At 60.4% G+C, this 56,244-nt stretch carries 53 protein-coding genes and 4 tRNA genes (1 of these 57 only partly in view); 27 read left to right on the top strand and 30 right to left on the bottom strand.

Translation table 11 applies throughout. The annotated features are described in order from the left end of the window. The 8 genes from rluD to CAF80_RS24265 form a co-directional block, all read left to right on the top strand. A protein-coding gene (gene rluD / locus CAF80_RS24300) for a 23S rRNA pseudouridine(1911/1915/1917) synthase RluD (RefSeq protein WP_011335991.1) crosses the window boundary here: on the top strand, window positions 1–44 show its final stretch. It extends 919 nt beyond the left edge of the window; the window shows 44 of its 963 coding nt (coding positions 920–963); its start codon lies beyond the left edge, outside the window; it ends in the stop codon at window positions 42–44. Next, window positions 41–763: a peptidoglycan editing factor PgeF gene (gene pgeF, locus CAF80_RS24295; protein WP_085668037.1), complete on the top strand. Its 723-nt coding sequence runs from the start codon at window positions 41–43 to the stop codon at window positions 761–763. The genes rluD and pgeF overlap by 4 nt, the downstream gene beginning before the upstream one ends. Before the next feature lie 130 nt (window positions 764–893). Further along, entirely contained in the window at window positions 894–3,458 is a 2,565-nt protein-coding gene (clpB, locus tag CAF80_RS24290) for an ATP-dependent chaperone ClpB (protein ID WP_039771676.1), read from the top strand. A gap of 298 nt (window positions 3,459–3,756) precedes the next feature. After that, a tRNA-Asn gene (locus CAF80_RS24285) sits at window positions 3,757–3,832 on the top strand. Window positions 3,833–3,841: 9 nt separating this feature from the next. Continuing rightward, window positions 3,842–3,918 (top strand) — tRNA-Pro (locus CAF80_RS24280). A 5-nt stretch (window positions 3,919–3,923) separates the two neighbouring features. After that, window positions 3,924–3,999: transfer RNA gene (locus tag CAF80_RS24275), tRNA-Lys, on the top strand. Between the two features lie 97 nt (window positions 4,000–4,096). Beyond that, window positions 4,097–4,173 (top strand) — tRNA-Pro (locus CAF80_RS24270). Between the two features lie 160 nt (window positions 4,174–4,333). Further along, window positions 4,334–5,959: a methyl-accepting chemotaxis protein gene (locus CAF80_RS24265; protein WP_074691475.1), complete on the top strand. Its 1,626-nt coding sequence runs from the start codon at window positions 4,334–4,336 to the stop codon at window positions 5,957–5,959. 75 nt (window positions 5,960–6,034) lie between these two features. On the opposite strand, the gene CAF80_RS24260 is transcribed toward CAF80_RS24265, so the two are convergent. The 5 genes from CAF80_RS24260 to CAF80_RS24240 all read right to left on the bottom strand — a co-directional run bounded on the left by CAF80_RS24260 (window position 6,035) and on the right by CAF80_RS24240 (window position 9,389). After that, on the bottom strand, window positions 6,035–6,442 hold the full coding sequence (locus tag CAF80_RS24260; RefSeq protein ID WP_085668036.1) for a hypothetical protein: 408 nt from the start codon (window positions 6,440–6,442) through the stop codon (window positions 6,035–6,037). Between the two features lie 209 nt (window positions 6,443–6,651). Next, a complete protein-coding gene (locus tag CAF80_RS24255) occupies window positions 6,652–7,950 on the bottom strand; it encodes an NAD(P)/FAD-dependent oxidoreductase (RefSeq protein WP_064599500.1) in 1,299 nt (432 codons plus the stop codon). A gap of 63 nt (window positions 7,951–8,013) precedes the next feature. Continuing rightward, window positions 8,014–8,187, bottom strand: coding sequence for a DUF3094 domain-containing protein (locus tag CAF80_RS24250; protein ID WP_007909875.1), 174 nt, complete (start codon window positions 8,185–8,187; stop codon window positions 8,014–8,016). Between the two features lie 51 nt (window positions 8,188–8,238). Then, window positions 8,239–8,766 carry an MOSC domain-containing protein gene (locus tag CAF80_RS24245; RefSeq protein WP_039771669.1) on the bottom strand — a complete coding sequence of 176 codons (528 nt, stop codon included), beginning with the start codon at window positions 8,764–8,766 and terminating at the stop codon, window positions 8,239–8,241. Further along, the gene (locus CAF80_RS24240) at window positions 8,763–9,389 is read right to left on the bottom strand and encodes a DUF1780 domain-containing protein (protein ID WP_007959580.1); all 627 of its coding nucleotides are present in this window, start codon (window positions 9,387–9,389) and stop codon (window positions 8,763–8,765) included. Before CAF80_RS24240 ends, CAF80_RS24245 begins: the two co-directional genes overlap by 4 nt. 133 nt (window positions 9,390–9,522) lie before the next feature. Here CAF80_RS24240 and CAF80_RS24235 point away from each other — a divergent pair, with 133 nt between their 5' ends. Both CAF80_RS24235 and CAF80_RS24230 read left to right on the top strand, forming a co-directional pair. Continuing rightward, window positions 9,523–10,212 (top strand): energy-coupling factor ABC transporter permease, encoded by a 690-nt coding sequence (locus CAF80_RS24235; RefSeq protein WP_085668035.1) that lies wholly within the window; start codon window positions 9,523–9,525, stop codon window positions 10,210–10,212. 65 nt (window positions 10,213–10,277) lie between these two features. Next, the gene (locus CAF80_RS24230; protein ID WP_007959584.1) at window positions 10,278–10,493 is read left to right on the top strand and encodes a hypothetical protein; all 216 of its coding nucleotides are present in this window, start codon (window positions 10,278–10,280) and stop codon (window positions 10,491–10,493) included. 5 nt (window positions 10,494–10,498) lie between these two features. Here CAF80_RS24230 and yacG read toward each other — a convergent pair whose 3' ends face one another. Genes yacG through pilB form a run of 5 tightly spaced genes read right to left on the bottom strand, consistent with a single transcriptional unit; the run spans window position 10,499 to window position 15,110 of the window. Further along, window positions 10,499–10,699 (bottom strand): DNA gyrase inhibitor YacG, encoded by a 201-nt coding sequence (gene yacG, locus CAF80_RS24225; RefSeq protein WP_011335983.1) that lies wholly within the window; start codon window positions 10,697–10,699, stop codon window positions 10,499–10,501. Continuing rightward, window positions 10,696–11,319: a dephospho-CoA kinase gene (coaE, locus tag CAF80_RS24220; protein WP_074691472.1), complete on the bottom strand. Its 624-nt coding sequence runs from the start codon at window positions 11,317–11,319 to the stop codon at window positions 10,696–10,698. The genes yacG and coaE overlap by 4 nt, the downstream gene beginning before the upstream one ends. After that, window positions 11,316–12,188 carry an A24 family peptidase gene (locus CAF80_RS24215; protein WP_074691471.1) on the bottom strand — a complete coding sequence of 291 codons (873 nt, stop codon included), beginning with the start codon at window positions 12,186–12,188 and terminating at the stop codon, window positions 11,316–11,318. The genes coaE and CAF80_RS24215 overlap by 4 nt, the downstream gene beginning before the upstream one ends. Before the next feature lies 1 nt (window position 12,189). Beyond that, a complete protein-coding gene (locus CAF80_RS24210; protein WP_074691470.1) occupies window positions 12,190–13,407 on the bottom strand; it encodes a type II secretion system F family protein in 1,218 nt (405 codons plus the stop codon). Window positions 13,408–13,409: 2 nt separating this feature from the next. After that, window positions 13,410–15,110 carry a type IV-A pilus assembly ATPase PilB gene (pilB, locus tag CAF80_RS24205; protein ID WP_074691469.1) on the bottom strand — a complete coding sequence of 567 codons (1,701 nt, stop codon included), beginning with the start codon at window positions 15,108–15,110 and terminating at the stop codon, window positions 13,410–13,412. A 226-nt stretch (window positions 15,111–15,336) separates the two neighbouring features. Between pilB and CAF80_RS24200 the strand changes: the two genes are divergently transcribed. Together CAF80_RS24200 and CAF80_RS24195 are read left to right on the top strand one after the other, a co-directional pair. Beyond that, entirely contained in the window at window positions 15,337–15,768 is a 432-nt protein-coding gene (locus CAF80_RS24200) for a pilin (protein ID WP_039771655.1), read from the top strand. Window positions 15,769–16,063: 295 nt separating this feature from the next. Next, window positions 16,064–16,420 carry a BON domain-containing protein gene (locus CAF80_RS24195; protein ID WP_011335977.1) on the top strand — a complete coding sequence of 119 codons (357 nt, stop codon included), beginning with the start codon at window positions 16,064–16,066 and terminating at the stop codon, window positions 16,418–16,420. 167 nt (window positions 16,421–16,587) lie between these two features. On the opposite strand, the gene CAF80_RS24190 is transcribed toward CAF80_RS24195, so the two are convergent. From CAF80_RS24190 to dksA, 14 genes are all read right to left on the bottom strand, one after another. After that, a complete protein-coding gene (locus CAF80_RS24190; protein ID WP_074691468.1) occupies window positions 16,588–16,884 on the bottom strand; it encodes a DUF2845 domain-containing protein in 297 nt (98 codons plus the stop codon). Beyond that, on the bottom strand, window positions 16,884–19,835 hold the full coding sequence (locus CAF80_RS24185; protein ID WP_074691467.1) for a DUF748 domain-containing protein: 2,952 nt from the start codon (window positions 19,833–19,835) through the stop codon (window positions 16,884–16,886). The genes CAF80_RS24190 and CAF80_RS24185 overlap by 1 nt, the downstream gene beginning before the upstream one ends. Before the next feature lie 109 nt (window positions 19,836–19,944). After that, window positions 19,945–20,961: a class I SAM-dependent rRNA methyltransferase gene (locus CAF80_RS24180; protein WP_074691465.1), complete on the bottom strand. Its 1,017-nt coding sequence runs from the start codon at window positions 20,959–20,961 to the stop codon at window positions 19,945–19,947. 100 nt (window positions 20,962–21,061) lie between these two features. Continuing rightward, window positions 21,062–22,999 carry an acetate--CoA ligase gene (acs, locus tag CAF80_RS24175; protein ID WP_085668034.1) on the bottom strand — a complete coding sequence of 646 codons (1,938 nt, stop codon included), beginning with the start codon at window positions 22,997–22,999 and terminating at the stop codon, window positions 21,062–21,064. Window positions 23,000–23,113: 114 nt separating this feature from the next. Then, entirely contained in the window at window positions 23,114–24,778 is a 1,665-nt protein-coding gene (gene pgi, locus CAF80_RS24170; protein WP_039771644.1) for a glucose-6-phosphate isomerase, read from the bottom strand. 349 nt (window positions 24,779–25,127) lie between these two features. After that, window positions 25,128–25,988 carry a pantoate--beta-alanine ligase gene (gene panC, locus CAF80_RS24165; RefSeq protein WP_007959604.1) on the bottom strand — a complete coding sequence of 287 codons (861 nt, stop codon included), beginning with the start codon at window positions 25,986–25,988 and terminating at the stop codon, window positions 25,128–25,130. Then, window positions 25,985–26,785, bottom strand: coding sequence for a 3-methyl-2-oxobutanoate hydroxymethyltransferase (gene panB, locus CAF80_RS24160; protein WP_039771642.1), 801 nt, complete (start codon window positions 26,783–26,785; stop codon window positions 25,985–25,987). Before panB ends, panC begins: the two co-directional genes overlap by 4 nt. 320 nt (window positions 26,786–27,105) lie before the next feature. Further along, on the bottom strand, window positions 27,106–27,591 hold the full coding sequence (gene folK, locus CAF80_RS24155) for a 2-amino-4-hydroxy-6-hydroxymethyldihydropteridine diphosphokinase (RefSeq protein ID WP_074691462.1): 486 nt from the start codon (window positions 27,589–27,591) through the stop codon (window positions 27,106–27,108). A gap of 3 nt (window positions 27,592–27,594) precedes the next feature. Continuing rightward, window positions 27,595–28,995, bottom strand: coding sequence for a polynucleotide adenylyltransferase PcnB (locus tag CAF80_RS24150; protein ID WP_064599472.1), 1,401 nt, complete (start codon window positions 28,993–28,995; stop codon window positions 27,595–27,597). 733 nt (window positions 28,996–29,728) lie between these two features. Continuing rightward, window positions 29,729–31,165, bottom strand: a complete 1,437-nt coding sequence (locus tag CAF80_RS24145) for a sigma-54 dependent transcriptional regulator (RefSeq protein ID WP_011335968.1) — start codon at window positions 31,163–31,165, stop codon at window positions 29,729–29,731. 22 nt (window positions 31,166–31,187) lie between these two features. After that, window positions 31,188–34,142, bottom strand: a complete 2,955-nt coding sequence (locus CAF80_RS24140) for a sensor histidine kinase (RefSeq protein ID WP_166742304.1) — start codon at window positions 34,140–34,142, stop codon at window positions 31,188–31,190. Next, window positions 34,126–34,302, bottom strand: coding sequence for a hypothetical protein (locus tag CAF80_RS28755; protein ID WP_003176118.1), 177 nt, complete (start codon window positions 34,300–34,302; stop codon window positions 34,126–34,128). Before CAF80_RS28755 ends, CAF80_RS24140 begins: the two co-directional genes overlap by 17 nt. A 77-nt stretch (window positions 34,303–34,379) precedes the next feature. Then, a complete protein-coding gene (gluQRS, locus tag CAF80_RS24135) occupies window positions 34,380–35,267 on the bottom strand; it encodes a tRNA glutamyl-Q(34) synthetase GluQRS (RefSeq protein WP_074691460.1) in 888 nt (295 codons plus the stop codon). Between the two features lie 180 nt (window positions 35,268–35,447). Beyond that, window positions 35,448–35,891 carry an RNA polymerase-binding protein DksA gene (gene dksA, locus CAF80_RS24130; protein ID WP_039771633.1) on the bottom strand — a complete coding sequence of 148 codons (444 nt, stop codon included), beginning with the start codon at window positions 35,889–35,891 and terminating at the stop codon, window positions 35,448–35,450. 334 nt (window positions 35,892–36,225) lie between these two features. Between dksA and CAF80_RS24125 the strand changes: the two genes are divergently transcribed. Then, complete coding sequence (locus CAF80_RS24125) at window positions 36,226–37,398, top strand: pyridoxal phosphate-dependent aminotransferase (RefSeq protein WP_074691458.1); 1,173 nt, start codon at window positions 36,226–36,228, stop codon at window positions 37,396–37,398. Further along, a complete protein-coding gene (gene sfsA / locus CAF80_RS24120) occupies window positions 37,398–38,111 on the top strand; it encodes a DNA/RNA nuclease SfsA (protein ID WP_039771629.1) in 714 nt (237 codons plus the stop codon). The genes CAF80_RS24125 and sfsA overlap by 1 nt, the downstream gene beginning before the upstream one ends. On the opposite strand, the gene CAF80_RS24115 is transcribed toward sfsA, so the two are convergent. After that, on the bottom strand, window positions 38,108–38,425 hold the full coding sequence (locus tag CAF80_RS24115) for a Rieske (2Fe-2S) protein (RefSeq protein ID WP_039771628.1): 318 nt from the start codon (window positions 38,423–38,425) through the stop codon (window positions 38,108–38,110). The two genes, sfsA and CAF80_RS24115, sit on opposite strands and share 4 nt — an antisense overlap. 162 nt (window positions 38,426–38,587) lie before the next feature. On the opposite strand from CAF80_RS24115, the gene CAF80_RS24110 reads away from it, so the two are divergent. Genes CAF80_RS24110 through CAF80_RS24095 form a run of 4 tightly spaced genes read left to right on the top strand, consistent with a single transcriptional unit; the run spans window position 38,588 to window position 42,134 of the window. Beyond that, window positions 38,588–39,460, top strand: a complete 873-nt coding sequence (locus CAF80_RS24110; protein WP_074691456.1) for a hemin ABC transporter substrate-binding protein — start codon at window positions 38,588–38,590, stop codon at window positions 39,458–39,460. Between the two features lie 50 nt (window positions 39,461–39,510). Further along, a complete protein-coding gene (locus CAF80_RS24105) occupies window positions 39,511–40,494 on the top strand; it encodes an iron ABC transporter permease (RefSeq protein ID WP_170844944.1) in 984 nt (327 codons plus the stop codon). Continuing rightward, a complete protein-coding gene (locus CAF80_RS24100; RefSeq protein ID WP_074691452.1) occupies window positions 40,494–41,261 on the top strand; it encodes a heme ABC transporter ATP-binding protein in 768 nt (255 codons plus the stop codon). Before CAF80_RS24105 ends, CAF80_RS24100 begins: the two co-directional genes overlap by 1 nt. Window positions 41,262–41,282: 21 nt before the next feature. Continuing rightward, on the top strand, window positions 41,283–42,134 hold the full coding sequence (locus CAF80_RS24095) for a ChaN family lipoprotein (RefSeq protein WP_074691450.1): 852 nt from the start codon (window positions 41,283–41,285) through the stop codon (window positions 42,132–42,134). A 224-nt stretch (window positions 42,135–42,358) separates the two neighbouring features. On the opposite strand, the gene CAF80_RS24090 is transcribed toward CAF80_RS24095, so the two are convergent. The 4 genes from CAF80_RS24090 to CAF80_RS24075 form a co-directional block, all read right to left on the bottom strand. After that, on the bottom strand, window positions 42,359–43,150 hold the full coding sequence (locus CAF80_RS24090; protein WP_074691448.1) for a Crp/Fnr family transcriptional regulator: 792 nt from the start codon (window positions 43,148–43,150) through the stop codon (window positions 42,359–42,361). A 15-nt stretch (window positions 43,151–43,165) separates the two neighbouring features. Next, a complete protein-coding gene (locus tag CAF80_RS24085) occupies window positions 43,166–43,438 on the bottom strand; it encodes a TfoX/Sxy family protein (RefSeq protein ID WP_003228231.1) in 273 nt (90 codons plus the stop codon). Between the two features lie 222 nt (window positions 43,439–43,660). Then, window positions 43,661–44,005, bottom strand: a complete 345-nt coding sequence (locus CAF80_RS24080) for a pentapeptide repeat-containing protein (RefSeq protein WP_007959639.1) — start codon at window positions 44,003–44,005, stop codon at window positions 43,661–43,663. Window positions 44,006–44,096: 91 nt separating this feature from the next. Continuing rightward, window positions 44,097–45,653 carry a bifunctional aminoglycoside phosphotransferase/ATP-binding protein gene (locus CAF80_RS24075; protein WP_074691446.1) on the bottom strand — a complete coding sequence of 519 codons (1,557 nt, stop codon included), beginning with the start codon at window positions 45,651–45,653 and terminating at the stop codon, window positions 44,097–44,099. A 118-nt stretch (window positions 45,654–45,771) separates the two neighbouring features. On the opposite strand from CAF80_RS24075, the gene mrcB reads away from it, so the two are divergent. Genes mrcB through CAF80_RS24060 form a run of 3 tightly spaced genes read left to right on the top strand, consistent with a single transcriptional unit; the run spans window position 45,772 to window position 49,197 of the window. After that, window positions 45,772–48,096, top strand: coding sequence for a penicillin-binding protein 1B (mrcB, locus tag CAF80_RS24070; RefSeq protein ID WP_074691444.1), 2,325 nt, complete (start codon window positions 45,772–45,774; stop codon window positions 48,094–48,096). 16 nt (window positions 48,097–48,112) lie between these two features. Continuing rightward, a complete protein-coding gene (locus CAF80_RS24065; RefSeq protein ID WP_039771613.1) occupies window positions 48,113–48,862 on the top strand; it encodes a lipoprotein in 750 nt (249 codons plus the stop codon). Next, window positions 48,862–49,197, top strand: coding sequence for a YqcC family protein (locus tag CAF80_RS24060; RefSeq protein WP_064599443.1), 336 nt, complete (start codon window positions 48,862–48,864; stop codon window positions 49,195–49,197). Before CAF80_RS24065 ends, CAF80_RS24060 begins: the two co-directional genes overlap by 1 nt. Before the next feature lie 18 nt (window positions 49,198–49,215). Here the strand turns inward: CAF80_RS24060 and CAF80_RS24055 are convergent, their stop codons facing one another. After that, window positions 49,216–49,632, bottom strand: a complete 417-nt coding sequence (locus CAF80_RS24055; protein ID WP_039771610.1) for a DUF4124 domain-containing protein — start codon at window positions 49,630–49,632, stop codon at window positions 49,216–49,218. Window positions 49,633–50,032: 400 nt separating this feature from the next. Between CAF80_RS24055 and CAF80_RS24050 the strand changes: the two genes are divergently transcribed. The 6 genes from CAF80_RS24050 to msrQ all read left to right on the top strand — a co-directional run bounded on the left by CAF80_RS24050 (window position 50,033) and on the right by msrQ (window position 56,020). Then, a complete protein-coding gene (locus CAF80_RS24050; protein WP_039771990.1) occupies window positions 50,033–51,757 on the top strand; it encodes an acetolactate synthase 3 large subunit in 1,725 nt (574 codons plus the stop codon). 2 nt (window positions 51,758–51,759) lie between these two features. Further along, window positions 51,760–52,251: an acetolactate synthase small subunit gene (ilvN, locus tag CAF80_RS24045; RefSeq protein WP_003205610.1), complete on the top strand. Its 492-nt coding sequence runs from the start codon at window positions 51,760–51,762 to the stop codon at window positions 52,249–52,251. A 48-nt stretch (window positions 52,252–52,299) separates the two neighbouring features. Continuing rightward, window positions 52,300–53,316 carry a ketol-acid reductoisomerase gene (ilvC, locus tag CAF80_RS24040; RefSeq protein ID WP_007959661.1) on the top strand — a complete coding sequence of 339 codons (1,017 nt, stop codon included), beginning with the start codon at window positions 52,300–52,302 and terminating at the stop codon, window positions 53,314–53,316. A 147-nt stretch (window positions 53,317–53,463) separates the two neighbouring features. Beyond that, on the top strand, window positions 53,464–54,321 hold the full coding sequence (gene pssA / locus CAF80_RS24035) for a CDP-diacylglycerol--serine O-phosphatidyltransferase (RefSeq protein ID WP_039771608.1): 858 nt from the start codon (window positions 53,464–53,466) through the stop codon (window positions 54,319–54,321). A 62-nt stretch (window positions 54,322–54,383) separates the two neighbouring features. Then, entirely contained in the window at window positions 54,384–55,397 is a 1,014-nt protein-coding gene (gene msrP, locus CAF80_RS24030; protein WP_039771607.1) for a protein-methionine-sulfoxide reductase catalytic subunit MsrP, read from the top strand. Further along, a complete protein-coding gene (gene msrQ / locus CAF80_RS24025) occupies window positions 55,397–56,020 on the top strand; it encodes a protein-methionine-sulfoxide reductase heme-binding subunit MsrQ (protein ID WP_039771606.1) in 624 nt (207 codons plus the stop codon). The genes msrP and msrQ overlap by 1 nt, the downstream gene beginning before the upstream one ends. The last annotated feature ends 224 nt before the right edge of the window (window positions 56,021–56,244 follow it).

The following is a 56,244-nucleotide window of genomic DNA, read 5'->3' as shown; positions in this document are numbered from 1 at the left end:
TGCTGACCCTGCTCAAGCAGGATCGCGAGGCATTCGTCGGATGAACTGGCTGACGCCGGACTGGCCCGCGCCGGCCAGCGTCAAGGCCTGTGTCACCACCCGCGAGGGCGGCGTCAGCGAGGCGCCGTTCGACAGCCTCAACCTGGGCGATCATGTCGATGACCGCCCGGAGGCCGTCGCCGAAAACCGTCGGCGCCTGACCGAACACTTCTCTATAAAGCCTGCCTGGTTGCAGCAAGTGCACGGGATTGCCGTGGCGCATGCGGATCCGTCCGTGGTGGCCACGGCGGATGCCAGCTGGACGGCAACGCCCGGTATCGCGTGTGCAGCAATGACTGCCGATTGCCTGCCGGCGCTGTTCTGCGACCGCGCCGGTACTCGCGTGGCGGCGGCTCATGCCGGTTGGCGTGGATTGGCAGCCGGCGTGCTGGAAGCCACCCTCGACAGTCTGGATATGTCCGCCGAAGACGTTCTGGTCTGGCTCGGCCCGGCCATCGGCCCGCAAGCCTTTGAAGTCGGCCCGGAAGTCCGGGAAGTCTTCATCAATCAATTGCCCGAAGCCGAGACAGCCTTTGTCCCGAGCCACAACGCCGGCAAGTTCATGGCTGACATCTATAAGCTGGCGCGGCTGCGTCTGGCGGTCCGCGGTGTCACCGCTGTTTATGGTGGCGGTTTCTGTACCGTGACCGATCCGCGCTTCTTTTCCTATCGCCGTGCGCCTCGCACTGGTCGCTTCGCCTCTTTAGTCTGGCTTACCCGCTAAACTCTCTGATCTGCATCAACTCCCTGACGCTTGAATCTTCCAGAATCGACCGCATCTATAGCGGTATCTGGCAGGTTTCTTTATTCAGGATGGTTTTTTAGGTCCGGCCTGCTCAAAAGGAAGGTGACCCATGCGTATAGACCGTTTAACCAGCAAATTGCAGTTGGCGTTGTCCGATGCCCAATCTTTGGCCGTCGGCCACGATCATCCAGCCATCGAGCCGGCGCATCTGATGCAAGCCATGCTTGAACAACAGGGTGGTTCGATCAAACCCCTGTTGATGCAGGTGGGCTTCGACGTCAACAGCTTGCGTAAAGAGCTGACCAAAGAGCTCGATCAATTACCGAAAATCCAGAACCCGACCGGCGACGTCAACATGTCGCAGGATCTGGCGCGTCTGCTCAATCAGGCCGACCGTCTGGCCCAGCAGAAGGGCGACCAGTTCATTTCCAGCGAGCTGGTGCTGCTCGCCGCGATGGACGAGAACAGCAAGCTCGGCAAGTTGCTGCTCGGCCAGGGCGTGAGCAAGAAAGCGCTGGAGAATGCGATCAACAACCTGCGCGGTGGCGAGGCGGTCAATGACGCCAACCACGAAGAGTCGCGTCAGGCACTGGATAAGTACACCGTCGACCTGACCAAGCGCGCCGAAGAAGGCAAGCTTGACCCGGTGATCGGCCGTGACGATGAAATCCGTCGCACCATTCAGGTCTTGCAACGCCGCACCAAGAACAACCCGGTGCTGATCGGCGAACCTGGCGTGGGTAAAACCGCGATTGCCGAAGGGCTGGCCCAGCGCATCATCAATGGCGAAGTGCCGGATGGCCTGCGTGGCAAACGCCTGCTGTCTCTCGATATGGGCGCGCTGATTGCCGGCGCCAAGTATCGCGGCGAGTTCGAAGAGCGCCTGAAAGCGCTGCTCAACGAGCTGTCGAAGCAGGAAGGGCAGATCATTCTGTTCATCGACGAACTGCACACCATGGTCGGCGCCGGCAAGGGCGAAGGCTCGATGGACGCCGGCAACATGCTCAAACCGGCCCTGGCCCGTGGTGAACTGCATTGCGTCGGCGCGACCACGCTCAACGAGTACCGCCAATATATAGAGAAGGATGCGGCCCTCGAGCGGCGCTTCCAGAAAGTGCTGGTGGACGAGCCGAGCGAAGAAGACACCATCGCGATCCTGCGTGGCCTCAAGGAGCGTTACGAGGTTCACCACAAGGTGGCGATCACCGACGGCGCGATCATCGCGGCAGCCAAGCTCAGCCATCGTTACATCACTGACCGACAGCTGCCGGACAAGGCGATCGACCTGATCGACGAAGCGGCCAGCCGGATCCGCATGGAGATCGACTCCAAGCCGGAAGTGCTGGATCGTCTGGAGCGGCGACTGATTCAACTGAAAGTAGAATCCCAAGCGCTGAAGAAAGAAAGCGACGACGCGGCGAAGAAACGTCTGGAGAAACTCCAGGAAGAAATCGATCGCCACGAGCGTGAGTACTCCGATCTGGAAGAAATCTGGAACTCGGAAAAAGCCGAGGTGCAGGGCTCTGCGCAGATTCAGCAGAAGATCGAACAGTCCCGTCAGGAGCTGGAAGCCGCGCGCCGTAAAGGCGATCTGAACCGCATGGCCGAGTTGCAGTACGGGGTGATCCCGGATCTGGAACGCAGCCTGCAAATGGTCGACCAGCATGGCAAAAGCGAAAACCAGTTGCTGCGCAGCAAGGTGACCGAAGAGGAAATCGCCGAAGTCGTTTCGAAGTGGACCGGTATTCCGGTGTCGAAAATGCTCGAAGGCGAGCGCGACAAGCTGATGAAGATGGAAAGCCTGTTGCATCAACGCGTGATCGGCCAGGACGAAGCGGTGGTTGCAGTGGCCAACGCGGTGCGGCGTTCCCGTGCCGGGTTGTCCGACCCGAATCGCCCGAGCGGCTCGTTCATGTTCCTCGGCCCGACCGGGGTCGGTAAAACCGAGCTGTGCAAGGCGCTGGCCGAGTTCCTCTTCGACACTGAAGAGGCGATGGTGCGGATCGACATGTCCGAGTTCATGGAGAAACATTCCGTGGCGCGGCTGATTGGTGCACCACCGGGCTACGTCGGCTATGAAGAGGGCGGTTACCTGACCGAAGCGGTACGGCGCAAGCCTTACTCGGTGATCCTGCTGGACGAAGTCGAGAAGGCGCACCCGGACGTGTTCAACATCCTGCTGCAAGTGCTGGAGGATGGCCGTCTGACCGACAGTCATGGCCGCACGGTGGACTTCCGCAATACCGTGATCGTCATGACCTCCAACCTCGGTTCGATGCAGATCCAGGAACTGGTCGGTGATCGTGAAGCACAACGGGCAGCGGTGTTGGATGCGATTTCCACCCACTTCCGTCCGGAGTTCATCAACCGGGTCGACGAAGTGGTGATTTTCGAGCCATTGGCGCGGGATCAGATCGCCGGCATTACCGAGATCCAGCTGGGCCGTCTGCGCAGCCGTCTGGCCGAGCGCGAGCTGAAGCTGGAACTGAGCCCGGAAGCGATGGACAAGCTGATTGCCGTCGGCTACGACCCGGTCTATGGCGCACGGCCGCTGAAGCGGGCGATCCAGCGCTGGATCGAGAACCCGCTGGCACAGTTGATCCTGTCGGGGCGTTTCCTGCCAGGCGAGACCGCGACCGGCGTCGTGGAGAACGACGAGATCACGTTCAACTGACGCCCGACGGTGGTGTCGTCATCAAGGCCTCGCAATGCGAGGCCTTTTTTTTCGCCAGGCTGTTGAACTCAAAGGAAAAGGCTTGTAAAGTGCGCCCCGCAGTCAGTCACCAACAGGGTTTCAGCTCACTGGGCAGAAATCTGAAATAAGTTGCAAATCATTAACTTGAAAGCAATTTAGGGGGTTGACAGAGGTGTTCTAGGTTGTAGAATAGCGCGCCTCAGACACACGAACGCAGCGATGCGAAAACGATGTCGAGAAGCTGCAAGTTTCACCGTAGTAAATTGAAATGTGTAGTTCCGTGATAGCTCAGTCGGTAGAGCAAATGACTGTTAATCATTGGGTCCCAGGTTCGAGTCCTGGTCACGGAGCCAATTTCAAACCGGGGTATAGCGCAGTCCGGTAGCGCGCCTGCTTTGGGAGCAGGATGTCAGGAGTTCGAATCCCCTTACCCCGACCATTTTTGGGTCGTTAGCTCAGTTGGTAGAGCAGTTGGCTTTTAACCAATTGGTCGTAGGTTCGAATCCCACACGACCCACCATTTTTGAAACCAGGTAACACTGGGATCGAATCTTAAGATCAGAGGCCAAAAGCGCTGATCGAAGAAGGCGATCTTTGAAAGGTCGCCTTTTTTTTACCGGGGTATAGCGCAGTCCGGTAGCGCGCCTGCTTTGGGAGCAGGATGTCGGGAGTTCGAATCCCCCTACCCCGACCATATTAAAAATCCTCGTATCGAAAGATACGGGGATTTTTTTTGCCCGGCGGAAATGTTTCATTCAAGTCGTCATACAACTTGCCGATAGCCCGCTAACGAAAGGGGCCTGCCGCATCAAACGCCCCTGAACTCTGCCAATACAAGAAAAAGGGCGTTCGTCATGTTGCTTCGTCAGTTGAATATTGCTCCCCGCGCCGCTCTGGGCTTTGCCCTGATCGCGTTACTGGTGGCGTTGCTCGGGGTGTTCGCGCTGGGGCAGATGTCGAGCATCCGCGACAGCGAAGTGGCAGTGGAGACGCAATGGCTGCCGAGCATTCGTGGTGGCGACGAAATTCGCGAAATCATGTTGCGCATCCGCACCATCTCCCTGCGCATGGCGCTGGATCAGGATCCGGCCAACATCGCCACGTACCGCAGCCAAATGGACACCCGGGACAAAGAGTTGAGCGAGAAAATCGCCGCCTATGATCGACTGGTGACCACCCCGGAAGGTCAGCAGTTGTATGAACAGTTCAAGAAAACCTTCGCCGCCTACCGCACCGGGATCGCCCAGTCGTTCACCCTCGCCGAGCAGGGCAAGCGCGACGAGCTGACCAAGCTGCTGCTGGTCGACATGAAAACCGTGGTCGACGGCTCCGGCAAACAACTCAACGACCTGGCGGATCTGTTCGCCCGCCAGGTCGCCGCCGAAAGCCAGAACTCTGCGGCCCACTACGAAACCTCGCGCACCATCGTGACCCTGTTTATCGCGCTGGCGGCGCTGGCCACCGTGGCTCTGGCCATGTTGCTGACCCGCAGCATCGTCCGCCCCCTGAGCGCCGCCGTCGACGCCGCTGAGCACGTCGCCAGAGGCGATCTGACCCGCCCGATCGAAACTCACGGCAACGATGAAGTCAGCCGGCTGCTCAAGGCGTTGGCAACCATGCAGCAGAACCTGCGCGAAACCCTGCAGGGCATCAGCGGCTCGGCCACGCAACTGGCGACCGCTTCCGACGAACTGAGCGCGGTCACCCATGACAGCACGCAGGGCCTGCAACAACAGAACAACGAAATCGAACAGGCCGCCACCGCCGTCAACGAGATGACTACGGCGGTTGAGGAAGTCGCCCGCAATGCGGTGTCGACGTCCGATGCCACCCGCCAGTCCAGCGAATCGGCGCAGTTGGGCCAGGAACGGGTCAGCGAAACTGCCGACGCCATCAACGCCCTGGCCAGCGAAGTCGAGCACACCGGCGAACTGGTGCAATCGCTGGCCAATCAGTCACAAGACATCGGCAAGGTGCTGGACGTCATTCGAGCGATCGCCGAGCAGACCAATCTGCTGGCGCTCAACGCCGCCATCGAAGCAGCGCGAGCCGGGGAGAGCGGACGCGGGTTTGCCGTGGTCGCCGATGAAGTCCGGGCGCTGGCTTATCGCACGCAGCAATCGACCCAGGAAATCGAGCAGATGGTGCAGGGCATGCGCAGCGGTTCGAGCCTGGCGCTGGAGTCGATGCAGGCCAGTGCCTCGCGCGCTGCCACCACACTGGTGCTGGCCGAGCGGGCCGGTGAAGCGTTGCAGACGATCACGGCTTCGGTACACGAAATCCACGAGCGCAATCTGGTGATCGCCAGCGCCGCCGAAGAGCAGGCGCAAGTGGCGCGGGAAGTGGATCGCAATCTGGTGAACATACGCGATCTGTCGGTGCGTTCGGCGGCCGGTGCCGATCAAACCAACGCGTCGAGCCATGAACTGTCGCAACTGGCCAATGCCCTGCAGGGCATGGTGCGACGCTTCCAGCTGTAATCATGCAGGCGTGAAAAAGCCGCGCTTCTTGTCAGAGAAAGCGCGGCTTTGTTTTGTCGGGCAGGCTGAAAAAAATCAGGCACCGTCCTGGTCTTTCAGGTGTTCGAACAGACCTTTCGGCATTTTCTTGCCGTTGGCTTCGAAATTGGCTTTGACGTTGTTGTACGCCTCTTGCTCGTCGATGAAGCCGTCGTGGTTGGTGTCGATCTTGTCGAAGTCGGACTTCGGTGCAACTTTCAGAAACTCGGCGCGGGAGACCCTGCCGTCGCCATCGGTGTCGGTCTTGGCCATCGACGCATCGCCGCATTTGCCTTCACCGCATTTGCCTTCCGGGGTTTTCACCGAGGTCTCGGCCGAAGCGACCATATAACCCTGGGCCAGCGGTTGCGCGGCGAACACCGAGCCGGACAGCATCAGGCCGCCGGCCAGTACGGCACCGACCAGGCCAAGGGAGTTTTTGCCGATTTTCGCAGTACGGGACATTGCATTCTCCTTCGGTTGCACAGCGCAACCACACGTTAAGGGCGATCAAGCCGGAGCAGGTGTGCTCGGGTGTGGCCATTAAGCGGTGGCGGTGTATCGCGTCTGTGTCGAGGAGCGTGGCGTTTGTAAGCGAAGGTGGGGAAAGCGGGGGCAGATACAGTAGAAAACAAAACACCGTGAGGGCGAGCCCGCCCCCACGGTGTTTTACATCAGTGCAGCTTCAGGCGTGGCTCGGTGCCGCGTCCGATCTTGCTGCCGAGCATCAGCATCGCTGTGCGGAACGGCCCGTACAGCGCCATCTGGTGCATGCGGTACAGCGACACGTAAAACATCCGCGCCAGCCAGCCTTCGAGCATCACGCTGCCGGTCAGGTTACCCATCAAGTTACCCACAGCCGAAAAACGCGACAGCGAAATCAGCGAGCCGTAGTCGGTGTACTTGTACTCCGGCAGGGTCTTGCCTTCGATCCGCAGTTTCAGCGATTTGGCCAGCAGCGACGCCTGCTGGTGCGCAGCCTGGGCCCGTGGCGGAACGTTGCGATCCGAACCCGGTTGCGGGCAGGCGGCGCAGTCACCAAAGGCGAAGATGTTTTCGTCGCGGGTGGTCTGCAGCGTCGGCAGCACTTGCAGCTGATTGATGCGGTTGGTTTCCAGACCGTCGATGTCCTTGAGGAAACCCGGTGCGCGGATCCCGGCGGCCCAGACTTTCAGGCTCGCCTTGATTTCGTTGCCGTCGGCAGTGATCAAGCTGTCGGCGGTGACCTGGCTGACCGAGGCATTGGTCATCACGTTGACCCCGAGCTTCTCCAGGGTCTTGTGCACCGGCCCGCTGATCCGCTCCGGCAGGGCTGGCAGCACCCGTGGCCCGGCTTCGATCAGGGTGATGTGCATGTTTTCCGGTTTGATCCGGTCCAGACCGTAAGCCGCCAGTTCATGGGCCGCGTTGTGCAGCTCGGCCGCCAGTTCGACGCCCGTGGCGCCGGCGCCAACGATAGCCACGCTGATTTGCTGGACCACATCGGTCTGCCCGGCGTGAGCACGCAGATAGTGATTGAGCAGTTGCTGGTGAAAGCGCTCGGCCTGCTTGCGGGTGTCGAGGAACAGGCAGTGCTGCGCGGCGCCCTGGGTGCCGAAATCGTTGGTGGTGCTGCCGACCGCGATCACCAGCGAGTCATAGGGCACTTCCCGCGCCGGGACCAGTTCAACGCCGTTTTCGTCGTAGGTGGCGGCCAGCTGGATCTTCTTCTGCTCACGATCGAGCCCGCTCATGCGCCCCAGCTGGAACTCGAAGTGGTTCCATTTGGCCTGGGCGACATAGTTGAGTTCGTCTTCGGAAGAGTTCAGCGATCCGGCGGCCACTTCGTGCAGCAGCGGTTTCCAGATGTGCGTGAGGTTCGCGTCGACCAGCATGATGCTGGCGGTGCCGCGTTTGCCCAGAGTCTTACCCAGACGGGTAGCCAACTCCAGACCGCCGGCGCCGCCGCCGACAATGACAATACGATGGGACATAGGGATAGCTCGCAAGGTTTTTAAAGGAAATCGGTACGGCTACCCGAGCGAGCGCGATGCAGCTCATAGCGTCAGGTAACTGATAAATCGGCTCAACAGGCCCAGACCAATGGTCACTGCCAGCACCAGCACCAGGAGCATCCACGGCCGGAATGGCCGGCGCTCGACACGGTGTTGGGACAACTGCAGGTACTCTTCGACATGCTTCTGGTCTTCGGGGTTCAGGCGGCTGGTCATAAAGGCCTCGTCAGGTAGACGTTACTGAATGAGAACACGCTACAGCGGTTTTCAACCGGGATTGAACGCAGCATAGCCACTGTCCGGGACCGGTTCGACAGACACACTGTCCCCGAGGCGAATGATCCCGCTTTGTAACACTCGCGCAGTGATTCCGCCATGCCCGCGCACGGCCTGGAACGTGCCCGGGCCGAGGTTGTTCTGCAGGCGCGCGCACGGCTGACACCAGCCCGTGGTTTCGAAAATCGCCTGACCAATGCGAAAGCGCCGCCCCTTGAGGCTGAACAGGTTGATCCCGCTGATAACGAGATTGCGCCGCAGATCTTCAGGCCTGACCGGATGCTCGTGGGGACGGCCCATCAATGCACTGATCACGGCCAGGTGTTCGAACTGAATCAGCGTGACCTGTCGGGCGTTACGTACTCCGGGGCGGGCATGATCCCCGGTCAGTCCCGCTTCAAGGCGTGCTTCTACGGCGTCGAGCTCGAGCATCGGCCCACGAGATTCAGGACGCACGCCAATCCAGCGTACGCGGCCGCTCTGCGGGACCTCGGCGATCAATTGTTGAAGCGGCGTCACAGGCTGATCCCTACATCGAACACGATGCTGCGCCCCAGATTGCCGCGCAGAAAATCCGGGGCATCGGGATGGGCGAACAGCACCCGGGCGAACGTAGGTCCGACCAGCGACAGCGAACGCCAGCCCTGGCGCAGGTATTCGGTGGGCGGCGGAAAGTGGCTGTTGAGGTCGAGCACTTCGCGCTTGAGGCTGGCGAAGGCAATGATGTCCAGCTCGCCGAGATCCATGCCGCGTTCCTTGTAGTTGTGCGCTTTCTTGCGCAAGGTCGGCGCCAGTCTCAGCAGAAATTCATTGGCCGGAATCCGCCGCGGCTTGGCTTCACGGCGCACCAGTTGGCTGAGGGAAAACGCACTGCGCCGACGTTGCAGCTCATCGCGCCATTCGTCGTTCAGCCGACGACCTTCATCGAGGACGAAAAACACCTCGAAATTGGCGTCGCGAAACAGCACGTCCGGCGGCTCACCGGCCGGGGCGAATTCGTCGGCGCGATAAGGAATGTTCAAGCCTTGCAGCAGGCGCTGGCAGACCCAACGCTCACGCTCCCATTTGCGGGCATTGGACAGGAAAGCGTTGGCTTGCTCGGCCGCAATGGTCAGCAGGCGTAAGTAATCTGAGTCATCCATAGGCCCAAGCTTAGCGTTCAATTGCGACAAGCAGAAAGCTTTGCATCGGCAGATGTGCCGCCGTGCAGGTGTAGACTTCGCCGCAGGAGCGCCAATCAAAGGAGTCTGCGGTGCGAATGAAGGTGATGGGATCATGATCGGTGCAGAACTGCTGTCATCGGCAAGTCTGACCCTCGGCTGGCTGATTTACCTGCCGGTGTTGCTCTGGGCGATTGTCCGCGCACCGTGGGTCGAGCTGTTCAGCGACAACCGCCGTCAGCACTTGCTGTTCGGCACGGTGTTCGCGTTGTTTCTGTTGTGGCTGGTGCGCAGGGATTTTGATACCGGGGTGTCTTACCACTTCATCGGCATGACAGCGGTGACGCTGCTGCTGGACTGGCCACTGGCGATCGTCGGTGCACTGGTGGCCCAACTGGGGCTGGTGCTGCTGGGGCGCCAGGATCTGGTGGCCGTCGGGGTCAATGGCACCTTTCTGATCCTGTTGCCGGTGCTGATCACCGAATGCGTGGCGATCCTGGTCGAGCGCGCCCAGCCGCGCAATCCGTTCGTGTACATCTTCTGTTCCGGTTTTTTCGCCGCGGCGCTTTCGGCGTTGTTCTGCCTGACGCTGAGCCTGACCTTGCTCTGGTACGACGGCCTGTTTGCCATGCCGGAATGGCTGGAAGATTTCATCGGTTACCTGTGGCTGCTGATTTTTCCCGAAGCCTTCATCAACGGCATGGTGGTCAGCGCGCTGGTGGTGTTCTGCCCGGAATGGCTGGAGACCTTCAACCGTACCCGCTACCTTTCGGCGCCCTGGAAGGACGACGATCCCAAGTCTTGATCCACATCAAATTCACTCTGTGCGCGGCATTTCATGCTCGGCCAAATTCCTTCAGGAGCAGCGGCATGAGCGTGTACGAGTGGGCGAGGCAGGAAACCCGGCAGAGTCTGGAGATGGCGCAGGAGGTGGGGTTCGATCCGGGCCTGAGCCTGCGCGCCTTGCTCAGTGCGGTGGTGCAGCAGAGCAAGGCGGTGCGCAACGCCGAAGACCTGGCCGACGAGTTGCGCTTTCTGGCGGAAAACCTCGACGACGATCAGGACTACGGCTTCATGCGGCCCTGACGGGATCAGTGACGCGGGTCGAAATCGCCGGAAAACAGTTCGTCCTCGGCATCCGGGGCCACCGGAATCTTGTGCTCTTCCGACGCCCAGGCGCCGAGGTCGATCAGTTTGCAGCGGTCCGAGCAGAACGGACGGTATTTGTTTTCCGGGGTGAATTCCACGGGCGCGCCGCAAGTCGGGCAGTTGACGGTTGGGGTCTGGCTCATGATTGGCCTCCGGATAAAGTCAGGTAAAAGTGATGCAGGCGCTCGACCTCGCTGTGCAGCCAGGCGAGGTCGCGGTCGTTGACCACCACGTCGTCGGCACGGCTGACGCGGTCTTCGCGGCTGGACTGGGCCTTGAGGATCGCCTGGACCTGCTCTTCGCTGGTCTGGTCACGCTGCAAGGTGCGTTCGATCTGCAGTTGTTGCGGGGCGTCGATTACCAGGATGCGTTGGGTCATCGCGTATTGCCCGGATTCGATCAGCAGCGGCGAAACCAGAATCGCATAAGGCGATTTTGCCAGCGCCAGGTGATGGGCGATTTCTTCGGCGATCAACGGATGCAGCAAGGCCTCAAGCCAGCGCCGTTGCTCCGGCACTTCAAAAATCAGTTTGCGCAGGGCTGCACGATCCAGCGTGCCGTCGGCCTGCAGGACTTCGGGGCCGAAGTGTTCGGCGATCTTCGCCAGCGCCGGGCGGCCCGGTTCGACCACCCAGCGCGCCGCGTGATCGGCGTCCACCACGTGGATACCAAGATCAATGAAGTGCTGGGCGGCGGCGCTTTTGCCGCTGCCGATGCCGCCGGTCAGGCCGAGAATCCAGGGTTTTTCCGCAGGGGTATTCATTTCAAACCGACAAACTGCCAATAGAAGCCGGTTATTTGACCACCCCAGAGCAAGGCAATCCAGCCGGCAATTGCCAGATACGGGCCGAAGGGGATCGGCGTCGAGGTTTTCTGGTCGCGCAGCTTGAGCAAAATCACCCCGAGCACGGCGCCCACCAGCGAGGACAAGAGGATGGTCAGCGGCAGAATCTGCCAGCCGCCCCAGGCCCCGAGCAGCGCCAGCAGCTTGAAATCGCCGTGACCGATGCCGTCCTTGCCGGTGAGCAGTTTGAACAGCCAGAACACCGACCACAGCGCCATATAGCCCAGCACCGCGCCCCACAGGGCGTCGTGCAGCGGCACGAACAGCTCGAAGCTGTTGACGATCAGCCCCAGCCACAGCAGCGGCAGCACCAGCACGTCAGGCAGCAATTGATGTTCGGTGTCGATCAGGCTCATGGCCAACAGGCCCCAGGTCAGCACGATCAACAGGCACGCCGGCCAGCCGAAACCCAGGTGCCAGGCAATGAATGCCGAGAGCAGGCCGCAAGCCAGTTCGGTCAGCGGGTAACGCTTGCTGATCGGTGCGCTGCAACTTGAACAGCGCCCGCGCAGGAACACGTAACTCAACACGGGAATGTTTTCCCACGCGCGGATCCGGTGGCCACAGTGCGGGCATTGCGAGTGCGGCAGCATCAGGTTGTAGGTGGGCAATGGCGATTCACCGGGCAGGCCCAGTACATCGTGAGCCTGCTGGCGCCATTCGCGCTCGAGCATTTTCGGCAGGCGCCAGATCAACACGTTGAGGAAGCTGCCGACCACCAGCCCCAGCAGCAGCGCGGCGAAGACAAAGGCCAGCGGATACAGGCTGAGGAGTTCGTCGATAGGCATGTCAGATCGCTGAGCCGAGTTGGAAGATCGGCAGGTACATCGCCACCACCAGACCGCCGACGATCACCCCCAGCACCACCATGATGAACGGCTCCATCAGGCTGGTGAGGTTGTCGACCATGTTGTCCACTTCGCCCTCATAGAAACCTGCGACCTTGTCGAGCATCTCGTCCAGTGCGCCGGACTCTTCGCCGATGGCGGTCATCTGCACCGCCATGTTCGGAAAGATGCCGGTGGAACGCATCGAGAAATTCAGCTGCATGCCGGTAGAGACGTCCTGGCGGATGCGCAGCACGGCACGCTTGAACACCACGTTGCCGGTGGCACCGGCCACCGAGTCCAGCGCTTCCACCAGCGGCACACCGGCGGCGAAGGTAGTCGACAGGGTCCGGGCAAACCGCGCCACGGCGGACTTGTACATCAATGTGCCCACCAGCGGCAGCTTGAGAAACCAGGCGTCGCGTCGATCGCGCAGGGCCTGGGATTTTTTCAGGGCATGGCGGGTGCCGAAAAACGCGGCCACCAGCGCACCGAGAATCGCCCACCACCATTGCTGCATGAATTCGGACAGGCTGATCACCATCAGCGTGAAGGCCGGCAGTTCGGCACCGAAGCCGGAGAACACCGACTGAAACTGCGGCACCACCTTGACCAGCAGAATCCCGGTGACCACCGCCGCCACCAGCACTACGGCCGACGGGTAGGTCATGGCCTTCTTGATCTTGGCCTTGAGGCTTTCGCTCTTTTCCTTGTAGGTCGCGACCCGTTCCAGCAGGGTGTCGAGGGCGCCGGACTGTTCACCGGCATCCACCAGGTTGCAGTACAACTCGTCAAAATACTGAGGCTTCTTGCGCAGCGCGGCGGCGAAGCTGTTGCCGGCGGCGACTTCCTGTTTCACCTCGTCGACCAGTTTGCGCATGGCCGGGTTCTCGAAGCCTTCGCCAATGATGTCGAACGACTGCAACAGCGGCACGCCGGCCTTCATCATGGTCGCCATCTGCCGGGTGAACAGGGCAATGTCCTGGGCCTTGATGCGCTTGCCGAAGCTCAGCAACGAGGCGGATTTCTTGCGTACCTTGCCCGGGTTGATGCCTTGCTTGCGCAACTGGGCCTTGACCAGTGCGGGGTTCTGGCCACTCAACTCGCCGGTCACTTTGCTGCCTTTGCGGTCCGTACCTTCCCAGGCGTAGATGCTGATTTTCGCTGCCTTGACCGCCATGTTCAGTCCTTGGTGACCCGGTTGATTTCTTCAAGGCTGGTGATGCCTTGCATGGCCTTGATCAGGCCCGAGGTGCGCAGGTCGTTGAAGCCGTCCCGGCGCATCTGGATATCGATTTCCAGTGAGTTGCCTTCGGCCATGATCAGCCGTTGCAGTTCGGGGGTGTTCTTCACCACTTCATAAATCCCCACGCGACCCTTGTACCCGCCGTTGCAGTGATCGCAACCAGAGGGCTCATAGATCGTGAAATGGCCGATGCGTTCCTCGGGGAAACCTTCCTTGATCAGGGTCTCCCGGGGGATCTCGATGGGTTTCTTGCAGTGGCTGCAGAGTTTTCGCGCCAGACGCTGGGCAATGATCAGGCTCACCGAGGTTGCGATGTTGAAGCCGGGGATGCCCATGTTGTGCAGGCGGGTGAGGGTCTCTGCTGCGCTGTTGGTGTGCAGGGTGGACAGCACGAGGTGACCGGTCTGGGCGGCCTTGATCGCGATTTCGGCGGTTTCGAGGTCGCGGATTTCGCCGACCATGATCACGTCCGGGTCCTGACGCAGGAACGAGCGCAGGGCCTGGGCAAAGTCCAGTCCCTGACGGGGATTGACGTTGACCTGGTTGATGCCTTCCATGTTGATTTCCACCGGGTCTTCGGCCGTGGAGATATTGATGTCGACGGTATTGAGGATGTTCAGCCCGGTGTACAGCGACACGGTCTTGCCCGAGCCGGTTGGGCCGGTCACCAGAATCATGCCTTGCGGCTGTTTGAGCGCGGCCATGTACAGGTCTTTCTGCTCCGGCTCGTAGCCAAGGGCATCGATGCCGATCTGGGCGCTGGACGGGTCGAGGATCCGAATCACCACTTTCTCGCCCCAGAGGGTGGGCAGGGTGTTGACCCGGAAATCGATCGACTTGCTTTTCGACAGACGCATCTTGATCCGCCCGTCCTGGGGTTTGCGCCGTTCTGAAATGTCGAGGCTGGCCATGACCTTCAAGCGTGCAGCGATGCGCCCGGCCAGTTGAATCGGCGGCTTGGCCACTTCCCGCAGAATGCCGTCGGTGCGCACCCGCACCCGGTAGTTCTTTTCGTAAGGCTCGAAGTGCAGGTCGGACGAGCCGCTCTTGATCGCGTCCAGCAGCATCTTGTGGACGAAGCGCACTACCGGGGCATCTTCGGCGTCGATTCCGCCGAGCGTGTCCTGCCTGCTGTCGTCGACCGATTCGATGTCCAGCCCGTCAAGGTCGACATCGGCCATTTCCTCCAGTCCGGTGGCGTGGGTGTCGAAGAATTTTTCGATGGCGTCGGTGAGCTTGTCGTCCTCGACCAGAATGGCTTCGGTGCTCAGCCCGGTGCTGAACTGAATGTCATTGATCGCCTGATGATTGCTCGGGTCGGAAATCCCCACGAACAGTTTGTTGCCACGCCGCCAGAGGGGCAGGGCATGGTGCTGGCGCACCAGTTTTTCGCTGACCAGGCCCTTGGGCTGAGTTTCCCTGTCGAGACAGTTGAGGTCGAGAAATGCCATGCCGAAATGCTCCGAGGCTATTTCGGCGACCTGCCAGCTCTTCACCAGTTTGTTCTGCACCAGGTAACTGACCAGCGACAGGCGATTGCGCTGCGCCTGCTGCCAGGCCTGCTGGGCACTCTTTTCCGTGAGCAATTCGGCCTGGACCAGTTGTTTGGCCAGACCGCTCAGAGCGATGTCATTCATGGGGTTTCCACGTGCTTGCCGTTCATGACTTATAGCCTAGTCAAGTGACAGCGCCATACACGTGGAGTGCGGGTGACAAAAAGTGTCAGATAGTGCGGTTACGGGTTGTAGGAATCGGCATGTCAGCCGGATGGCGCCCAGCGGGTATGGGTTGCCAGCGTTTGGCACGGGCTGTGCTGAGTCTTGAACAGATCATGAGATTTCGACTCATGCATGGAGCGTGTCTATGAATAAACAACAGGGTTTCACTCTGATCGAGCTGCTGATCGTCGTGGCGATCATCGGTATTCTCGCCACTGTGGCGCTGCCGCAGTACTCCAAATATCAGGCGCGGTCGAAGGTGACGGCTGGGCTGGCCGAGATCTCGGCAATGAAAGTGCCGTTCGAGGATGTGATTAACCAAGGCACCGATCCTACGCTGACTAATGTGGCGGGCAGTGCAACGGTTACAACCTCCAATTGTTCTGTTACGGCTTCGGGCACCGCTTCGTCGGGCGCCGGTTCAATTGTTTGCACGATCAAAAACGCTCCGGGTCCGGTACTGGACAAAACCATCACGCTTACTCGCTCTTCCGGTACGGGGGCAGGTGTATGGACATGTGCCACAACGGTGGCGCCGGATTATTCGCCAAAAGGCTGTACTGCGAGCGGTACCTGATTTGTTGATGGACTACAAAAATGCCCCGCAATGCGGGGCATTTTTCATTGCGCGACACTTCACAAAAGCTTCAATAATTTCAGGCTGTTAGGAACTTCCGAAAAGCCGCAACTTGCATGTAGATATTTCACGACTCATGCAATTTGCATGATTCCGAAAAAATGCGACATTTATAAGTTATTGATTTATAAGGTTTTAATCTAATTTTGAAAGTTGGCACAGCGTTCGCAATATCTCCAGTAACCCTGCTGACAAGACAACCAGCAGACTTTCCAGAAAAACAGGAGTTACTCGTATGAAGAAGTTCGCTATCACTGCCGCTGCTGCTACCGCGCTGACCCTGACCATGGCTTCGGGTGCATTTGCTCAATCGACCCAGACCACTCAGGCTCCAATGACCCTGGCTGCCGGTGAAGTCACCAAGGCTAAAGAAGCTACTTCCGATACCTGGATCACCACCAAAGTCAAAAGCGACCTGGTAACCGAAAAAGGCATTCCTGGTACCGACATCAAAGTTGAAACCAACAAAGGTGTGGTTTCCCTGTCTTCTGACGTCGCGATCACCGAAGCTCAGAAAACCACCGCTGTGAACATCACCAAGAAAATCAAAGGCGTGAAAGCGGTCTCCGCTGACGGCCTGAAAGCCGAGTAAGGCAAGACTTCTCGCCTGGACCGGGAGAAGACGCGACAGGCGGGCCGAGCAATACGTCTGCCGCACTTTAGAGTTCATGCGACCGGCCACACGGAATGTGGCCATTACAGGCCCCGGCATTCATGTCGGGGCCTGTTCTATTCAGGGGCCGGAAAAGGCGGGGAAGGTCAATTGCCGCGTTTGCTGTTGATCTGCTTCAGGCGATTGCCTTCAAAGCGCAGGTATTGATACATGCCGTTGCTCGGGCCGTAGGTCCATTCCTCGACCTGAAACTCTTCACGACGGTTGGCGCTGCGCTTGTAACCGAGCAGATCGCGACCGACCGGCTCACCACATTTTTGCAGCACCTCGCTGGCGCGGTCGCCAAGGCTCACCAACTGGCTGCCGCAGCGCAAGGTATCGGACGCCGCAGCCTGGCTGGCGAGAAACACCAGCCCCAGTGCAGCCAGCCACTTTGGGTTCATCACTCGGCATCCAGATGCATTTGCGTCACCACCCGGCCGTCGCTTTCCGCTTCGCCGAGGTTGGCGTCGATGAAGTACACACGATCGTCGGCCAGTTGGCCCTTGTCTACCAGGTAATCCTTGATGCTGCTGGCACGGTCCTGACCGAGCTGGCGCAGCAGCACATCGCTGGAACTCCAGAACTTGATCACGTCGGCGCGCATTCTCGCGGTGCGTTCTTCCTTGCCCAGATCCTTCCACTCGGCCGGTGGCTGGGTTTTCAGGCGGGTGCGATAGATGCCCTCAAGCAGTGGGCCTTTTTCGTTATCCGGGACCTGGATCAGCGAAGCCTGCGCCGGCACCTTGTCGCCACGGCGCTGGAGCATCTTGTAGTAGTTGTACTGGTATTCACGTTCCAGGCGCTGTTCGGCGAGCAACGGGCCATCACTGCTTTTTGCCGCAGTGCCTTCGATTTCCAGGCGCAGGGCCGGACGTTCCTTCAGCGCTTGCGACAGCTTCACCAGCGCCGCTTCGGCGTCTTTGCTCAGGTCGCTGGAACCCGGTGCGAAGGACACGGTGCCGAGGTCTTCCGAGCCGCCACCGCTGACCAGACCGCCAATCAGCTTGAACGGTGCGGCGGCAGCCTTGACGATCAGGTTGCGCAGGGTCTGCCAGACAATCGGCATCACGCTGAATTGCGGATTGTTCAGGTCACCAGTGACCGGCAGTTCGATGGAAATCTTGCCGTCGACGTCCTTGAGCAGGGCGATCGCCAGTTTTAGCGGCAGGCTCACGGCATCCGGGCTGTCGACTTTCTCACCCAGTTGCAGTTGCTCGACCACCACTTTGTTCTCGGCCTTGAGCTGGCCTTTGGTGATCAGGTAATGCAGGTCGAGGTTGAGCCGGCCCTTGCGGATGCGGTAGCCGGCGAACTTGCCGGAGTAGGGCGTCAGGGTGGTCAGTTCGACCCGTTTGAAACTGGTGGCGATGTCGAGGCTGGCCATCGGGTCGAACGGGTTGACCGCGCCTTTGATGGTCACCGGCGCATAGCGGTCGACCTTGCCCTTGATGTCGACGCTGGCCGGTTTCGCCTGACGGCTGTCGATGGTGCCGATCTGGCCGTTGAGTTGCTGGACCGCCGTGGCAAAGTTCGGGGTCAGGCTGAAGTCGGCGAAGTTGGCCGAGCCGTCGTTGATCGCGATGCCGCCGATGTGAATACCCAGCGGTTTGTCATTGCTCGCCGGTTTCGCCGCGGCGGTCTTCGCCCCGGAATCGGCCGGCTGCGGAATCAGCAGGTCGTCGATGTTGGTGGTGCGATCATCGTTGATCATGAACCGCGCATACGGCTGGAACAGGTTGACCCTGTCGATCGACAGGCTGTCGCCGTGCTGATAGTTCAGGCCTTCGACCACCACTTGCTGCCACTTCAGGAAGTCGCGGGTTTTCAGGGTGTCGAGGGTGTGCAACTGATCGATCTGAGCACGACCGGTGACGCTGAGGGCCAGCGAGTCAGTGCTTTTCAGGTTCACTTTCAGGTCGCTGCCGAGCATGCCGCTGCGCAGTTCGAGGCGAATGAACGGGTTGATGTAGGACTGCGCGACCCGCAGGTCGATGTCCTGGGTTTTCACGTTGAGCTGTGCGGTGACCGGCGCCAGATTGACCACGCCATCGGCGCTGATCTTGCCTTGCTTGCCCAGCCCGGTGTCGAGCCTGAGGTTGAAGGGCGAGCCGTTGAGGCTGTCGAAATTCTGCAGATCGACGTTCAGGGGCGTGACATCCAAAGTGACTTCCGGCTTCGCCGAACGGTCGGCCAGATGCACTTTGTAGTCACGCAGTTGCACGTCCTTGATCAACACTTGCCACGGTTTGCTCGGCGCGGTCGGTTCGGGTTTCGGCGAGTCGGCTGCCGCCGGTGTGTTCGCAGGTTCGGCAGCCGCTTTTGCGGCGGGTTTCGACGGCTGGCTGGCGAACAGTTTTTGCCAATCCAGTTGGCCGTCCGCTTCCAGGGCTGCCCAGGTTTCCAGTTTCTGACTGCGGATCTTGCCGACCACCACTTGCTGTTTGGCCAGGTCCACCGTGGTGTCGCTGACGTCGAGACGCTCGAGTTTCGCCAGCGGGCGCCCGTCCGGCGCCTTGATGGCGAACGGCGCGATATTGACCGCGACGTTGCTCAGCAGCAGTTCGGTTTCCTTGGACAGGTTGAGCTTGTAGTCGGTGCTCAGGCTGACGACCCCGTTTTCCAGCACCAGTGGCACGGCATCACGCACGTAGGGCCAGAAGGCTTTCATCTGGCCGTCGGTGATCTTGAGCGTGCCTTCGGAAGCGATCGGGATCAGGCTGAAGTTGCCTTTCCAGTCGATCTGCCCACCGGCCGGGCCGATCGCGACGAGGGTCATGTCGGCGTTGTCTTCGGGCAGGGTGCTGAGGTTTTTCAGCTCGAAGTCGAGCTTGTCGTACAGAAATTCGATCGGCTCGCTGGGCCGCGCATCCACAAAATGCAGGTTGCCGCCGGCCAGCTGGATCCGGTCGATGCGCAGCGGAAACGGTTTGGCGTCGGGATCGGCCGGGGTGGGCTCGCTGGCCGGGAGCTTGAACAGACCGAGGAGGTTGAGCTGACCGTCCTTGGCGAACAGGATCTCGGTCCTGGATTTTTCCAGTTCGATGTCGGACAGATGCAGGGCTTTGGTCCACAGGCTGTCGAGTTGCAGGTTGGCGTACAGACGTTCGAAGCCGACCTGTTCCTTGCCCGGCTCGCCGATCACCAGGCCCCACAGCGTGAGTTCAAGGCTGAACGGGTTGAGTTCGATACGTTGCAGATGCGCCGGCACCGTGGCGTAGTTGGCCAGTTGCTGATTCACCACCCTGAGCGCAATGCCCGGCAAAATCAGGAACCCCAGCAGGCTGTAGAGGGCCAGGGCAGTCAACAGGGCGCCAATCGCGCGAATCAATCCTTTGGGCATGTGCGGCTTCATCTGTCTGAATCGGAGTGCCTTGGAGTATGGCACGCGATTCCGGTTCCGAAGCAATTGCCCATGCTCAGGATTGTTCGGATATTTCCGTGGGAAATTTCCTTGGCAACGCTTAGAGCTGAAGGATCAGGGTCTTCAGCGGTGGCTGCTGATCCAGCGACGGGAAGTCGCGGCCCGGGTTCATCACGCTCCACTCACGCACCGGCCGCCCGGCTTTTTCGGCGCAGCGCAGCACCTGTTCGCGCCAGTCGTCCATGCTGACTTTCGCCAGATTGTTGCAGCAGATCAGCACGCCATTCTCGGCGGTGGTCAGCAGGGCTGGCTTTAGCAGGCTCTGATAATCGCGCAGCAGGTCGACGGTGCCGAACGCACTCTTGGCCCACGCGGGCGGGTCGAGCAGCACGAGGTCGTACTGGCGCTGTTCGAGACGCTGATAGCTCGGCAGTTTCTGCCCGCGACGCTGGCTGATCGGCAGGCCGGCCAGTTGGCGGATGGCCGGGAAGTAGTCGGACTGGATGAATTCCATGGTCGGCAGGTGCGGGTTGAGCTGACCGTTCTCGCGGCCGACTGCCAGATTGCCCTCGGCGAAATCCAGGTTGCACACCTCGCGCGCACCGCCGGCCGCCGCGCTGAGACCGACCCCGCAGGTATAGGCGAACAGGTTGAGCACACTTTTGCCCTTGGTGTGATCCTTAACCCAGCCGCGGGTGTTGCGCAGGTCGAGGAACAGCAGCGGATCCTGCCCGGCGTGACGTCCGCGCACACGATAATTCAGTCCCCATTCGTGGCCGACCAGATCGGCCAGCGCGGCGTCGTCGGCGCGGTAGACGCTGTCTTCACGATCAATCCGCGAGTTGCCACGGGAGCGGTCGTTGTAGACCAGCAGGGTTTCCAGGCCAAGAGTCTGGTTGACCATGGCGTGCATTTGCAGCAGGTCTTCACGCGCCAGGGTCTGGTGGAAGCTTTGCACCATCAGTTGCGGGCCATAGCGGTCGATGGTCAGGCCGCCGGCGCCTTCCTGGCTGCCGTGAAACAGCCGATAGCAGTCGGTGCCCTGGCGGTGCAGCTCGGCGAGCAGATCCTGGCGTTGATCGAGAGCGGCGCGCAGCGCCAGGTTCAAGGAAGACATGCGGGCGCCTTGCTGAAGGGAATCGGGGCGCGGGAGTTTAGCAGCAACTTGGCGGCAAGCGGCGAGCTTCAAACTTGAAGCTCGCCGCTTGCCGCTGCTCCTATTGGTTCAAGCGTTTATCGATCAAGCCCTGCACCACGCTCGGATCCGCCAGGGTTGAGGTATCGCCGAGGCTGTCGAGCTCGTTGCAGGCGATCTTGCGCAGGATCCGCCGCATGATCTTGCCCGAGCGGGTTTTCGGCAGGGCCGGGGCCCACTGGATCAGGTCCGGTTTGGCGAAGCTGCCGATTTCCTTGCTGACGTGGGCCAGCAGTTCTTTCTTCAGTTCATCGCTGGGCTCGGTCCCGTTCATCGGAGTGACGAAGGCATAAATCCCCTGGCCTTTGACGTCGTGTGGATAGCCGACCACAGCGGCCTCGGCGATGCTGTCGTGCAGCACCAGCGCGCTCTCTACCTCGGCGGTGCCGATGCGATGGCCGGAGACATTGATCACGTCGTCGATGCGCCCGGTGATCCAGTAATCGCCGTCCTCGTCACGGCGGGCGCCGTCGCCGGTGAAGTAGTAACCGGGGTAGGGCTTGAAGTAGGTGTCGACCATGCGCTGCGGATCGCCGTAAACGCTGCGGATCTGCGCCGGCCAGCTCGATTTGATCGCCAGCACGCCACTGCCGGCGCCCTGGATTTCCTTCCCGTGTTCATCGAGCAGCACCGGTTGTACGCCGAACATCGGTTGGGTGGCGCAGCCCGGTTTGATCCGCTGGGCGCTGACCAGCGGGCTGAGCATGATGCCGCCAGTTTCGGTCTGCCACCAGGTATCGACGATCGGGCAGCGCTGTTCGCCGACTACGTTGAAATACCATTCCCACGCTTCCGGGTTGATCGGCTCACCGACACTGCCGAGCAATCTGAGGCTTTGCCGCGACGTTTCCTGCAACGGCCCGGCGCCTTCACGCATCAGGGCGCGCAGGGCGGTGGGGGCGGTGTAGAAGATGTTGACCTTATGTTTGTCGATCACCTGCCAGAATCGCGAAGTGCTCGGGTAGCTCGGCACGCCTTCGAAAATCAGGGTGGTGGCGCCGTTGGCCAGCGGGCCGTACACGATATAGCTGTGGCCGGTGACCCAGCCGACGTCGGCGGTGCACCAGAACACTTCGCCGTCGCGGTAATCGAGCACGTACTTGAAGGTCATTGCCGCTTGCAGCAGGTACCCGCCGGTGGTGTGCAGCACGCCCTTGGGCTTGCCGGTGCTGCCGGAGGTGTAGAGGATGAACAGCGGATCCTCGGCGTCCATCGGTTCCGGCGGGCAATCGTCGCTGACGTCGCGCACGGCCTGGTGATACCAGAGGTCGCGGCCTTCGACCCAGTCGACGTTGTTCTGGGTGCGCTCGACCACCACGACGGTGCTGACATTCGGGCAACTCTGCAGGGCCTTGTCGACATTCTGTTTCAGCGGCACGAATTTGCCACCGCGCACGCCCTCGTCGGCGGTGATCACAGTGCGGCAGTCGGCATCGAGAATGCGGTCGCGCAATGAGTCCGGGGAGAACCCGCCAAACACCACCGAATGAATCGCGCCGATCCGCGCGCAGGCCAGCATCGCGTAGGCGGCTTCGGGGATCATCGGCATGTAGATGCACACCCGGTCGCCTTTTTTCACGCCACGGCTTTTCAGCACGTTGGCCAGGCGGCAGACGTGGTGATGAAGTTTGCTGTAAGTGATTTGTGTCGATTCGGCAGGGTCGTCGCCTTCCCAGAGGATGGCGGTCTGATCGCCGCGCTTTTCCAGATGGCGGTCAATGCAGTTGTAGCTGACGTTAAGCTTGCCACCGGCAAACCAGGCGGCTTCGCCGGTCTTCAGGTCATAGCGCTGGACGGTCTGCCACGGCGTGCTCCAGTCGAGGAAGCGGGTGGCCTGTTCGGCCCAGAAGGTACTGGGGTGTTCAATCGATTCGCGGTACAGGCGCTGGTAGTCGTCCTGACTCAACTGTGCAGCCCGGCGGACGGCATCGGCTTTGGGGAACGTGCTGATATCGAACATGACGGTTCCTTATTCTTGTTGTGCGACAAGGATAAAGATGCGCCGAGAGCAGGGAGGGTTCAATACCTGTAAACAAACACCCCCTCATGGCGAGGGGGTGTGTTCGGGGCTGGATCAGCCGCGGTGACGGCCGCGGAAGTAGTTGATCAGGCCTTGGGTGGACGCGTCTTCGGCGGCGGTTTCTTCGCTGCCGACCAGACGGTTATACACGCCCTTGCCCAGTTCCTTGCCCAGTTCCACGCCCCACTGGTCGAAGGCGTTGATGCCCCAGACCACGCTTTGCACGAAGACTTTGTGTTCGTACATCGCCACCAATGCGCCGAGACGACGCGGGCTGATGCGCTCGACCACGATGGTGTTGCTCGGACGGTTGCCCGGGATCACCTTGTGCGGTGCGAGTTTCTGCACCTGGTCTTCGCTCATGCCCTTGTCGCGCAGTTCCGCTTCGGCTTCCGGCAGGGTCTTGCCGAGCATCAGCGCCTGGCTCTGCGACAGGCAGTTGGCGTACAGCCACTGATGGTGGTCGGAGACCGGGTTGAAGCTGACGATCGGCACGATGAAGTCGGCCGGGATCAGTTGGGTGCCCTGGTGCAGCAACTGGTGGTAAGCGTGCTGACCGTTGCAGCCGACGCCGCCCCAGATCACCGGCCCGGTATCGGTCGACACCGCAGTGCCGTCCTGACGCACGCTCTTGCCGTTGGATTCCATGTCCAGCTGTTGCAAGTGCTTGGTGATGTTACGCAGGTAGTGGTCGTACGGCAGGATCGCGTGGCTTTGCGCGCCCCAGAAGTTGCCGTACCACACGCCGAGCAGGGCCAGCAGCACCGGCATGTTCTGTTCGAACGGCGCGCTCTGGAAATGCTGGTCCATGGTGTAGGCACCGGACAGCAATTCCTTGAAGTTGGACATGCCGATGGCCAGCGCGATTGGCAAACCGATGGCCGACCACAGCGAGTAACGACCGCCGACCCAGTCCCACATCGGGAAGATGTTTTCTTCGCGGATACCGAAGGCCACGGCCGCCGCGTTGTTGCTCGATACGGCGATGAAGTGGCGATACAGCTCGGCTTCCGAACCACCCTGAGCCAGGTACCAGGCGCGTGCGGCCTGGGCGTTTTTCAGGGTTTCGAGGGTGTTGAACGATTTCGACGAAACGATGAACAGCGTGGTCTCGGCGCGCAGTTTTTGCGTCAGCTCGTGGAATTCGCTGCCGTCGATGTTCGCCAGGTAATGGCAACGCACGCCTTTCTGGGCATAGGACAGCAGGGCTTCGGAGACCAGCTCGGGGCCGAGGAACGAGCCACCGATGCCGATGTTCACCACGTCGGTGATCGGCTTCTCGGTGTAACCGCGCCACAGACCGTCGTGGATGCGGCCCACGAGATCGGTGATCTGGTTCAGCACCTTGTGTACTTCAGGCATCACGTTGACGCCGTTGACCGACAGTTTGTCGCCGACCGGGCGACGCAGGGCGGTGTGCAGCGCCGGGCGGCCTTCGGAGGAGTTGACGATTTCGCCGTCGAACAGCGCCTTGATCGCGCCTTTGAGATCGACTTCATTGGCCAGACCCACCAGCAGGTTGCGGGTCTCGGCGTTGATCAGATTCTTCGAATAGTCGAGAAACAGTCCGCAGCTGCTGAGAGTGAACTGATTGAAGCGCTGCGGATCGGCGTTGAAGGCTTCGCGCATGCTGAAATCCTGCATGGCTTGGCGGTGATCTTTCAACGCTTGCCAGGCAGGCAGAGCGGTAACGTCATGAGGAGTGCGGTAGTACGCCATCGCTGCGGTTTTCCTTTTTACTTGAACGGCCTTTTGAACACTGAAAAGACCTCCCCGCCATGTTTGGGCGAGGGGGCAACTGCGTCGACACGATTACTTTGGCGCAGGGCGAATACAGTAAACCCAGCGCCGCGATCTGTCTTGGCTTTGTCTGACCTGTTTTCGGTACTTTTTTAACATTGATAACAGACGGGGCCGACAGACGGCGGGTAATGCGAGCAAGTCCCTGCTTATCGCGTGGCGTCGAACGGCGGGAAGTTTGCCCGATGGGCAGGTGCTCAGCAATACGGTCTGCAAGCGCGTGCAAAAGCTGTGGAAGCGGGGTTGCTTCCACAGCGTCTGCCGGTGTTCAGGCGGGGGTATCGAGATTCAGATGCAGGTTGTCGATCAACCGGGTGGTGCCGAGGAAGGCCGCGACCAGAATCACCAGATCGCGATCCTCCGCCGTTGCCGGACGCAGGGTCAGGGCATGGCGGATTTCCAGGTAGTCCGGACGCAGGCCGGCGGCTTCCAGTTGCTGGCGTTGCGCCTGGATCAGGGCAGGGAAGTCGCGCTCGCCCTGCTTGATCGACTCGGCAATGCTGCTCAGGGTGCGATAGACCACCGGCGCCACGGCGCGCTGTTCTTCACTGAGGAAACCGTTGCGCGAGGACAGCGCCAGACCGTCGGCGGCGCGTACGGTCGGCTCGCCAATGATCTGGATCGGCATGTTCAGGTCGTGCACCAGCGCGCGGATCACCGCCAGTTGCTGGAAATCTTTCTGGCCGAAGATCGCCAGGTCCGGCTGGACCATGTTGAACAGCTTGCTGACCACCGTTGCCACGCCTTCGAAGTGCCCCGGACGGCTGGCGCCGCACAGGCCTTCGGACAGTTGCGGCACGCTGACCCGGGTCTGACCGGCCATGCCGTCGGGGTACATTTCCTCGACGGTCGGGGCGAACAGCAGATCGCATCCGGCTTCCAGCAGTTTTTCCTGATCTGCCGCGAGGGTGCGTGGGTACTTGTCGAGGTCTTCGCCGGCGCCGAACTGCAGCGGGTTGACGAAAATGCTCGCAACCACGAAGTCCACGCGCTGGGTGGCCTTGGTGATCAGCGCGATGTGGCCGCTGTGCAGGTTGCCCATGGTCGGCACGAAGCCGATGCGCTTGCCTTCACTGCGGGCGCGCGCCACGGCGGCGCGCAGTTCACGTACGGTTTTGACGGTGTTCATGCAGAGAATCCGTGTTCGATCCCGGGGAAAGTGGTGGCTTTGACTTCACTGACGTAAGCCTTCAGCGCGGACTGGATGCTGTCCTGACCCTGCATGAAGTTCTTCACGAACTTCGGCACGCGGCCGCTGATCGACAGGCCGAGCATGTCGTGCAGTACCAGCACCTGACCGTCGGTGTCGCTGCCGGCGCCAATGCCGATCACCGGAATCTTCACGGCCTGGCTGATTTCAGCTGCCAGTTCGCTCGGCACGCATTCGAGCAGCAGCATGGCTGCACCGGCCTGCTCCAGCGAGATCGCGTCGGCGCGCATCTGGCGTGCCTGATTCTCGTTGCGACCTTGCACTTTATAGCCACCCAGAATGTTCACGGCTTGCGGGGTCAGGCCCATGTGGGCGCAGACCGGCACACCGCGCTCGGCCAGCAGGCGGATCGAGTCCGCCAGCCACAAGGCGCCTTCGACCTTGACCATGTGCGCGCCGGCCTGCATCAGCAGGGCGCTGTTGGTCATGGTTTGTTCGAGGGTGGCGTTGGCCATGAACGGCAGGTCGGCCAGGATCAGGGCATCAGAGTTGCCGCGTTTGACGCTGGCAACGTGGTAGGCCATTTCTGCGGTGGTCACCGGCAGGGTGCTGTCGTGACCCTGCAGGACCATGCCGAGGGAGTCGCCCACCAGCAGCACTTCGACACCGGCCTCGTTGCAGGCGTGGGCGAAGGTCGCGTCATAGCAGGTCAGCATGGTGATCTTTTCACCTTTCTGCTTGAGGCTCTGGAGCGTGGTCAGGGTGATGGCTGGCATGTAAGAAATCCTCGTTCAGGCGCTTTGGAAACTACTGCGAGTAACGCGCGTGATTCGTCATCTATTCAGGCGCACGCTCTTTCGTCGTGCTTATAAGGCCTGGATTGCGCCCTTGTATGCCGGGTTGGCGGCAGCGGGACGCCTATAGTCGTGATGAGGCCTCAGGAAGTCAATTGCATGTGTTACCGCATTGTTACGAGGGGAGTGTTACCGGCGTTACTGATGCGATTCAGCGGGCCGGCGGGCCTGATCTGCGGGTTTTTTGTCCTACAAGAACGCAAAAAGCGGGAGCCGATAGGCTCCCGCATCAACGGTTTGTGTCAGGCGTGAGAGAGGCGTTCGAGGCCGACGAACGGGCAGGCGGCGAGAAGATCGGCAAGAGCACGGCCATCGGCCAGACGCAGATCATCGGGCGCCAGTTCGGCCAGGGGATAAAGAACGAACGCGCGTTCCTGCATGTGGTAATGCGGGACTTTCAGGCGAGGTTCATCGATCAGGCGATCACCGAATAACAGAATGTCCAGATCCAGCGTGCGCGGGCCCCAGCGCTCCAGGCGTTCGCGGCCCTGATCGTTTTCGATCGCCTGCAAGGCATCGAGCAGATCCAGCGGGGCGAGCGCGCTGTCGAGCGCGGCAACCGCGTTGGTGTAACGCGGTTGGCCCGGCAGCAGGGAGTCGCTCTGATAAAACGCGGAGACGCCGACCAGTTCGGTGTCGGGCAATTGCCCCAGCGCGTCGACCGCGCTGCGCAGTTGTTCGGCCGGGTCAGCCAGGTTGCTGCCCATGCCGATGTAGATGCGTTCCATGCCTTATTCGCCCGTGGCGCTCGGTGCGCCGGCGCGTTTGCGCTTGGAACCGCTGCTGCGGCGACGCTTGCGCGGTGCACCACTGGCGTCATCACCCTTACCGCTGAGGTCACGGATCATGTCGCGACGTTCGCTGTCGTTGGCGTCCTGATAATCGGTCCACCATTCGCCCAGGCCATCGGTCTGCTCGCCGGCGCTTTCACGCAACAGCAGGAAGTCGTAGCCGGCACGGAAGCGCGGATTGTCCAGCAACAGGTCGGCACGTTTGCCACTGCGGCGTGGCAGGCGTTCCTGCATGTCCCAGATTTCGCGGATCGGCATGGTGAAACGTTTTGGAATGGCAATGCGCTGGCACTGCTCGGCGATCAGTTCGTGAGCACCTTCCTGCATGGCCGGAATCGGCGGCATGCCGCGCTCTTGCAGACGCAACACGCGGGCCGGCAGGGCAGGCCACAGCAGGGCGGCAAACAGGAACGCCGGGGTCACCGGTTTGTTCTGCTTGATCCGCAGGTCGGTGTTGGTCAGTGCTTCGCTGATCAGCGTGTGGGTGTATTCCGGGTTGTGTTCCAGCGCATCGGCACTGGCCGGGAACAGCGGCGCGAACAGTTGCAGGTCGACCAGCATCTCGAAGGTGATCGCGCCATGACCGGAGAGGAACAGCTTGAGCACTTCCTCGAACAGGCGGGCCGATGGGATCTCGCGCAGCATCGGCGCCAGTTCGCGGATCGGCTGGACGGTGTGCTTCTCGATACCGAAATTGAGCTTGGCAGCGAAACGCACGGCCCGCAGCATCCGCACCGGGTCTTCCTGGTAACGTTTCTTTGGGTCGCCGATCAGGCGGATCAGGTGGTTGCGGATGTCGTGTACGCCGTTGGCGTAGTCGAGGATGCGCTCGCTGACCGGATCGTAATACAGGGCGTTGATGGTGAAGTCGCGGCGTTGCGCGTCTTCTTCCAGGGTGCCGTAGACGTTGTCGCGCAGAATACGCCCGCTCTCGTTGCGCGAAGACTGATTGCTGTCTTCATCGTCTTCGTTTTGCGGGTGATTGGCGCGGAAGGTCGCGACTTCAATGATTTCGCGGCCGAAATGGATGTGTACCAGCTTGAAGCGGCGGCCGATGATCCGCGCATTGCGGAATTCGGCGCGGACCTGCTCGGGGGTTGCGCTGGTGGCGACGTCGAAGTCTTTGGGCGTGATGCCCAGCAGCATGTCTCGCACGCAACCGCCAACCAGGTAGGCCTGGTAGCCGGCGCCCTGCAGACGTTCGACGATGTTGACCGCGTACCGGCTGAATTGGGCCTTTTGCAGCGAATGTTGGCCGCTGTTGAGGACTTCAGGCGTGCTACGGATGTGTTGCGTACGACGCAGGGGAGTTCGGAATGACTGGAACAGCTTCTTCAGCATGGGATGCACTGTTTGAAGGAATGTTCGGCCATACCAGAGAATGACCGCATGATGGGCCGGGATTCTAGCATTTAGTCGAGGGATGGTGTAGGACGCTGCCGTTTTGCGCTGCAAGCCGCGGGCTAGAGGGGTGTAGGGGCGTGTGAAGGAGAGATTTGCCGTAAAGGAGAAACTACAAGGGGAGCCGAAGCTCCCCAAGAAGTAGTTGCGTGCTCTTTTTATTATTGATTCGGGCTTCTTGTTTTTGTTGAGTGCCCTCGTCATGAAGCTTTCCCTTCATGACCCTCCCAATCGGGAGCCAAGAGCAAACGGATTGCTTTGGTCGCTGTGTTGCAGTGATCTTGCGATCCAACCAGTACAGGCTCTGTCTTAAGACAGTTTTTGTTGTTCTCGGCCTGGTCGTGGGGCTAGCCCCAAATACAACGCCTCTCCAAAAGAATCAGTTAGCTGCGCCTCTCGCCGTCTTGTTTTTATTGTGCGTGAGTCGATTCGTCTTATTTTTATTGTCTTGTGCATTGCTTGTTATTGTTCTTGTACCAAACATATAGCAGGTGCCGTGCCAACTTTTGCGAACCCCAATAAAACAAGGGGTTAGGTCGATATAACCGTTTTCGCAGGGCGAAAAAAAGCCGGGGTTTCGTTACCGATAACCCCGGCGTCTGTTACGTGAAAAGACTGAGGTAACAGTTTTTTCACATCTTCAACGGTAACCCGCACACTCGACAGGTAACGTTCAGCTCTCGCTGGCGACCCCGGTCTTGCGCCGTGGAATGCCCAGACGCTGACGGCGTTCCCACAGGCATTTGCGGCTGACGCCCAGTTTGCGCGCCAGTTCGGTCTCGGTCATGTGGTCCTGATGCTCGAGCACGAAATGCTGGAAGTAGTCTTCCAGTGACAGGTCTTCCGTCGGTTCGTGGCTGCTGTTGCTGGCGTTACCGGCCGGTTGCGCCGGCAGGCCGATGAATTCGTCGTCCTCCAGATCGCCCAGTTCGATGTCGATGCCCAGCAGGTCGGCAGAGATTTCCGGACTTTCGCTTAGAATCACCGCGCGCTCGACGGCGTTTTCCAACTCCCGCACGTTACCCGGCCAGGAATAGTGCCGGATCGCCTGTTCGGCATCGGCGGCAAATTTCAGGTCGGTGCGGTTGATGCGCGCGCTCTGACGAGCGAGGAACGCATTGGCGATTTCGTTGACGTCGGCGCCGCGCTCGCGCAGGGCCGGGAGTTTCAACGCGATCACGTGCAGGCGGTAGTACAAGTCCTCACGGAACTGGCCGATTTTCGCCAGGCTCTTGAGATCCCGGTGGGTCGCCGCGATCAAGCGGACATCGACTTTCTGCGACTGGACCGAGCCCACCCGGCGAATTTCGCCTTCCTGCAACACGCGCAGCAGGCGAGCCTGGGCTTCCAGCGGCAACTCGCCGATTTCGTCGAGGAACAGCGTGCCGCCGTCCGCCGCTTCCACCAGACCGGCGCGACCGGCGCTGGCACCGGTGAACGCACCTTTCTCGTGACCGAACAGTTCGGACTCGATGAGGCTTTCCGGAATGGCGGCGCAGTTCACCGAGATCATCGGCGCCTTGGCGCGTTTCGACAGGTTGTGCAGGGCGCGGGCCACCAGCTCTTTACCGGTGCCGGACTCACCTTGGATCAGCACGTTGGAATCGGTCGGCGCGACTTTACGGATCTTGCCGTATAGATCCTGCATCGGCGGACACGAGCCGATAATGCCGATTTCGCCATTGCTGTTGTCGATGGCGGATTTGCCGCTGCCATTGGCCGATTTGGCCGGAGCTGCTTCGCCGGCGGCAGGCGCCGACTGGCGATCGCGCAGAATCCGCGCGACAGCCTGCAGCATTTCATCGTGGTCGAAAGGCTTGGCGATGTAATCCACCGCGCCCATCTTCATCGAGTCGACCGCCGAGCGCAGGCTGGCGTAGCTGGTCATGATCAGCACCGGTGTGCCTTGGCCGAGCTTGATCAGCTCGGTGCCCGGAGCACCCGGCAGACGCAGGTCGCTGACGATCAGATCGAATGTGGGAATACTGAAGCGTTCTTGTGCTTCCTGCACTGAACCGGCTTCGCTGACCTGGTACTGGTTGCGTTCCAGCAGGCGGCGCAAGGCGGAGCGGATAATGGTTTCGTCTTCGACGATCAAAATGTGCGGCATTGATTCGATACTCTCGACGGTCTCAGTTCACAGCGGACGTCGCTTCGACATGACGCGGCAATGTCACCCGGATACGGGTGCCGCGCTGGCTCTGAACATCAGCCGGGCTGTCGATGGTGATTTGTCCATAATGCTCTTCAACGATGGAATAGACCAGTGCAAGGCCCAGACCGGTGCCTTCGCCAGGATCCTTGGTGGTGAAGAAGGGTTCGAACAATCGATCCATGATGCTCGACGGAATACCGCTGCCTTCGTCTTCGACGATCAGATCGACCGTGTGTTCGCCGGCTTCGCTCTTGACCCGCACCGCACTGCCGGCAGGCGAGGCGTCACGGGCGTTGGAGAGCAGATTGATGAGCACCTGGGCGAGCCGCTGCGGATCGCCTTCGACCCAGTGATCGGGATCGCACAGGTTATAGAACTGGACTTCGAAATTGCGCCGGTTCAGGGCCAGCAGGCCGATGGCGTCCTGGGCGACTTCCGCCAGACAGACGGGCTCGTCGCTGTGCTGATGGCTGCCGGCGTGGGCGAAGCTCATCAAGGACTGGACGATGCGTGACACGCGTTTAGTCTGTTCGAGGATCTGGCCGCTGATTTCCGTCAGCTCACCGTCCTCTTCGCGCTCTTCGCGCAGGTTTTGCGCGAGACAGGCGATGCCGGTGATCGGGTTGCCGATTTCGTGGGCCACACCCGCCGCGAGTCGGCCGATGCTGGCCAGACGCTCGGAGTGCACCAGTTTGTCTTCGAGCATCTGGGTTTCGGTCAGGTCCTCCACCAGCAACACCAGGCCGCTGTTGCCCGGTGCCAGCGGCTCGTCGATCGCCGCTTTGTGCAGGTTCAGCCAACGGGTCTGGCCGTCGAGGGCCAAATGCTGTTTGTGCAAATGCTCGTCCGGCAGATGGATGAAGCCTTGCAGCAGGTCTTTCCACGGATTGGCGATGGTACTCAGGCGCGAGCCGACAACCCGTTGCGCAGCAATTCCGGTCAGTTCTTCCATGGCCTTGTTCCACATCAGGATCTCCTGATCCTTGGCCAGCGAGCACACGCCCATCGGCAGTTCCTGCAAGGTCTGGCGGTGGTAGCGGCGCAGGGCATCGAGCTCGGCAGCCAGACCGGTCAGGCGCGAGTGGTAGTCCTCGAGACGGCTTTCAATGAAGTGGATGTCTTCGGTGACGTAGTTTTCACCGCCGGCCTTGTAGGGCAGGAAGGTTTCCACCATGTCCTGGGCGACGCTCGGGCCCATCAGGCCGGAGAGGTTGGCTTCGATCCGGTCACGCAGGCGGCGCAGGGCATAAGGGCGGCGCTCGTCGAAGGGCAGATAAAGGTCGCGCAGGGCCTGTTCGACTTCTTTCTGCGCAGCCTTGGCGCCCAGTGGCTTGGCCAGCTGTGTGGCGAATTCCTGCGGCGAGGCTGCGTGCAATTCGCGGCGTTGCGGGCGACGTACGTTGTCCACAGCGCAGGCTTCGGCGGCGCTGGCCTCTTCCGGGCTGGCATTGGTGAACAGCGAAATCAACGTGAACATCAGGACGTTGGCTGCCAGCGAGGCGATGGCCGCCATGTGCCAACTGGTGTCGTCCAGCACGTAGATCATGTTCAGCAGCGGAATATAGAAACCCTGCAGATTGCCGACCAGCGGCAAGAGCATGGTCACGACCCACACCACAATCCCCGCCAGCAGACCGGCGATGAAGCCACGGCGATTGGCGGTCGGCCAGTACAGCACCGACAGCACGCCCGGCAGGAATTGCAGGGTCGCAACGAAGGCGACGATGCCGAGGTTGGCCAGATCCTGCTCGGCGCCGAGCATCAGGTAGAAGCAGAAACCGGCCATGATGATCGCGACGATCAGCGCCCGGCGGGTCCATTTCAACCAGCGATAGATATTGCCCTCGGCCGGTGGCTGATAGAGCGGCAGCACCAGATGGTTCAGGGCCATGCCCGACAGCGCCAGCGTGGTGACGATGATCAGGCCGCTGGCCGCCGACAGACCGCCGACATACGCCAGCAATGCCAGCGATTTGCTGTTGGCGGCGATACCGATGCCGAGTGTGAAGTATTCCGGATTGGTGGTGGCGCCGAGTTTCAGGCCGGCCCAGAGAATCAGCGGCACGGCCAGGCTCATCAACAGCAGGAACAGCGGCAGGCCCCAGCTTGCGCTGACCAGCGAGCGCGGGTTGAGGTTTTCAGTGAAGGTCATGTGATACATGTGCGGCATCACGATCGCCGAGGCGAAAAACACCAGCAGCAATGTGCGCCACGGGCCTTCCTGCAGGGGTGTGTGCAGGGCGGCGAGGGCGGTCTGGTTCTGTAGCAGCCACAGTTCAAGTTGCTGCGGGCCGTCGAATACGCCGTATAGCGCGTAGAGGCCGACGCCGCCAAGGGCCACCAGTTTGATCACCGATTCGAAGGCAATCGCGAATACCAGCCCTTCGTGCTTTTCACGGGTGGCGATGTGACGGGAGCCGAAGAAGATCGTGAACAGAATGATCAGCGCACAGAACGCCAGGGCGACGCGATTCTGCACCGGTTCGCCGGTGAGGATGCCGATGGAATCGGCCACGGCCTGGATCTGCAACGCCAGCAGCGGCAAGACGCCGATCAGCATGAAAATCGTGGTCAGCGCACCGGCCCAGGTGCTGCGGAAGCGGAAGGCGAACAGATCCGCCAGCGACGACAGTTGATAGGTGCGGGTGATCTTGAGGATCGGGTACAGCAGCACTGGCGCCAGCAGAAACGCGCCGGAAACCCCGAGATAACTGGACAGAAAACCGTAGCCGTACTGATAGGCCAGACCCACCGTACCGTAGAACGCCCATGCACTGGCGTAGACCCCGAGGGACAGGGTGTAAGTCAACGGGTGGCGAATGATCGCCCGCGGGATCATGCCCCGTTCACTGATCCAGGCCACGCCGAACAGCGCGGCCAGGTAGGCGGCGCTGATCAGCAGCATCTGGGTCAGGCTAAAGCTCATCGGCATCTTTTTGGCTCTGCAGGATGAAGGTCACGACAATCAGGATCAGCCAGAGCAGATAAGGGCGATACCAGGCGCCCGTAGCGTCGATCCACCAATCCATGATGGCAGGAGAAAACAGGTAGATCCCCACGACCAGAAGCAGGACCAAGCGATAGATGTACATCCCGGCCTCTCTTTTTTATGCGCGTGCCCGAAAACGTGCGGCGATGGTAACGGATGGGCGCGCCACTGCAAGTGTCGTCACAGCAGTTGCGCTTCGGGCAGGGTCAGTGTGCGCGGGATTTTCAAGGCATCCCAGTGGGCGCTGCCCCAGTTCAACAGTTCATGCGGCGAGGCGTGGGCCAGTTCGGGCCCCGGATTTTGCCCCAGGGCACGCAAGGCTCGGAGCAGCAATGGCGTGGCCTGATCGGCTTCCAGCGGTGGCGAGCGATAGGACTTGCCGAGCTTGTTGCCGTCCGGCTGGGTAATCAGTGGCAGATGCAGGTAGCGCGGTTGGCGCAGGCCCAGCAGTTCTTGCAGATAGAGCTGGCGCGGCGTGGAGTCGAGCAGATCGGCGCCGCGCACGATGTCGGTGATGCCCTGCCAGGCGTCGTCCAGCACCACCGCCAGTTGGTAGGCGTAGAGGCCGTCGCGGCGGCGGATCACGAAATCTCCCACGTCACGGCCCAGATGCTGGCGGTATTCGCCCTGTACCCGGTCGATGAAATGGTATTCGAGCTCCGGTACGCGCAGGCGGATCGCGGCATTTTCCGGCTCATGGCCGGCGTTGCGGCACAGTCCCGGATAAATGCCATGGTACGGCTCGAGCTGTTTGCGCGAACAGGTGCAGGCGTAGGCCAGGCCGTGATTGAACAGGCTGTCGAGCACTTGGGCGTAGGCTTCGTGCCGATCGCTCTGGCGGACCATCTCGCCGTCCCATTCGAAGCCATAGCTTTCCAGTGCCTTGAGAATCGCCGCTTGCGCGCCCGGCTCTTCACGGGGCGGATCGAGGTCTTCCATGCGCACCAGCCAGCGGCCGCCCACCGAGCGCGCGTCCAGATAAGAGGCCAGGGCGGCGACCAGCGAACCGAAATGCAGGTGCCCGCTGGGTGTCGGGGCGAAGCGGCCAATGTAGGCGGGGGTAGTCATGGAAGTGTTGTCGCTGTTCGGGCTTGGGCACTCGGGTGGGAGCGAGCCTGCTCGCGATTGCAATAGACCACTCAATGATGATGTTGAATGTTATACCGCTATCGCGAGCAGGCTCGCTCCTACAGGAGGCGGGAACAAAAACGGAGCGTTCGCACGCTCCGTTTTTCGTTCAGGCCGGGATTATTTGCCGACCTGCTTTTCCTTGATTTCCGCCAGGTTCTTGCAGTCGACGCACATATCGGCAGTCGGACGGGCCTCGAGGCGCTTGACGCCGATCTCGATGCCGCAAGAGTCGCACCAGCCGTACTCTTCGTCTTCGATCAGTTGCAGGGTCTTGTCGATCTTCTTGATCAGTTTGCGCTCGCGGTCGCGGGCGCGCAGCTCGAGGGCGAACTCTTCTTCCTGGCTGGCACGGTCGGCCGGATCAGGAAAGTTGGCCGCTTCGTCTTTCATGTGATCAACAGTGCGGTCGACTTCCTGCATCAAGTCGAGTTTCCACTTGGTCAGGATCTTGGTGAAGTGCGCACGCATAGGCGCGCCCATGTACTCTTCGCCCTCTTTAGGGACGTAAGGTTCGAAACCGCTGAGTGTCTGACTTGCCTGTTGCTTTGCTTGGGTGGGCATGAAATGGACCGCCTCTACTCTTGTAATCCATTGCGCAGGATTGCTCCATCACCGACACCTGCCGGCCCTGCGGCTGCAAGCGGGCGAACTTACCAGATCAATTCGACCCGCGCTACTCCCGGATGTCGAGCGCGTGGCCGATGGGACTTGCAAATGTTTGCCAAGCCATGTCCGGCGGTGCTGCAAACCTGCTCAATCACTGATTTTAGTCAATCCTGGAGCGTACGCGCGGGTCGTTACAGTCCAGTGTTCTTGAGGCTGTGACCGCTGTGGGTTCTCGCTCGTTCCGGCAGATGGGTAGAATCGTTTCTTTTCCCTCGTTGAAGGAAGGCCAATGGCTCAGCCCTACAGTGCGCGCAGTCGTGCGATCGAACCGTTCCATGTGATGGCGTTGCTGGCGCGAGCCAATGAATTGCAGGCCGCCGGCCACGACGTGATCCACCTGGAAATCGGCGAACCGGACTTCACCACCGCCGAGCCGATCATCCGCGCCGGCCAGCAAGCCCTGACGGCGGGGAAAACCCGCTACACCGCGGCCCGTGGCATTCCCGAACTGCGCGAGGCGATTTCCGGTTTCTATCAAACGCGCTACGGCCTGAACATCGATCCTCGACGGATTCTCATCACCCCCGGCGGTTCCGGGGCGTTGCTGCTGGCCAGTGCGTTGCTGGTGGATCCGGGCAAACACTGGCTGCTGGCCGACCCCGGCTATCCTTGCAACCGACACTTTTTGCGGTTGGTCGAAGGCGCGGCACAGCTTGTACCGGTGGGCCCGGACGTTCGCTATCAACTGACGCCGGACCTGGTGGCGCGGCACTGGGATCACGACAGCGTCGGTGCGCTGGTTGCCTCGCCGGCCAACCCGACCGGCACGATTCTGACCCGCGATGAACTGGCCGGGTTATCCGCAGCCATCAAGGCGCGTCACGGGCATCTGGTGGTGGACGAGATCTATCACGGCCTGACTTACGGCACCGACGCCGCCAGTGTGCTGGAAGTGGACGACAGCGCCTTTGTCCTCAACAGTTTCTCCAAATATTTCGGCATGACCGGATGGCGTCTCGGCTGGTTGGTGGCGCCGGATGCCGCCGTCAGTGAACTGGAGAAGCTTGCGCAGAACCTCTACATCAGCGCACCAAGCATGGCCCAGCATGCGGCGCTGGCCTGTTTCGAGCCGGACACCATCGCGATTCTCGAAGAGCGCCGCGCCGAATTCGGCCGTCGCCGTGACTTCCTGCTGCCGGCATTGCGGGAGCTGGGCTTCAACATCGCCGTGGAGCCGGAAGGCGCGTTCTATTTGTATGCCGATATCAGCCAGTTCGGCGGCGATGCCTTCGCGTTCTGCCGGCACTTCCTCGAAACCGAACACGTGGCATTCACGCCGGGGCTGGATTTCGGCCGCTATCAGGCCGGTCATCACGTGCGCTTTGCCTACACGCAAAACCTCCCACGCCTACAGGAAGCGGTAGAGCGTATCGCCCGTGGCTTGAAGAGCTGGCAAGGCTGATGCGCTTTCATCCTCCGCTCGAAGAAGGCCGATTGATCCGCCGTTACAAGCGTTTTCTCGCCGATATCGAAACCGTTGGCGGCGAATTGCTGACCATTCACTGCCCGAACACCGGCTCGATGCTCAATTGCCAGGTCGAGGGCGGCCAGGTCTGGTTCAGCCGCTCCAATGATCCGAAGCGCAAGCTACCCGGCACCTGGGAGGTCGGCGAAACCCCGCAGGGACGGCTGTTTTGCGTCAACACCGGACGCGCCAACGCACTGGTCGAAGAGGCCTTGCAGGCCGGCGTCATCAGTGAGCTGAACGGTTTTACCGGGCTCAAGCGTGAAGTGGCGTACGGGCAGGAAAAGAGCCGGATCGATTTTCGCCTCGACTACCCGACGGGCTCGGCCTACGTGGAAGTGAAAAGCGTCACTCTGGGTTTTGACGGCACGGCGATTGCGGCATTTCCCGATGCAGTGACCCAGCGCGGCGCCAAGCATTTGCGTGAGCTGGCGCATCTGGCCCGGGACGGGATTCGCGCGGTGCAGTTGTACTGCGTCAATCTCACGGGTGTCGAAGCGGTGCGCCCGGCCGAGGAAATCGACTCGGCCTATGCCGCTGCGCTGCGGGAGGCGGTGGCGTGCGGGGTCGAGGTCCTGGCGTACGGCGTGCGGTTGAGCCATGAAGAGATGGTGATCGACCGGCGGCTGGACGTGCTGCTCAACGGTTAAACGTCGATCCACAGCCCTTGCACGTCTTCACGGCAAGGGATGGCCGTCAGCGATTGTCCGGCGCAGGGGCCGGCGACGCATTCACCGTCCTCGATCAGAAACAGTGCGCCGTGGGTGGCACACTGGATCAGGCTGTTGCTCGGGTCGAGAAACTGGTCGGGGTGCCATTCCAGGCCAACGCCCCGGTGCGGGCAGCGATTGAGGTAGACATACGCCTGCCCCGCGCGGCGCACGGCCAACAGTTTTTTCCCGTCGATATCGAAACCGCGACTGCCGCCCTCAACCAGATCGGCGCCCGCGCAAAGAAACTTCATGGCTATCCTCAAGTGTCGGCTCGTGTCCGGATATGTCCGAGCTTGACGTTCAAATGCAAACAATTATCAAATGGCCGCCTTCGCCCGTGGCGAGGTGATCGCTGCCGAGGATACTTGGCCTGCCGTTCCGATGCCCGGGAAAACCTTTCAAGGAAGCTGTCTATGCGCCTGAGTACCCGCGTTGCCGTGCTGTGTGTCGGACTTTTGGTCAGCCACCAGGCTGCAGCGGCCGAGTTGCCGCAACGTTGGGTCAGCGCCGGCGGCGCCTTGTCGGAGTGGGTGAGTGCGCTGGGCGGTGAGGCGAAACTGGTGGGCGTCGACACCACCAGCCAGCACCCGCAGTCCCTCACGTCCCTGCCAAGCATCGGCTATCAGCGCAGCCTGTCGGCCGAAGGTATTCTCAGCCTGCGCCCGGACATCCTGATCGGCACCGAGGAAATGGGCCCGCCGCCAGTGATCTCCCAGGTTCGCAGCGCCAAGGTGCAGGTGGAATTGTTCTCGGCTCAGCCGGATCTGCCGACACTGGAGAAAAACGTTACTCATCTGGGGCAGTTGCTGGGCGCCGAAACTCAGGCGACTCAGCTGCTGCAAAGTTATCAACAGCAACTCGATGCTCAGAAGGCACGTGTGGTTGCGGTGCAATCAAAGCAGAAAGCACCGGGCGTGTTGTTGCTGCTCGGCCATGCCGGCGGCAAACCACTGATCGCCGGCAAGGACACCGCCGCCGATTGGCTGCTGCAACAGGCGGGCGGGCATAACCTCGCGACCCACACCGGTTACAAGCCGTTTTCCGTGGAGTCACTGGCCAGTCTTGATCCTGAAGTGCTGGTGTTCGCTGACCGTGCGCTGAACGGTGAGGCGGCAAAAGCGGCGTTGTTCAAGGAAAACCCGATCCTCAATTCCAGCCGTGCGGCCAAGACCGGCCGTGTGCTGGAGCTGGATCCGACGCTGCTGGTGGGCGGGCTCGGGCCGCGTTTGCCGGCTGCGATGAAGACTCTGTCTGACGGTTTCTATCCGGCCCCGAGCGGCCAATGACCACGCTGGTCAAACCCCGTGGCTTGTTCATCGGCCTGATCCTGCTGTGTCTGCTGGCGATCTGGCTGTCGCTGGCATTGGGGCCGGTCAGCCTGCCGTTGTTCGATACCTTGCGCGCTGCATTGCGCATGATTGGTGTGCCGCTGGCGCCGGACGGGCTGGAACAGGCTGAACTGATTCTCGGGCAGATTCGTCTGCCGCGTACGTTGCTCGGGCTGGCAGTCGGCGGTGTGCTGGCGCTGTCCGGGGTGGCGATGCAGGGGCTGTTTCGTAATCCGCTGGCCGATCCAGGGTTGGTGGGCGTCTCGAGCGGCGCGGCGTTGGGCGCGGCGGTGGCGATCGTCGGTGGTTCTTTTTTTGGCGGATTGCCGGAGTGGTTCGGGCCCTATCTGCTGTCGGTTTGCGCGTTTCTCGGTGGCCTCGGCGTAACAGCGTTGGTCTATCGACTAGGCCGCCGTAATGGGCAGACCAATGTGGCGACCATGTTGCTGGCGGGGATTGCCCTGACGGCGTTGGCCAGTTCGGCGGTGGGGCTGTTTACCTATCTGGCCGACGACGCGACATTGCGCACGTTGACGTTCTGGAACCTGGGCAGCCTCAACGGCGCGAGCTATGCGCGGTTGTGGCCGCTGCTGATCATCACTGCCGGTGTTGCGCTTTGGCTTCCACGTCGGGCGAAGGCGCTCAATGCGTTGCTGCTCGGCGAATCGGAAGCCGGGCATCTGGGAATCGATGTCGAACGGCTCAAGCGCGAGTTGGTGTTTTGCACGGCGCTGGGTGTCGGTGCGGCGGTGGCGGCGGCAGGAATGATCGGTTTTGTCGGGCTGGTGGTGCCGCATCTGGTGCGCTTGCTCGCCGGGCCGGATCACCGGGTGTTGCTGCCGGCATCGGTGCTGGCCGGGCCCAGTCTGTTGCTGTTGGCGGATCTGGTTGCGCGGCTGGCGCTGGCGCCGGCGGAGCTGCCGATCGGCATCGTCACCGCGTTCATCGGTGCGCCGTTCTTCCTTTATCTGCTGCTGCGAGGGCGTGCCTGATGCTGCGTGCGCACAATCTGCACATCCGCCGTGGCCGCAAGACCGTTCTGGCCGACGTCAGCCTGCAACTCGAACCGGGCGAAGTGCTTGGCGTGCTGGGGCCCAATGGCGCCGGCAAAAGCACTTTGCTCGGCGCGTTGTGCGGTGAGCTGAGCGCACACGAAGGGGAGGTGCTGCTGGACGGTGAGGCATTGAGCCATTGGGGCGGCACTCAGCGCGCTCAGCGGCTGGCGGTGTTGCCGCAGGTATCGACCCTGGATTTTGCCTTTCGCGTTGAAGAAGTGGTCGGCATGGGGCGTCTGCCTTATCAGAGCGGGCGGGTGCGCGACGACGAAATTGTCGTTGCCGCTTTGCGGGCGGCGGATGCCGGGCATCTGAGCGGTCGCAGTTATCTGGCGCTGTCCGGCGGCGAGCGTCAACGCGTGCATCTGGCGCGAGTGCTGGCGCAACTCTGGCCGGGGCAGGCGGGGCAGACTCTGCTGCTTGATGAGCCGACCTCGATGCTTGATCCATTGCATCAACACACGACGCTGCAAGCAGTGCGCGAATTTGCCGATCGCGGCGCGGCGGTGCTGGTGATCCTGCATGATCTGAATCTGGCGGCGCGCTATTGTGATCGCATCCTGCTACTGGAAGGCGGGCGGCCGGTCGCACTGGATACGCCGCAACAGGTGTTGCGCCCGGAATCGCTGAAGGCGGTTTTCGGTCTGGAAGTGCTGGTGCAACCGCACCCGGAGCGCGGGCATCCGCTGATCATCGCCCGCTGATTTCGTCATCGAGGTGAGTGTATGCGCGGGATTTTGCTGTTGGCGGTGTTGTGGCTTGCGGGTTGCCAGCATGTTGCGGCGCCGCCGGTCGTGGGCGAGATCCGTGATCTGCGCAGCGGCGAGCATCTGACGGCGCAGCAATTACTGGCTCGGTTGAGCAGTCCATCGCAGGTGATTATTGGCGAACAGCATGACAACGCCGATCACCATGCCATTCAATTGTGGTTGTTGCAGAACCTCGAAGAAGCGCGGCCCCAAGGCAGTCTCCTGCTGGAAATGCTGACCCCCGATCAACAGTCGCGTGTCGATGACGTGCGCCATGCCGCAACGTCACCGGCCGATCTTCCTGCTGCATTGGCCTGGCAGGAGGGTTGGGACTGGAATCTCTACGGACCGATTGTGCGGTTCGCCCTGACGCAATCCTGGCCGTTGCTGGCGGCGAACCTCGATAACATCGAAATCCGTGCGTTCTATCGCGATCCTCCGGTTCTGAGCGGTGAGCGCAGCAATGCCAAATCTGTGAAAGAGACGCTGTTGGAGCAGATCGGCGATTCTCACTGCGGCTTGCTGCCGTCATCACAAATGCCGGCGATGCTGGCCGTTCAGCAACAACGGGATCGGCGCATGGCTTCGCGGTTGCTGGCAGCGCCTGCGCCTGCCTTGTTATTGGCGGGTGCGTATCACGCGCGCAAGGATGTCGGGGTGCCGCTGCATGTGCTGGATCTGGGCGCGCCGCAAGCGCCGACGGTGTTGATGCTGGCGGAGCAGGGCAGTGGGGTTACGGCGGCGATGGCTGATTATGTCTGGCTCACCTCAGCCACGCCGAAACCGGATTATTGCGCGCAGATGCGTAAGCAGTTCGGCAAGGAATGACTTTTCCACAGGCAAAAAAAGACCCGGTAAAAACCGGGTCAAATAACCGTGATTAGCCTGATGAGGAGATATCTGAGAGTCCGAACCAAGGGCTTTTCAGAATATCGACTGATCTCGCGATCAGTTGTGATAATCATAGCGATTCTCATTAACGAGTCAACTGCTGTTTTTTCATTTCTGTCGTTTTGTCCCGGCAATGGCGTAAACGCCCCGTGAACAGGGCTTCAGTTCTGGCTGTTAAATCCCGTGAGCTGCCTGTTGAGCTGGTCGATACGCCGCGCCATGCTTTCGATCAGGCTGTGGGCGATTTTCGGATTGGTGCGGGTCATGCTCAGAAACTGATCGCCGGGAATCAGCATCACCGTGCTCGCCTCCCGGGCAATCACCGTCGCATTGCGCGGTTCACCTGTGAACACAGCCATCGCGCCGAAGATCTCATCCTTGGGCACATCGCCTACCTTGTGCCCATTAACAAAGGCTTCGGCGTGTCCTTCGATAATCACGAATACATGGTCAGCGACATCGCCCTGGCGTATCAGAACGTCTCCGGCCTCGAAACGCTTGAACCCATTGGTGCTGCGAAACTCACGTGGCTTGAACTCGGCAACGGCGTGGGCCAGCAGCGCCATTTGCCCCAGCAGGTAGCGCAGAAACTGCTCCGAGCGAGATGAATCGGAATACACATGTTGAAACAAATCGCTTCGACGATAGGGCAGTAAAGTCAGCGGGTTTTCCGTGTATAGCGTGCAATCCGCCCATTCCGGCCCCTGCTGCAGGCCGATCAAATCTCCTTCATGCCAATAGAAAAGACCGCGACCGCCCAGTCGGCCAGTGATGACACCTTGCGTGAGCAAGAACAGCTGGTCGTCCGGCAAACCTGTCAGCAAATCATCCGTGGCTTCCAGTTCCAGCGTCGGCCCGCACGGCGCCAAGGCTTCGAGCCATTGCGCAGGCAAGCTCTGCAAGTGGTTGATCAATGCATCGGCCTGGGCCGATTGTTCCCCGAGCAGGTACATGGCGGTCAGTGCCCGTCAGTTCTTGTGGCGAGAGGAAATGGCTTCCAATTGCTTGTTCAGCGCATCCTTGCGTTCGGCGGGAATGTCGTTCCAGTGCACATCCATCAGCGCCCCTTCGATCGCGTACAACAACACCTTCGACGCCCGGAACCCGCGGGTACGCACGGCCCGGTAGGCATCCACCGCGCCCAGGCGACGCAAGTCGGAGGCGCTATGGATGCCCACGGCATGCAGCCATTGCGCCGACGTCTTGCCAAGATTCTTCAGGTGTTGCAGTTCATCATTCATCAAGCCTCCTTGCGACGGCCGAATGGTGCGTGGGCGAGCTTCTCAGGAGTGTAGCCATCAGTAGGAAAAGCGTGGTTGTTTGGTCGGATTCGACGCAAACGCTTCTAAGAAACGTCAGTTCTCCACTGATGAATCAGGATGGGGAGGACGAGGAGGGAATTACCAATAGCACGCAGTCCAGCGCAAAGCGGGGGCGCTGGACGGTTCAGGTTTTTAAAAGCTTCAGCGAGTGCGATAACGCAGGCGCGTACCGAAATTCATCGACATCAGGATTTCGTCGGCACTCAGCTCCGGCGGGAAGTAAGCCCCGGAAATCTGCGCGTGGGCCAGGCTCGCGCCTTCCAGCGAAGCGTTGCGAAAGTCGATGCCGCGCAGGTCGGCGGAACGGAAGTAGGCGTCCCGGAAATCCACGCCATCGGCGTTCAGTTCGCGCAGGTCGAGACCACGAAAATCACCGCCGACCATGTCGATCGGGCCATCTTTCGGCCGTTCATTGTTGAAACCTGTGATGTCGTCTTTGTGCAGCAAGGCATAAAGCGGGGTGTCGAGAAGTTTCGGCTGGCTCATGTCAAATCACCTGTTGGTTTTATGACGCCAGTATAGTGCCACTATTTGACGGCCGTGAAGCGAGCGAGGGCTTCACGGCCGAAATAGTTTCTTACAGGCCGGGCAGGCGCTGGCGGATTTGCGCCACGACGGTGTCCAGGGTGCCGGATTCATTGGTCTGCACGCGTTTGCTGCGCAGGATTTCTTCCGGAGTCAGGGCTTCGCGATTGGCCTGTTGGGCTTCGATTACGGCGAGGGTCGCGTCGGACGGATCCTTCTTGTCCGTCTGACGAATCGCCAGCCAGCTCTCGATCACTGCCTGCGGAGCATTGCAGTCGAGGATCAGGAATGGCGCGCCAGTGGCTTCGGCAACCTTGGCGGCGTTGTCGCGTTGGTCGCGCTTGAGGTAAGTGGCGTCGATCACCACCGGGAAACCGGCGTGCAGGATCACTTCGGCGATTTCATGCAGACGCGCATAGGTTGCGATGCTGGCATCGGCGCTGTAGATCCCGGCCTGAACATCATTGGCAACGGTTTGCTCGCCGAACAGACGTTTGCGCTCGACATCGGAACGCAGACGGATAGCGCCCAGCGCTTCGACCAGACGCATGGCCACGTGGCTTTTGCCTACAGCGGACACGCCGTGGGTAATCGCCATGAAGCGCGAAGGAATGGTGCTGTAGCTTTCCGCCAGGTTGGCGTAGTTGCGGTACTGGCGCAGGGTGGTGGCGCGCTGCACCGGCGTCGCATCGGCCGGCATGCTGAACAGTGCAACCTTCGCACGCACCAGGGCGCGGTAAGCCTTGTAAAAGTTCAGCACTTCCAGGCCTTGATAGTCGCCGGTCAGTTCCAGGTATTGGCTGATGAAACGACGGGCGAGGGATTTCAGGCCACGGTCTTCCAGGTCCATTGCCAGGAAACCGGTGTCGGCCCAGACGTCGGTGAAGCGGAACGGTTCGTTGAATTCGATGCAGTCGAAGATCACGACTTTGCCGTCGATCAGCGTCGCGTTGCCCAAGTGAATGTCGCCGTGGCACTCGCGAGTGAAGCCGTCGGCCTTGCGCTGGGCGAACAGCGGCTTGAGGCGATCGAAGCTGCTTTCAGCCCATGCTTGCAGAGCGTCGAGTTGCAGCAGATCGTTCTTGTCGCTGAGGAAAGGCAGGATCTGTTCGAAGTTCTGGCGCACCGGCGCCATCACGCTGTCAGGCGTGCCGGCATCGTGCTCGGTCGGGACTTTCGGCGCGTTGAGGTGGAAGCGGGCGATTTGCTCGGCCATCGCGTCGATGTGCGCAGTGGTCAGCTCGCCGTTGGCTTGCAGGGTGCTGAGCAGGCCGGTCTGCGGGAACTGGCGCATTTTCAGCACGTATTCGATGGCCGGGCCTTCGCCACCCAATTGCGGGGCTTCGGCGCTGCCGGTCACTGGAATCACTTCCAGATACAAATCTTCGGTCAGGCGCTGGTTCAGGCGCAGCTCTTCACCGCAGAAGTGCTCACGTGATTCGAGGCTGGTGAAGTCGAGGAAACCGAAATTCACCGGTTTCTTCACTTTATAAGCGTAGGGACCGGTGAGCAGCACCCACGAAATATGGGTTTCGATGACCTGGAACCCTTCGACGGGATGCGGGTAGAGGGCCGGGTTTTGCAGGGCAGCGATCAGGGACTGGCTCACGGACGATCCTTCAGAGACTGGGGGAAATTCAAGGCGCTCATTATGGCCGCTCGCCAGCCCGACGCAAACCTCGGAGCGCTCCTGTTGAGTATGAATAAAGTGCGTATAATCCGCCGCCATGACTCGTACTCGATCCCCCCGTACCCCTAAAAAACCAGCTTCCCGGGGCCTGCGCCCATGGTTGGGCTGGGCCCTTAAACTCAGTCTGGTCGGCCTTGTGGTGCTGGCCGGCTTCGCCGTTTACCTCGATGCCGTGGTGCAGGAGAAGTTCTCCGGCAAGCGCTGGACCATCCCGGCCAAGGTGTATGCGCGCCCGCTTGAGCTGTTCGTCGGACAAAAGCTGAGCAAGGACGATTTCCTCACCGAACTCGATGCCCTGGGCTATCGCCGCGAAGCCGTGAGCAACGGTCCCGGCGCGGCGGCGGTCAATGGCAACACGGTTGATCTGAATACCCGTGGCTTCCAGTTCTATGAAGGCCTCGAGAAACCGCAGCCGGTGCGCGTGCGTTTCTCCGGCGATTACGTGGCCGAACTCTCGGCGACCAACGGTTCGAAGCTCTCCGTGGTACGCCTGGAGCCGCTGATGATCGGCGGTATCTACCCGAAAAATCTTGAAGACCGGATTCTGATCAAGCTCGATCAGGTGCCGCCGTACCTGCTGGAAACCCTGGTCGCCGTGGAAGACCGGGATTTCTACAGCCACTGGGGCGTATCGCCGAAATCGATTGCCCGCGCAGTCTGGGTCAACACCTCTGGCGGCAAGATGACCCAGGGCGGCAGTACGCTGACCCAGCAACTGGTCAAGAACTTCTACCTCACCAACGAACGCAGCCTGACCCGCAAGCTCACCGAAGCGATGATGGCGATGCTGCTCGAGCTGCATTACGACAAAAAGGAAATCCTCGAGGCTTACCTCAACGAAGTCTTTGTCGGTCAGGACGGTCAGCGAGCGGTGCACGGTTTCGGTCTGGCCAGCCAGTTTTTCTTTGCCCAGCCTTTGTCTGAGCTGAAGCTGCACCAGGTCGCGCTGTTGGTCGGGATGGTCAAAGGTCCGTCCTATTACAACCCGCGCCGCAATCCGGAGCGGGCGCTGGAGCGACGCAATCTGGTGCTCGATGTGCTTGAGCAGCAGGGTGTCGCCTCCGCCGAGCAGGTGGCTGCCGCGAAGAAAATGCCGCTGGGCGTAACCACGCGCGGCAAGCTGGCCGACAGTTCGTTTCCGGGCTTCATCGATCTGGTCAAACGCCAGTTGCGTGAAGACTACCGCGACGAAGACTTGACCGAAGAAGGCCTGCGGATTTTCACCAGCTTCGATCCGATCCTGCAAATGAAGGCCGAAGCGTCGGTCAACGACACTTTCAAGCGCCTGTCCGGTCGCAAGGGTTCCGACGACGTGGAAGCGGCGATGGTCGTGACCAATCCGGAAACCGGTGAAGTCCAGGCCATGATCGGCAGCCGTCAGGCGAGTTTTGCCGGCTTCAACCGGGCACTGGATGCGGTGCGGCCGATTGGCTCGCTGATCAAGCCGGCGGTTTATCTGACGGCGCTGGAGAAGCCGAGCCAGTACACGTTGACCAGTTGGCTTTCGGACGAGCCGCTTTCAATCAAGGGTGCGGATGGTCAGGTCTGGAAACCGCAGAACTATGACCGTCGCTCCCACGGTACGGTGTTCCTGTATCAGGGGCTGGCACATTCCTACAACCTGTCGACCTCGCGTCTCGGTCTGGCGGTTGGCGTTCCGAATGTCCTCAAGACGCTGAGTCGCCTGGGCGTGACCCGCGAGTTTCCGGCGTTCCCTTCGATGCTGCTCGGTGCGGGCGGCATGACCCCGATTGAAGTCGCGACCATGTACCAGACGCTGGCCAACGGTGGTTTCAATACGCCGATGCGCGGGATTCGCAGCGTGCTGACTGCTGACGGCGAACCGCTCAAGCGTTATCCGTTCCAGATCGAGCAGCGCTTCGATCCGGCCTCTATCTACCTGATCCAGAACGCCATGCAGCGGGTCATGCGTGAAGGTACTGGCAGTTCGGTTTATAACGTGTTGCCAAGAACCCTGACACTGGCGGGCAAGACCGGCACCAGTAACGATTCGCGCGACAGCTGGTTCGCCGGCTTCAGCCAGGATCTGCTGGCGGTGGTCTGGCTCGGCCGCGACGACAACGGCAAGACGCCGTTCACCGGGGCCACCGGTGCGTTGCAGGTCTGGACCAGTTTCATGCGCAAGGCCGATCCGCTGCCGCTGGACATGCCGCAGCCGGATAACGTGGTGCAGGCCTGGGTCGATTCGCGTACCGGCCAAGGCTCCGATGCCAACTGTCCGGGCGCCGTGCAGATGCCGTATATTCGCGGCAGCGAACCGCCACCCGGCGCCTCTTGCGCGAGCGAAAGCCCGGCCTCGGGCGAGTCGGTGATGGATTGGGTCAAGGGCTGGATGAATTAAGCAAAGAGGGTTTCAAGTGAACAAGTGGTTGATTCCAGCGGTGACCGCCGTGGCTTTGCTCAGCGGCTGCTCCACCGTACAGCGTGGTTCGATTCCTGTCGTGGACTCCGGCACCGCCGTGTCCAACAGCGAGCGCATTTCGGCCAATGGCGGTTTCCGTCAAACGACGGTGAAACGTCCTGCACAGGCCCAGACCCAGGCGATCCCGCAAGGCGATACCGGTGTGGTGGTGATGGTGCCGGGCGGCGCAGCGGCTTCGGCGCCGATCAGCACTTCGCCGATCGTTCCGGGCCCGGCGTCCGGCGGCATCACGCCGGGGCCGTATAACCCGTCGGCGGTCGAGTCGGCGCCGATCAGCTCCGGCAGCTACAGCATGCCTTCGACGCCGAGCGGCATCCCTTCGGCCAGCAGCAGCGGCGGTGGTCTGTCTGCTGATGAACAACTGGATGGCCCGGTTCTCGCCCTGTTGACCACTGCGCAACAGCAGCAGGCCGGTGGCGACCTCAACGGCGCGTCCTCCAGCCTCGAGCGTGCGCAGCGTGTGGCACCGCGCGAGCCGCAAGTGCTTTACCGTCTGGCGCAGGTGCGCATGGCCCAGGGCGATGCGCCACAAGCCGAGCAGACCGCTCGTCGCGCACTGACCATGGCCAATGGTCGTCCGGACTTGCAGGCCAGTCTGTGGGAATTGATCGCTCAGGCGCGTGAGAAACAAGGTGATTCCGCCGGCGCCACTCTGGCCCGTCAGAAGGCCAAGGTTTCGCTGTGATGGACAGTCGTTTCTCCAAAGTCGCCGATCAATTGCTGTTGATCGAGCGCGAACTGCGCGCCCAGGGCTGGTGGGATGACGTCCAGCCCTCGGTCGAAGCCCTGAGCAGCGTCGAGCCGTTTTCGGTCGACACGCTTGATTTCGAGCAGTGGCTGCAATGGATCTTCCTGCCGCGGATGAAGATGATCCTCGAACAGGATCTGCCGTTGCCCAATGCTTCGGGCATTCAGGAAATGGCCGAGATGGTTTTTGCCCAACGCAACCTGCAGGGCAAGGATCGGCAGCTTCAGGTGTTGCTCAAAGAGTTCGACCTGCTGATCACCGCTTCACGCTGAGCCGGGAGCTGCCAGTCGTCACTGGCAGTTTTCCGCTATCTGTTTCTTTGCCTCTTCAGTACGCTGCTGGCGCTGGTCGTCGCTCAGCCGCCGCAGTTCTCCCTCCACCTCCTCCCTCAAGCGCGGATTGTTCTGCAGTTGCGCGAGATTCGTGCGCGCCTGTTCGCAAAATGCCTTGAGTTGATTCTGTTGTTCGGCCACTTGCTTCTTGACCTTGTCATCGATGGCTTTCTGATCGCCCAGCGCGCCGCTGCCAGGTAATGCGGCAGGTATTGGTGCGGGAGAGGAGGGCGTCTTAACGGCGGTGGACGACTGCCCTTGTGGTGGCTGTTGATCGAAATGGGTGACGCCTTGGGCGTCGACCCATTTGTAGATCTGAGCGGCCATGCACCATGGGCTGGCGCCGATTAGCAGAGTTAAGAGAAGCGTTCGCATGCTGATTCCTTGGCAAAACTGCGCAATTGAAGCTAACAGAGTAGCGGTTTCCAGGTTTTTTCTTGCGTTCTCATGTGCTTACCCACAATTAAGCACATAGACGGCTTGACTTGCAGAGGGCGAAACAGAAGAATCCAAAGTCCGCTGTACAGGGACTGCCAGAAGCAGACCCTCTCGGCAGATCATGAGGCGCATATCCGCGTCGACCTGTTACACCCGCAACGCGTTACCTCGCGCTGGGTGGGAAAGGCCCGCAACACTTGGGACGATCCCAATACTTGCTCAGTCAGTGCTGACGTAGTCGGCGACCACCGTCGCTCATGCTCTGCCGAGAAGTAAACCTATTAAGACCCGTTCGCCTTTTTGTGGACGGTATTCTGGCGTTTTAGAGGTGAACAACGTGGAGCTTTTATCTGGCGGTGAGATGCTCGTCCGCTTTTTGCGTGACGAAGGCGTCAAATATATCTACGGGTACCCGGGTGGTGCTCTCCTTCATGTTTACGATGCCCTGTTCAAAGAACCGGAAGTGACCCACATCCTGGTTCGTCACGAACAAGCGGCTACCCATATGGCTGACGGCTACGCCCGTGCCACCGGTAAAGCCGGCGTGGTATTGGTGACTTCCGGTCCAGGCGCCACAAACGCCATCACCGGTATCGCCACTGCCTATATGGATTCGATTCCAATGGTGATCATTTCCGGTCAGGTGCCAAGCACCATGGTCGGCACCGATGCGTTCCAGGAAACCGACATGATCGGTATCTCCCGGCCGATCGTGAAGCACAGCTTCATGATCAAGCACGCCTCGGAAATCCCGGAAGTCATGAAGAAGGCCTTCTACCTGGCGCAATCCGGTCGTCCGGGCCCGGTCGTGGTCGATATTCCGAAAGACATGACCAACCCGGCCGAGAAGTTCGAATACATCTTCCCGAAGAAAGCCAAACTGCGTTCCTACAGCCCGGCCGTTCGCGGTCACTCCGGACAAATCCGCAAGGCGGCAGAAATGCTCCTGGCGGCCAAGCGTCCCGTGCTGTACTCCGGCGGTGGTGTGATTCTCGGCAACGGCTCCGCGCCGCTGACCGAACTGGCGCAAATGCTCAACCTGCCGGTTACCAATACCTTGATGGGCCTGGGTGCCTATCCTGGCACTGACCGTCAGTTCATCGGCATGCTCGGCATGCACGGCAGCTACACCGCGAACCTGGCGATGCACCATGCCGACGTGATCCTGGCGGTCGGTGCGCGTTTCGACGATCGCGTGATCAACGGCGCGCCGAAGTTCTGCCCGAACGCCAAGATCATTCACATCGACATCGACCCGGCTTCGATTTCCAAGACCATCAAGGCCGACGTGCCAATCGTTGGTCCGGTGGACAGCGTCCTGACTGAAATGGTCGCGATCCTCAAGGAAATCGGCGAAACCCCGAACAAGGAAGCGGTCGCCAGCTGGTGGAAGCAGGTTGACGAGTGGCGCGGTGATCGCGGCCTGTTCCCTTACGACAAGGGCGACGGCAGCAAGATCAAGCCACAGACCGTAATCGAAACCCTGTGCGAAGTGACCAAGGGCGACGCCTTTGTGACTTCCGACGTGGGCCAGCACCAGATGTTTGCTGCGCAGTACTACAAGTTCAACAAGCCGAACCGCTGGATCAACTCCGGTGGCCTGGGCACGATGGGCTTCGGTCTGCCGGCCGCGATGGGTATCGCTTTGAGCTTCCCCGACACCGATGTTGCGTGCGTCACCGGTGAAGGCAGTATCCAGATGAATATCCAGGAGCTGTCGACCTGCCTGCAATACGGTTTGCCGGTCAAGATCGTCATCCTGAACAACGGTGTTCTGGGCATGGTTCGTCAGTGGCAGGACATGAGTTACGGCAGCCGTCACTCCCACTCCTACATGGAATCCTTGCCTGACTTCGTCAAGCTGGCTGAAGCCTATGGCCACGTCGGCGTACGCATCACCGAATCGAAAGATTTGAAGTCGAAGATGGAAGAGGCGTTCGCCATGAAAGATCGCCTGGTCGTGATCGACATTTCGGTCGACACCAGCGAGCACGTCTATCCGATGCAGATCAAAGACGGCTCGATGCGCGATATGTGGCTGAGCAAGACGGAGCGTACCTAATCATGCGGCACATTATTTCCTTGCTTCTGGAAAACGAACCCGGTGCTTTGTCTCGCGTAGTCGGCCTGTTCTCGCAGCGCAACTACAACATCGAAAGCCTGACCGTGGCGCCAACCGAAGACCCGACCCTGTCGCGTCTGACGCTGACCACCGTCGGTCACGATGAAATCATCGAGCAGATCACCAAAAACCTGAACAAGCTGATCGAAGTGGTCAAGCTGGTGGACCTGTCGGAAAGCGCTCACATCGAGCGCGAACTGATGCTGGTCAAGGTCAAGGCCACTGGCGCCCAGCGCGCCGAGATCAAACGCACCACCGATATCTACCGTGGACAGATCGTCGACGTCAGCGCCAGCGTGTATACCGTTCAACTGACCGGTACCAGCGACAAGCTCGACAGCTTCATTCAGTCCATCGGCACCGCATCGATTCTGGAGACCGTCCGCAGTGGCGTCACCGGTATTGCCCGCGGCGACAAAGTACTCAGCATCTAAACCAAATTAGCGAATGGCCTGAACGGCCTGGATATAAAGGGGAAATTCATGAAAGTTTTCTACGATAAAGACTGCGACCTGTCGATCATCCAGGGCAAGAAAGTTGCCATCATCGGTTACGGCTCCCAGGGCCACGCCCAGGCGTGCAACCTGAAAGATTCCGGTGTCGACGTTACCGTCGGTCTGCGTAAAGGTTCGGCTACCGTTGCCAAGGCTGAAGCCCACGGCCTGAAAGTGACCGATGTGGCTGCCGCTGTTGCCGGTGCCGACCTGGTCATGATCCTGACCCCGGACGAGTTCCAGTCCCAGCTGTACAAGAACGAAATCGAGCCGAACATCAAGAAAGGCGCCACCCTGGCCTTCTCCCACGGCTTCGCGATTCACTACAACCAGGTTGTTCCGCGTGCCGACCTCGACGTGATCATGATCGCGCCGAAAGCCCCGGGCCATACCGTACGTTCCGAGTTCGTGAAGGGCGGCGGTATCCCTGACCTGATCGCGATCTACCAGGACGCCTCGGGCAACGCCAAGAACGTCGCGCTGTCCTACGCCGCCGGCGTGGGTGGCGGTCGTACCGGCATCATCGAAACCACCTTCAAGGACGAGACCGAAACCGACCTGTTCGGCGAACAAGCCGTTCTGTGCGGCGGTACCGTTGAACTGGTAAAAGCCGGTTTCGAAACTCTGGTTGAAGCTGGCTACGCGCCGGAAATGGCCTACTTCGAGTGCCTGCACGAACTGAAGCTGATCGTTGACCTCATGTACGAGGGCGGTATCGCCAACATGAACTACTCGATCTCCAACAACGCTGAGTACGGCGAATACGTGACTGGTCCGGAAGTGATCAACGCCGAATCCCGTCAGGCCATGCGCAACGCCCTGAAACGTATTCAGGACGGCGAATACGCCAAAATGTTCATCAGCGAAGGCGCAACCGGCTACCCTTCGATGACCGCCAAGCGTCGTAACAACGCCGCTCACGGTATCGAAATCATCGGCGAGCAGCTGCGCTCCATGATGCCGTGGATCGGTGCCAACAAGATCGTCGACAAAGCCAAAAACTAAGTCGTCGAACCTTGTATGAAAAAACGCGGCCTCGGCCGCGTTTTTTCGTATGGGCGGGCGGTTCTGGTATAAAGCTGCATCGTTTGTGGCCGAACCGTCGTCCCAGACACCTGTCGAAAATGTCCAATCCGTTGCAAGGTACTGTCCATGAGCGAACGTCCCGAAGAGCCGAACCAGGCTTCAGACGCCGAAAGCCTGCTGCCCATCGATGAGCACATCGAAGAAGGGCATGACGCAGAAGGCCGTAAAGTCCGGCATCGCGGTATCTATCTTCTGCCGAATCTGTTCACCACTGCGAATCTGTTCGCGGGGTTCTATTCCATCATCAACTCGATGAGTGCCCAGGCTGCCTTGAGTGCCGGGGACGCGGCGAATGCGAGCAAGTATTTCGCCTTTGCCGCCATCGCGATTTTCGTCGCCATGGTGCTCGACGGCCTTGATGGTCGCGTGGCACGCATGACGAATACCCAAAGTGCGTTCGGTGCCGAGTACGACTCGTTGTCGGACATGGTTGCTTTCGGTGTCGCGCCGGCGCTTCTGGCTTTCGGCTGGGCACTGGGTGACATGGGCAAGGTCGGCTGGATGGTTGCCTTCATCTATGTGGCGGGTGCGGCGTTGCGTCTGGCGCGTTTCAACACTCAGGTGGGGACCGCCGACAAGCGCTACTTCATCGGTCTTGCCAGCCCGGCGGCTGCCGGTGTGGTTGCGGGGATTGTCTGGGCGTTCAGCGATTACGGGATCCAGGGTTCGAAGATGTCATTCCTGGTTGCGCTGATGGTGGCCGCCGCCGGCATGCTGATGGTCAGCAACATCAAGTACAACAGCTTCAAGGAGCTGGATCTGAAGGGGCGCGTGCCTTTCGTGGCGATTCTGGCGGTGGTGCTGGTGTTTGCCGTGGTGTTCAGCGATCCGCCTCGCATTCTGCTGCTGGTGTTCCTCGCTTATGCCGCGTCGGGCCCGGTGCAGTATCTGTTGCATCTTCGTCGTCACAAACACGCCGAGTGATGTAATTTCCCTCATACTCCGCAGTCTATGGTGCATCTGTCCTCCAAAGCTGCGGAGTTGCCATGCTGATCAAAGTCCCCAAAGCGTCCGACTGCCATGAGTCGGACGTCACGCCTGAATCCATTTATCTCTCTCGCCGACAATTGCTCGGAGCAACTGCGGCCGGGTTGGCCATGAGCAGTCTGCCGCGCTGGGCCAGTGCCGAAGAGGCCGCCCGCTATGCCGATGTCGAAGCCGGAAAGGCGCCCGCCTGGTTTGCCGAGAAACTGCCTTCTGTCAAATGGGGAGCGGTGAACGTCAAGGATGAGGCGATCACACCTTTCAAAGACGCGACCCATTACAACAACTTCTATGAATTCGGTACCGACAAGGGCGACCCGGCGGCCAATGCCGGGTCGTTGAAAACCGAACCGTGGAGTGTTGTCGTGGACGGGGAGGTGGGTAAGCCGGGGCGTTATGCTCTGGAAGACTTCATGAAACCTTACCAGCTGGAAGAGCGCATCTACCGTCTTCGTTGTGTCGAAGCGTGGTCGATGGTGATTCCCTGGATCGGTTTCCCCATCTCGGCGTTGTTGAAGCAGGTAGAGCCCACTTCCAATGCCAAATACATTCGCTTCGAAACCTTGCAGGATCCCAAGAGCATGCCCGGACAGCGTTCGGGATTTGCCCTGATCGACTGGCCCTATGTTGAAGGTTTGCGCCTGGATGAGGCGATGAATCCCTTGGCGATTCTTGCGGTAGGTATGTATGGCCGCGAATTGCCAAATCAGAATGGTGCGCCTTTGCGTCTGGTGGTGCCCTGGAAGTACGGATTCAAGAGCGTCAAATCCATCGTGCGGATCAGTCTGGTCAGCGAGCAGCCAAAGACGACCTGGCAGAGCATTGCGGCGGATGAGTACGGGTTTTATGCGAATGTGAACCCTACGGTCGACCATCCACGTTGGACCCAGGCGCGGGAGAGGCGGTTGCCCAACAGCCTGTTCAAGCCGAATGTGCGTGATACGCAGATGTTCAACGGCTATGCGGACGAGGTCGCTTCTTTATATACAGGGCTCGATCTGCGGAAGAACTATTGATGCGATATCCGATCTGGCGCGTAGGTGTTTTCCTGGCTGCGGCGATCTGGCCGCTGTTCTGGTTCTATCAGGCTTTTGCGGATCTGCTTGGACCCGATCCGGGGAAAGTCCTGGTTGATCGGCTAGGGCTTGGGACATTGGTATTGCTGTTGATCACCCTGAGTATGACGCCGCTGCAGAAACTTACGGGGTGGGCCGGGTGGATTGCCGTGCGCCGTCAGTTGGGGCTCTGGTGTTTTGCCTATGTGGTTCTGCATCTTTGCAGCTATATGGCGTTCATTCTCGGTTTCGACTGGTCGCAACTGGGTGTCGAGCTGCGCAAGCGTCCCTACATCATTGTGGGTGCTCTGGGTTTTCTGGGATTGTTGGCATTGGCGGTTACCTCCAACCGATACAGCCAGCGCCGTTTAGGTACCCGCTGGAAGAAGCTGCACCGGTTGGTGTATGTGATTCTCGGGTTGGGATTGCTGCATATGTTGTGGATCGTGCGCGCCGATCTTAAGGAGTGGGCAGTCTATGCCTTTATAGGTGTTTTCCTTTTGGCGCTGCGGATTCCTCCCTTGACCCGCCGGATCCCGCGTTTGATGGGTAAAAAGCAGGTTTTTCAGGAAAAGCGAAATTAAGTGTTGACGGCAGATTCTGAGTCTCTATAATTCGCCCCACTTCCGGCGCAGTCGAAACGGAAAACTCCTTGAGATTCAATGAGTTAAGTAAGTTTCGATAGTGGATCGCTTCAGTTCATCGAAGTCTGGAAGGAGTTGGAAATGCCGGTTTTCTGGTGCTTTCAACGGTTCGATCTTCTCGGTCGAAAGCGGAGAAAAAGAGGTGTTGACAGCAGCGTGTAACG

Source organism: Pseudomonas sp. B34(2017), assembly GCF_002112915.1.
Classification (GTDB): domain Bacteria; phylum Pseudomonadota; class Gammaproteobacteria; order Pseudomonadales; family Pseudomonadaceae; genus Aquipseudomonas; species Aquipseudomonas pharyngis.
The sequence above is the reverse complement of the archived record's forward strand: the minus strand, read 5'-3'. Positions and strand labels throughout refer to the sequence as shown.

Bases quoted from the DNA above. Each gene is read 5' to 3' on its own strand.
- pgeF (WP_085668037.1), top strand. From the start codon at position 41: ATGAACTGGCTGACGCCGGACTGGCCCGCGCCGGCCAGCGTCAAGGCC.
- clpB (WP_039771676.1), top strand. From the start codon at position 894: ATGCGTATAGACCGTTTAACCAGCAAATTGCAGTTGGCGTTGTCCGAT.
- CAF80_RS24265 (WP_074691475.1), top strand. From the start codon at position 4,334: ATGTTGCTTCGTCAGTTGAATATTGCTCCCCGCGCCGCTCTGGGCTTT.
- CAF80_RS24260 (WP_085668036.1), bottom strand. From the start codon at position 6,442: ATGTCCCGTACTGCGAAAATCGGCAAAAACTCCCTTGGCCTGGTCGGT.
- CAF80_RS24255 (WP_064599500.1), bottom strand. From the start codon at position 7,950: ATGTCCCATCGTATTGTCATTGTCGGCGGCGGCGCCGGCGGTCTGGAG.
- CAF80_RS24250 (WP_007909875.1), bottom strand. From the start codon at position 8,187: ATGACCAGCCGCCTGAACCCCGAAGACCAGAAGCATGTCGAAGAGTAC.
- CAF80_RS24240 (WP_007959580.1), bottom strand. From the start codon at position 9,389: ATGGATGACTCAGATTACTTACGCCTGCTGACCATTGCGGCCGAGCAA.
- CAF80_RS24235 (WP_085668035.1), top strand. From the start codon at position 9,523: ATGATCGGTGCAGAACTGCTGTCATCGGCAAGTCTGACCCTCGGCTGG.
- CAF80_RS24230 (WP_007959584.1), top strand. From the start codon at position 10,278: ATGAGCGTGTACGAGTGGGCGAGGCAGGAAACCCGGCAGAGTCTGGAG.
- yacG (WP_011335983.1), bottom strand. From the start codon at position 10,699: ATGAGCCAGACCCCAACCGTCAACTGCCCGACTTGCGGCGCGCCCGTG.
- coaE (WP_074691472.1), bottom strand. From the start codon at position 11,319: ATGAATACCCCTGCGGAAAAACCCTGGATTCTCGGCCTGACCGGCGGC.
- CAF80_RS24215 (WP_074691471.1), bottom strand. From the start codon at position 12,188: ATGCCTATCGACGAACTCCTCAGCCTGTATCCGCTGGCCTTTGTCTTC.
- CAF80_RS24210 (WP_074691470.1), bottom strand. From the start codon at position 13,407: ATGGCGGTCAAGGCAGCGAAAATCAGCATCTACGCCTGGGAAGGTACG.
- pilB (WP_074691469.1), bottom strand. From the start codon at position 15,110: ATGAATGACATCGCTCTGAGCGGTCTGGCCAAACAACTGGTCCAGGCC.
- CAF80_RS24200 (WP_039771655.1), top strand. From the start codon at position 15,337: ATGAATAAACAACAGGGTTTCACTCTGATCGAGCTGCTGATCGTCGTG.
- CAF80_RS24195 (WP_011335977.1), top strand. From the start codon at position 16,064: ATGAAGAAGTTCGCTATCACTGCCGCTGCTGCTACCGCGCTGACCCTG.
- CAF80_RS24190 (WP_074691468.1), bottom strand. From the start codon at position 16,884: ATGAACCCAAAGTGGCTGGCTGCACTGGGGCTGGTGTTTCTCGCCAGC.
- CAF80_RS24185 (WP_074691467.1), bottom strand. From the start codon at position 19,835: ATGAAGCCGCACATGCCCAAAGGATTGATTCGCGCGATTGGCGCCCTG.
- CAF80_RS24180 (WP_074691465.1), bottom strand. From the start codon at position 20,961: ATGTCTTCCTTGAACCTGGCGCTGCGCGCCGCTCTCGATCAACGCCAG.
- acs (WP_085668034.1), bottom strand. From the start codon at position 22,999: ATGTTCGATATCAGCACGTTCCCCAAAGCCGATGCCGTCCGCCGGGCT.
- pgi (WP_039771644.1), bottom strand. From the start codon at position 24,778: ATGGCGTACTACCGCACTCCTCATGACGTTACCGCTCTGCCTGCCTGG.
- panC (WP_007959604.1), bottom strand. From the start codon at position 25,988: ATGAACACCGTCAAAACCGTACGTGAACTGCGCGCCGCCGTGGCGCGC.
- panB (WP_039771642.1), bottom strand. From the start codon at position 26,785: ATGCCAGCCATCACCCTGACCACGCTCCAGAGCCTCAAGCAGAAAGGT.
- folK (WP_074691462.1), bottom strand. From the start codon at position 27,591: ATGGAACGCATCTACATCGGCATGGGCAGCAACCTGGCTGACCCGGCC.
- CAF80_RS24150 (WP_064599472.1), bottom strand. From the start codon at position 28,995: ATGCTGAAGAAGCTGTTCCAGTCATTCCGAACTCCCCTGCGTCGTACG.
- CAF80_RS24145 (WP_011335968.1), bottom strand. From the start codon at position 31,165: ATGCCGCACATTTTGATCGTCGAAGACGAAACCATTATCCGCTCCGCC.
- CAF80_RS24140 (WP_166742304.1), bottom strand. From the start codon at position 34,142: ATGCCGATGAGCTTTAGCCTGACCCAGATGCTGCTGATCAGCGCCGCC.
- CAF80_RS28755 (WP_003176118.1), bottom strand. From the start codon at position 34,302: ATGTACATCTATCGCTTGGTCCTGCTTCTGGTCGTGGGGATCTACCTG.
- gluQRS (WP_074691460.1), bottom strand. From the start codon at position 35,267: ATGACTACCCCCGCCTACATTGGCCGCTTCGCCCCGACACCCAGCGGG.
- dksA (WP_039771633.1), bottom strand. From the start codon at position 35,891: ATGCCCACCCAAGCAAAGCAACAGGCAAGTCAGACACTCAGCGGTTTC.
- CAF80_RS24125 (WP_074691458.1), top strand. From the start codon at position 36,226: ATGGCTCAGCCCTACAGTGCGCGCAGTCGTGCGATCGAACCGTTCCAT.
- sfsA (WP_039771629.1), top strand. From the start codon at position 37,398: ATGCGCTTTCATCCTCCGCTCGAAGAAGGCCGATTGATCCGCCGTTAC.
- CAF80_RS24115 (WP_039771628.1), bottom strand. From the start codon at position 38,425: ATGAAGTTTCTTTGCGCGGGCGCCGATCTGGTTGAGGGCGGCAGTCGC.
- CAF80_RS24110 (WP_074691456.1), top strand. From the start codon at position 38,588: ATGCGCCTGAGTACCCGCGTTGCCGTGCTGTGTGTCGGACTTTTGGTC.
- CAF80_RS24100 (WP_074691452.1), top strand. From the start codon at position 40,494: ATGCTGCGTGCGCACAATCTGCACATCCGCCGTGGCCGCAAGACCGTT.
- CAF80_RS24095 (WP_074691450.1), top strand. From the start codon at position 41,283: ATGCGCGGGATTTTGCTGTTGGCGGTGTTGTGGCTTGCGGGTTGCCAG.
- CAF80_RS24090 (WP_074691448.1), bottom strand. From the start codon at position 43,150: ATGTACCTGCTCGGGGAACAATCGGCCCAGGCCGATGCATTGATCAAC.
- CAF80_RS24085 (WP_003228231.1), bottom strand. From the start codon at position 43,438: ATGAATGATGAACTGCAACACCTGAAGAATCTTGGCAAGACGTCGGCG.
- CAF80_RS24080 (WP_007959639.1), bottom strand. From the start codon at position 44,005: ATGAGCCAGCCGAAACTTCTCGACACCCCGCTTTATGCCTTGCTGCAC.
- mrcB (WP_074691444.1), top strand. From the start codon at position 45,772: ATGACTCGTACTCGATCCCCCCGTACCCCTAAAAAACCAGCTTCCCGG.
- CAF80_RS24060 (WP_064599443.1), top strand. From the start codon at position 48,862: ATGGACAGTCGTTTCTCCAAAGTCGCCGATCAATTGCTGTTGATCGAG.
- CAF80_RS24055 (WP_039771610.1), bottom strand. From the start codon at position 49,632: ATGCGAACGCTTCTCTTAACTCTGCTAATCGGCGCCAGCCCATGGTGC.
- ilvN (WP_003205610.1), top strand. From the start codon at position 51,760: ATGCGGCACATTATTTCCTTGCTTCTGGAAAACGAACCCGGTGCTTTG.
- ilvC (WP_007959661.1), top strand. From the start codon at position 52,300: ATGAAAGTTTTCTACGATAAAGACTGCGACCTGTCGATCATCCAGGGC.
- pssA (WP_039771608.1), top strand. From the start codon at position 53,464: ATGAGCGAACGTCCCGAAGAGCCGAACCAGGCTTCAGACGCCGAAAGC.
- msrP (WP_039771607.1), top strand. From the start codon at position 54,384: ATGCTGATCAAAGTCCCCAAAGCGTCCGACTGCCATGAGTCGGACGTC.
- msrQ (WP_039771606.1), top strand. From the start codon at position 55,397: ATGCGATATCCGATCTGGCGCGTAGGTGTTTTCCTGGCTGCGGCGATC.